Annotated in this window: 49 protein-coding genes, 1 tRNA gene and 1 pseudogene; 32 read left to right on the top strand and 19 right to left on the bottom strand. The window is 74.5% G+C overall.

Features of this window, described 5'->3' with window-relative positions:
- Positions 1 to 223 precede the first annotated feature (223 nt).
- The 6 genes from IEW07_RS14110 to IEW07_RS14135 all read left to right on the top strand — a co-directional run bounded on the left by IEW07_RS14110 (position 224) and on the right by IEW07_RS14135 (position 4,932).
- Positions 224 to 838 carry a superoxide dismutase family protein gene (locus IEW07_RS14110; RefSeq protein ID WP_188538331.1) on the top strand — a complete coding sequence of 205 codons (615 nt, stop codon included), beginning with the start codon at positions 224 to 226 and terminating at the stop codon, positions 836 to 838.
- 113 nt (positions 839 to 951) lie between these two features.
- The gene (locus IEW07_RS14115; protein ID WP_188538332.1) at positions 952 to 1,764 is read left to right on the top strand and encodes an alpha/beta fold hydrolase; all 813 of its coding nucleotides are present in this window, start codon (positions 952 to 954) and stop codon (positions 1,762 to 1,764) included.
- Between the two features lie 175 nt (positions 1,765 to 1,939).
- A complete protein-coding gene (locus tag IEW07_RS14120; RefSeq protein ID WP_188538334.1) occupies positions 1,940 to 2,878 on the top strand; it encodes an SDR family oxidoreductase in 939 nt (312 codons plus the stop codon).
- 142 nt (positions 2,879 to 3,020) lie between these two features.
- A complete protein-coding gene (locus IEW07_RS14125) occupies positions 3,021 to 3,821 on the top strand; it encodes a hypothetical protein (protein ID WP_188538336.1) in 801 nt (266 codons plus the stop codon).
- The gene (locus IEW07_RS14130) at positions 3,818 to 4,291 is read left to right on the top strand and encodes a phage holin family protein (RefSeq protein WP_188538338.1); all 474 of its coding nucleotides are present in this window, start codon (positions 3,818 to 3,820) and stop codon (positions 4,289 to 4,291) included. The genes IEW07_RS14125 and IEW07_RS14130 overlap by 4 nt, the downstream gene beginning before the upstream one ends.
- Positions 4,288 to 4,932, top strand: a complete 645-nt coding sequence (locus IEW07_RS14135) for a DUF3618 domain-containing protein (RefSeq protein WP_188538340.1) — start codon at positions 4,288 to 4,290, stop codon at positions 4,930 to 4,932. The genes IEW07_RS14130 and IEW07_RS14135 overlap by 4 nt, the downstream gene beginning before the upstream one ends.
- A 110-nt stretch (positions 4,933 to 5,042) precedes the next feature.
- Here the strand turns inward: IEW07_RS14135 and IEW07_RS14140 are convergent, their stop codons facing one another.
- Positions 5,043 to 5,894, bottom strand: a complete 852-nt coding sequence (locus IEW07_RS14140) for a GDSL-type esterase/lipase family protein (protein WP_188538342.1) — start codon at positions 5,892 to 5,894, stop codon at positions 5,043 to 5,045.
- A gap of 85 nt (positions 5,895 to 5,979) precedes the next feature.
- Complete coding sequence (locus tag IEW07_RS14145; RefSeq protein WP_188538344.1) at positions 5,980 to 7,011, bottom strand: LLM class flavin-dependent oxidoreductase; 1,032 nt, start codon at positions 7,009 to 7,011, stop codon at positions 5,980 to 5,982.
- A gap of 147 nt (positions 7,012 to 7,158) precedes the next feature.
- Here IEW07_RS14145 and IEW07_RS14150 point away from each other — a divergent pair, with 147 nt between their 5' ends.
- The 4 genes from IEW07_RS14150 (at position 7,159) to IEW07_RS14165 (ending at position 9,993) form a co-directional block, all read left to right on the top strand.
- Entirely contained in the window at positions 7,159 to 7,854 is a 696-nt protein-coding gene (locus tag IEW07_RS14150) for an alpha-ketoglutarate-dependent dioxygenase AlkB family protein (RefSeq protein ID WP_188538345.1), read from the top strand.
- A gap of 21 nt (positions 7,855 to 7,875) precedes the next feature.
- The gene (locus IEW07_RS14155) at positions 7,876 to 8,427 is read left to right on the top strand and encodes a flavin reductase family protein (protein ID WP_188538347.1); all 552 of its coding nucleotides are present in this window, start codon (positions 7,876 to 7,878) and stop codon (positions 8,425 to 8,427) included.
- Positions 8,428 to 8,567: 140 nt separating this feature from the next.
- The gene (locus tag IEW07_RS14160; protein WP_188538349.1) at positions 8,568 to 9,248 is read left to right on the top strand and encodes a flavin reductase family protein; all 681 of its coding nucleotides are present in this window, start codon (positions 8,568 to 8,570) and stop codon (positions 9,246 to 9,248) included.
- Between the two features lie 148 nt (positions 9,249 to 9,396).
- Positions 9,397 to 9,993, top strand: coding sequence for a YceI family protein (locus IEW07_RS14165; RefSeq protein ID WP_188538351.1), 597 nt, complete (start codon positions 9,397 to 9,399; stop codon positions 9,991 to 9,993).
- 78 nt (positions 9,994 to 10,071) lie between these two features.
- Here the strand turns inward: IEW07_RS14165 and IEW07_RS14170 are convergent, their stop codons facing one another.
- Together IEW07_RS14170 and IEW07_RS21080 are read right to left on the bottom strand one after the other, a co-directional pair.
- On the bottom strand, positions 10,072 to 10,278 hold the full coding sequence (locus IEW07_RS14170) for a hypothetical protein (RefSeq protein ID WP_188538353.1): 207 nt from the start codon (positions 10,276 to 10,278) through the stop codon (positions 10,072 to 10,074).
- Positions 10,275 to 10,670 carry a cell division protein CrgA gene (locus tag IEW07_RS21080; protein ID WP_229741863.1) on the bottom strand — a complete coding sequence of 132 codons (396 nt, stop codon included), beginning with the start codon at positions 10,668 to 10,670 and terminating at the stop codon, positions 10,275 to 10,277. The genes IEW07_RS14170 and IEW07_RS21080 overlap by 4 nt, the downstream gene beginning before the upstream one ends.
- A 142-nt stretch (positions 10,671 to 10,812) precedes the next feature.
- Between IEW07_RS21080 and IEW07_RS14180 the strand changes: the two genes are divergently transcribed.
- Complete coding sequence (locus IEW07_RS14180; protein ID WP_188538355.1) at positions 10,813 to 11,451, top strand: aminodeoxychorismate/anthranilate synthase component II; 639 nt, start codon at positions 10,813 to 10,815, stop codon at positions 11,449 to 11,451.
- A 17-nt stretch (positions 11,452 to 11,468) separates the two neighbouring features.
- On the opposite strand, the gene pknB is transcribed toward IEW07_RS14180, so the two are convergent.
- From pknB to IEW07_RS14215, 7 genes are read right to left on the bottom strand one after another with little or no spacing between them, the layout of a single operon-like run.
- Positions 11,469 to 13,520, bottom strand: coding sequence for a Stk1 family PASTA domain-containing Ser/Thr kinase (gene pknB, locus IEW07_RS14185; RefSeq protein ID WP_188538357.1), 2,052 nt, complete (start codon positions 13,518 to 13,520; stop codon positions 11,469 to 11,471).
- 3 nt (positions 13,521 to 13,523) lie between these two features.
- Positions 13,524 to 15,317, bottom strand: coding sequence for a protein kinase domain-containing protein (locus tag IEW07_RS14190; RefSeq protein ID WP_188538360.1), 1,794 nt, complete (start codon positions 15,315 to 15,317; stop codon positions 13,524 to 13,526).
- On the bottom strand, positions 15,314 to 16,759 hold the full coding sequence (locus IEW07_RS14195; RefSeq protein WP_188538362.1) for a peptidoglycan D,D-transpeptidase FtsI family protein: 1,446 nt from the start codon (positions 16,757 to 16,759) through the stop codon (positions 15,314 to 15,316). The genes IEW07_RS14190 and IEW07_RS14195 overlap by 4 nt, the downstream gene beginning before the upstream one ends.
- Positions 16,756 to 18,522, bottom strand: coding sequence for an FtsW/RodA/SpoVE family cell cycle protein (locus tag IEW07_RS14200; protein WP_188538365.1), 1,767 nt, complete (start codon positions 18,520 to 18,522; stop codon positions 16,756 to 16,758). The genes IEW07_RS14195 and IEW07_RS14200 overlap by 4 nt, the downstream gene beginning before the upstream one ends.
- Positions 18,519 to 20,042, bottom strand: coding sequence for a PP2C family protein-serine/threonine phosphatase (locus IEW07_RS14205; RefSeq protein ID WP_188538367.1), 1,524 nt, complete (start codon positions 20,040 to 20,042; stop codon positions 18,519 to 18,521). The genes IEW07_RS14200 and IEW07_RS14205 overlap by 4 nt, the downstream gene beginning before the upstream one ends.
- A 3-nt stretch (positions 20,043 to 20,045) precedes the next feature.
- Complete coding sequence (locus IEW07_RS14210; RefSeq protein ID WP_188538369.1) at positions 20,046 to 20,561, bottom strand: FHA domain-containing protein FhaB/FipA; 516 nt, start codon at positions 20,559 to 20,561, stop codon at positions 20,046 to 20,048.
- Positions 20,562 to 21,332, bottom strand: coding sequence for an FHA domain-containing protein (locus IEW07_RS14215; protein WP_188538371.1), 771 nt, complete (start codon positions 21,330 to 21,332; stop codon positions 20,562 to 20,564).
- A 161-nt stretch (positions 21,333 to 21,493) separates the two neighbouring features.
- On the opposite strand from IEW07_RS14215, the gene IEW07_RS14220 reads away from it, so the two are divergent.
- The 3 genes from IEW07_RS14220 to rraA all read left to right on the top strand — a co-directional run bounded on the left by IEW07_RS14220 (position 21,494) and on the right by rraA (position 24,362).
- On the top strand, positions 21,494 to 22,201 hold the full coding sequence (locus tag IEW07_RS14220; protein ID WP_188538372.1) for a PepSY domain-containing protein: 708 nt from the start codon (positions 21,494 to 21,496) through the stop codon (positions 22,199 to 22,201).
- Positions 22,202 to 22,205: 4 nt separating this feature from the next.
- Positions 22,206 to 23,801: an MDR family MFS transporter gene (locus IEW07_RS14225; RefSeq protein WP_229741864.1), complete on the top strand. Its 1,596-nt coding sequence runs from the start codon at positions 22,206 to 22,208 to the stop codon at positions 23,799 to 23,801.
- Positions 23,802 to 23,882: 81 nt separating this feature from the next.
- Entirely contained in the window at positions 23,883 to 24,362 is a 480-nt protein-coding gene (rraA, locus tag IEW07_RS14230) for a ribonuclease E activity regulator RraA (protein ID WP_188538374.1), read from the top strand.
- A gap of 42 nt (positions 24,363 to 24,404) precedes the next feature.
- Here the strand turns inward: rraA and IEW07_RS14235 are convergent, their stop codons facing one another.
- Positions 24,405 to 26,039, bottom strand: coding sequence for an amidohydrolase (locus tag IEW07_RS14235; RefSeq protein WP_188538377.1), 1,635 nt, complete (start codon positions 26,037 to 26,039; stop codon positions 24,405 to 24,407).
- A gap of 162 nt (positions 26,040 to 26,201) precedes the next feature.
- Between IEW07_RS14235 and IEW07_RS14240 the strand changes: the two genes are divergently transcribed.
- Positions 26,202 to 27,938 (top strand): gamma-glutamyltransferase family protein, encoded by a 1,737-nt coding sequence (locus tag IEW07_RS14240; RefSeq protein WP_188538468.1) that lies wholly within the window; start codon positions 26,202 to 26,204, stop codon positions 27,936 to 27,938.
- A 36-nt stretch (positions 27,939 to 27,974) separates the two neighbouring features.
- Here IEW07_RS14240 and IEW07_RS14245 read toward each other — a convergent pair.
- Positions 27,975 to 30,013, bottom strand: a pseudogene (locus tag IEW07_RS14245) (FAD-dependent oxidoreductase).
- Between the two features lie 219 nt (positions 30,014 to 30,232).
- The gene (locus IEW07_RS14250; RefSeq protein WP_188538379.1) at positions 30,233 to 30,469 is read right to left on the bottom strand and encodes a hypothetical protein; all 237 of its coding nucleotides are present in this window, start codon (positions 30,467 to 30,469) and stop codon (positions 30,233 to 30,235) included.
- A 188-nt stretch (positions 30,470 to 30,657) separates the two neighbouring features.
- On the opposite strand from IEW07_RS14250, the gene IEW07_RS14255 reads away from it, so the two are divergent.
- The 13 genes from IEW07_RS14255 to IEW07_RS14315 all read left to right on the top strand — a co-directional run bounded on the left by IEW07_RS14255 (position 30,658) and on the right by IEW07_RS14315 (position 44,209).
- Positions 30,658 to 31,221, top strand: a complete 564-nt coding sequence (locus IEW07_RS14255) for a Dps family protein (protein ID WP_188538380.1) — start codon at positions 30,658 to 30,660, stop codon at positions 31,219 to 31,221.
- A gap of 13 nt (positions 31,222 to 31,234) precedes the next feature.
- Positions 31,235 to 32,068: an endonuclease/exonuclease/phosphatase family protein gene (locus tag IEW07_RS14260; protein ID WP_188538381.1), complete on the top strand. Its 834-nt coding sequence runs from the start codon at positions 31,235 to 31,237 to the stop codon at positions 32,066 to 32,068.
- A 168-nt stretch (positions 32,069 to 32,236) separates the two neighbouring features.
- Positions 32,237 to 32,497 carry an MrpF/PhaF family protein gene (locus IEW07_RS14265; RefSeq protein WP_229741865.1) on the top strand — a complete coding sequence of 87 codons (261 nt, stop codon included), beginning with the start codon at positions 32,237 to 32,239 and terminating at the stop codon, positions 32,495 to 32,497.
- The gene (locus IEW07_RS14270) at positions 32,494 to 32,841 is read left to right on the top strand and encodes a cation:proton antiporter (protein WP_229741866.1); all 348 of its coding nucleotides are present in this window, start codon (positions 32,494 to 32,496) and stop codon (positions 32,839 to 32,841) included. Before IEW07_RS14265 ends, IEW07_RS14270 begins: the two co-directional genes overlap by 4 nt.
- Positions 32,831 to 33,796: a hydrogenase subunit MbhD domain-containing protein gene (locus IEW07_RS14275; RefSeq protein ID WP_229741867.1), complete on the top strand. Its 966-nt coding sequence runs from the start codon at positions 32,831 to 32,833 to the stop codon at positions 33,794 to 33,796. The genes IEW07_RS14270 and IEW07_RS14275 overlap by 11 nt, the downstream gene beginning before the upstream one ends.
- The gene (locus IEW07_RS14280; RefSeq protein ID WP_188538383.1) at positions 33,793 to 34,107 is read left to right on the top strand and encodes an NADH-quinone oxidoreductase subunit K; all 315 of its coding nucleotides are present in this window, start codon (positions 33,793 to 33,795) and stop codon (positions 34,105 to 34,107) included. Before IEW07_RS14275 ends, IEW07_RS14280 begins: the two co-directional genes overlap by 4 nt.
- A complete protein-coding gene (locus tag IEW07_RS14285) occupies positions 34,104 to 35,579 on the top strand; it encodes a complex I subunit 5 family protein (RefSeq protein ID WP_188538385.1) in 1,476 nt (491 codons plus the stop codon). The genes IEW07_RS14280 and IEW07_RS14285 overlap by 4 nt, the downstream gene beginning before the upstream one ends.
- On the top strand, positions 35,576 to 37,087 hold the full coding sequence (locus tag IEW07_RS14290; RefSeq protein WP_229741868.1) for a proton-conducting transporter transmembrane domain-containing protein: 1,512 nt from the start codon (positions 35,576 to 35,578) through the stop codon (positions 37,085 to 37,087). Before IEW07_RS14285 ends, IEW07_RS14290 begins: the two co-directional genes overlap by 4 nt.
- Positions 37,084 to 38,889 carry a proton-conducting transporter transmembrane domain-containing protein gene (locus tag IEW07_RS14295; RefSeq protein ID WP_188538387.1) on the top strand — a complete coding sequence of 602 codons (1,806 nt, stop codon included), beginning with the start codon at positions 37,084 to 37,086 and terminating at the stop codon, positions 38,887 to 38,889. Before IEW07_RS14290 ends, IEW07_RS14295 begins: the two co-directional genes overlap by 4 nt.
- Positions 38,886 to 39,404, top strand: coding sequence for a Na+/H+ antiporter subunit E (locus IEW07_RS14300; protein WP_188538389.1), 519 nt, complete (start codon positions 38,886 to 38,888; stop codon positions 39,402 to 39,404). The genes IEW07_RS14295 and IEW07_RS14300 overlap by 4 nt, the downstream gene beginning before the upstream one ends.
- 44 nt (positions 39,405 to 39,448) lie before the next feature.
- Positions 39,449 to 42,118, top strand: coding sequence for a cation-translocating P-type ATPase (locus IEW07_RS14305; RefSeq protein WP_229741869.1), 2,670 nt, complete (start codon positions 39,449 to 39,451; stop codon positions 42,116 to 42,118).
- A 92-nt stretch (positions 42,119 to 42,210) separates the two neighbouring features.
- On the top strand, positions 42,211 to 42,936 hold the full coding sequence (locus IEW07_RS14310; RefSeq protein WP_188538393.1) for a DUF1028 domain-containing protein: 726 nt from the start codon (positions 42,211 to 42,213) through the stop codon (positions 42,934 to 42,936).
- Between the two features lie 70 nt (positions 42,937 to 43,006).
- Entirely contained in the window at positions 43,007 to 44,209 is a 1,203-nt protein-coding gene (locus tag IEW07_RS14315) for a CapA family protein (protein ID WP_188538395.1), read from the top strand.
- 84 nt (positions 44,210 to 44,293) lie between these two features.
- Here the strand turns inward: IEW07_RS14315 and IEW07_RS14320 are convergent, their stop codons facing one another.
- The 3 genes from IEW07_RS14320 to serA form a co-directional block, all read right to left on the bottom strand.
- The gene (locus IEW07_RS14320) at positions 44,294 to 45,181 is read right to left on the bottom strand and encodes an endonuclease/exonuclease/phosphatase family protein (RefSeq protein ID WP_188538396.1); all 888 of its coding nucleotides are present in this window, start codon (positions 45,179 to 45,181) and stop codon (positions 44,294 to 44,296) included.
- Positions 45,182 to 45,365: 184 nt separating this feature from the next.
- Positions 45,366 to 48,335, bottom strand: a complete 2,970-nt coding sequence (locus IEW07_RS14325) for a glycosyl hydrolase family 65 domain-containing protein (protein ID WP_188538399.1) — start codon at positions 48,333 to 48,335, stop codon at positions 45,366 to 45,368.
- 112 nt (positions 48,336 to 48,447) lie between these two features.
- Positions 48,448 to 49,644, bottom strand: a complete 1,197-nt coding sequence (gene serA, locus IEW07_RS14330) for a phosphoglycerate dehydrogenase (protein WP_188538401.1) — start codon at positions 49,642 to 49,644, stop codon at positions 48,448 to 48,450.
- A gap of 133 nt (positions 49,645 to 49,777) precedes the next feature.
- On the opposite strand from serA, the gene IEW07_RS14335 reads away from it, so the two are divergent.
- From IEW07_RS14335 to IEW07_RS14345, 3 genes are all read left to right on the top strand, one after another.
- Positions 49,778 to 50,965, top strand: coding sequence for a glycosyl hydrolase (locus IEW07_RS14335; protein WP_188538403.1), 1,188 nt, complete (start codon positions 49,778 to 49,780; stop codon positions 50,963 to 50,965).
- 163 nt (positions 50,966 to 51,128) lie between these two features.
- Entirely contained in the window at positions 51,129 to 52,337 is a 1,209-nt protein-coding gene (locus IEW07_RS14340) for a M14 family zinc carboxypeptidase (RefSeq protein WP_188538405.1), read from the top strand.
- Between the two features lie 145 nt (positions 52,338 to 52,482).
- Positions 52,483 to 54,261 carry an Ig-like domain-containing protein gene (locus IEW07_RS14345; protein WP_188538407.1) on the top strand — a complete coding sequence of 593 codons (1,779 nt, stop codon included), beginning with the start codon at positions 52,483 to 52,485 and terminating at the stop codon, positions 54,259 to 54,261.
- Between the two features lie 146 nt (positions 54,262 to 54,407).
- Here IEW07_RS14345 and IEW07_RS14350 read toward each other — a convergent pair.
- Positions 54,408 to 54,494, bottom strand: a tRNA-Leu gene (locus tag IEW07_RS14350).
- Positions 54,495 to 54,642: 148 nt separating this feature from the next.
- Here IEW07_RS14350 and IEW07_RS14355 point away from each other — a divergent pair.
- The gene (locus IEW07_RS14355; RefSeq protein ID WP_188538409.1) at positions 54,643 to 55,500 is read left to right on the top strand and encodes a formate/nitrite transporter family protein; all 858 of its coding nucleotides are present in this window, start codon (positions 54,643 to 54,645) and stop codon (positions 55,498 to 55,500) included.
- A 4-nt stretch (positions 55,501 to 55,504) separates the two neighbouring features.
- On the opposite strand, the gene IEW07_RS14360 is transcribed toward IEW07_RS14355, so the two are convergent.
- The gene (locus IEW07_RS14360; protein ID WP_188538411.1) at positions 55,505 to 56,287 is read right to left on the bottom strand and encodes a metal-dependent hydrolase; all 783 of its coding nucleotides are present in this window, start codon (positions 56,285 to 56,287) and stop codon (positions 55,505 to 55,507) included.
- Between the last annotated feature and the right edge of the window lie 117 nt (positions 56,288 to 56,404).

The following is a 56,404-nucleotide window of genomic DNA, read 5'->3' on the forward strand; positions in this document are numbered from 1 at the left end:
TAAGACCCACAGCGCCGATGGTACTGCACCCGACAGGGTGTGGGAGAGTAGGACACCGCCGGACCACCTTTCACGGGTCGAGCCCCCGCACACGAGTGCGGGGGCTCCCCGCATTTAACAGCCCCTCCCGCATTTAACCGACGCAATAACCCCGGCCGTTGTCCCGTCCCTGACCTGGGCCTATCGTCGCCGTAGGCGGTCCGGAGCCAGTCTGGGAGGAACGATGCGGCGGAACAGATGGACAGCGGCGCTCACGGGAGCCGGGGCCGTGCTGCTGGCCGGATGCGGCAGTCCGGACGGGGAAGCCGGTCCTGCGATCGGCGAGACAAGCGCGGCCGGCGAGGCCGCCAGCGCCTCCCGCGCGGTGCTCCGGAACGCGGAGGGGGCAGAGGTCGGCACTGTCCTGTTCTCCGAGGTCTCGGCGGGCACGGAGGTCGTGGCCGAGATGCAGGGGCTCGAGCCCGGGTTCTACGGCTTCCACGTCCACGGCACCGGCCTGTGCGAGCCGGACAGTGCGGCCCCGGACGACCCCGCGAGCACCGGTGACTTCCTCTCCGCGGGAGGACACCTGGGAGCCGATGCCGGCGAGCACCCGGAGCACGCGGGAGACCTTCCGAGTCTCTATGTCACCGAGAACGGCGAGGGCCTGCTCATGGTCGTCACCGACCGCTTCGGCGTCGACGAACTGACGGCCGGCAGCGGCAGCGCCGTGCTGATCCACTCTGGGCCCGACAACTTCGCGAACGTGCCGGAGCGGTACGCGCAGGGCGGCCCCGACGAGGCCACACGTCGCACGGGCGACGCCGGCTCCCGGCTGGCCTGCGGCGTGGTCGAGTGAGCTGACAGCCCCTTCACCCGGGGCGGCGGGGGAGGAGGGCGGCTCCGCCGGACTGCCGAGTTGGCTACCCTGGAGGCGTTCCTGCCGTATGCCCGCGAGAGGGGTCCCCCACCATGCCCGACACCAGCCCTGCCACCGCCGAGATCAACGGCACCACGCTCGCCTACGCCGACCGCGGCGAGGGCCCCGTGCTGCTCCTGCTGCACGGTCACGCCTATGACCGGAGCATGTGGGACCGGCAGGTCGAGGTCTTCGCCGGCCAGGGCTGGCGCGTGGTCGCCCCCGACCTCCGCGGCTTCGGGGAGTCCGGGATCACCGAGGGCATCGTCTACACCGAGGAGTTCGCGGACGACGTCGCCGCGCTGCTCGACCACCTCGGGGTGGAGCAGGCCGTGGTGGTCGGCTTCTCGATGGCGGGGCAGATCGCCATGGAGCTCGTGCACCGGCACCCGCGGCGGGTGCGGGCGCTCGTCATCAACGACACCGTGCCCGAGGCCGAGGACGCCGCGGGCCGTCGCCGCCGGCACGTCACGGCCGACGCGATCCTCACCGGGGGCATGGACCAGTACGGCCGCAACGTCCTGGCCAAGATGATCGCCGAGTACAACGTCGAGGCGCAGCCCGAGGTGGCCGCCCGTGTGCTGGCGATGCTGCAGGGCGCGCCGGCGAAGGGCGCGGCCGCTGCCATGCGCGGGCGCGCCGAGCGCCGCGACTTCACCCGGCTCCTCGCCGGACTCACCATCCCCGTGCTCGTGGTGGTGGGCGGCGACGACGCCTTCGACGGCGGCGCCGGGCGGCGGATGGCGGAGCTCGTGCCGGGCGCGGAGCTCGTCGTCGTCGAGGGTGCCGGCCACACGCCCAACATGGAGCAGCCCGACGCGTTCGACGACGCCCTGGGCGCCTTCCTCCGCGGTCTTGTAGCCTGAGCGGCACCTCCCGCACTCCAATCGCACCCCGTCCCCGTGCGGCCTCCCGGCCCGCAGGGGCGGGGTGTTCTGTTTCTCCCGGAGCGAACCACGTCCCTTTCGCAGACTGGTCAGTATGCTTGTGGATTGTTGATAAGTATGCTTCCATGAACAGTGCACGACGAGAGGAGCCACCATGACCGAGACGAACGGGACGCGTCGTGACGACGCCCACCAGGAGCGAACCGACCAGCTCACCTTCCAGAACCCGGTGACCCGGTACCCCGTCGTCGAGCCGCCGATCCAGGACCAGCCCGAGCCCGGTCTGGATGTGGAGCTCGAGCCGAAGACCGACCGCGGGGAGTTCTCCTACCGCGGCACCGGCCGGATGGAGGGCCGCAAGGCGCTCATCACCGGCGCGGACTCGGGAATTGGGGCGGCCGTCGCCATCGCCTTCGCCAAGGAGGGCGCCGACGTCGCCCTGAACTATCTCCCCGACGAGCAGCCGGACGCGCAGGTCGTCAAGGGCATCATCGAGCGGGCCGGGCGCACTGCCGTACTGCTCCCCGGGGACCTGACCGACAAGAACTTCTGCGAACGCCTCGTCGAGGACGCCGTGAACGGGCTCGGGGGACTCGACGTGCTCGTGAACAACGCCGGCAAGCAGATCGCGGTCGAGAGCCTCGAGGAGTTGGAGGACGAGCAGCTGGTCGACACCTTCACGGTGAACATCCTCGCGATGTTCCGCATCACGAAGGCGGCGCTCCGGCACCTGCCCGCAGGGTCCTCGATCATCAACACGACGTCGATCCAGGCCTACGAGCCCTCGCCCGACCTCCTCGACTATGCGTCGACGAAGGCCGCGATCAACAACTTCACCAAGGGGCTGGGGCAGCAGCTCGCCCCCAAGGGCATCCGTGTCAATGCCGTGGCGCCCGGACCGTTCTGGACGCCGCTGCAGGTCACCTCGGGCCAGCCCAAGGAGGCGCTGCCGGAGTTCGGCCAGTCCACCCCGCTGGGCCGCGCCGGCCAGCCCACGGAACTCGCCCCTGCCTACGTGTTCCTGGCCTCCCCCGAGTCCAGTTACGTGATCGGCGAGACCCTCAACGTCAACGGCGGCAGCCCGTCGCCGTGACCCTGTGACTTCCTCCGAACCGCGGCCGGGCGCGTCCCACGGCGGAACCGGTGGAAGTGCTTGGCGAGCCGGTCCCCCCGACCTAGGCTGGAACCAGCTCGCATCCTCAGCGAACTTATCAAGTGCTGTGAAAGGCGGAATCATGACCACCAACCCCTATGACGCAACCCCTTACGACACGGGGTCGAGCCACGCGGCCGACACGACCTCCACCTCCAGGAAGGACGTCGTGGCGGATGCCGCCAAGTCCGAGGCAGGCGCCCTGAAGCAGGAGGCCGCCGGCTCCGGCCAGCGTGTCAAGGAGACGGCCAAGGAGCAGGCCGTGGCCGTCAAGGAGGAGGCGACCGTCCAGGCGCAGAACCTCTTCGGCCAGCTCAAGAGCGACCTCGGCGACCAGGTCCGCCCCCAGCAGGACCGCATCGCCTCCGCCGTCCGCTCCGTGAGCGACGAGGTCAGCGCCCTGTCCCGCGGCGAGAAGCCCGAGACGGACTTCGTCACGGGCCTGCTCGGCAGCGTGTCCGGCCGTGTGGAGACGCTGGCCTCCTCCCTCGAGAACAAGGACGCCAAGGACCTGCTCGAGGACGTCCGCCGCTTCGCGGCCCGCCGTCCCGGCACCTTCCTGGCCGTGGCCGCCGGCATCGGCCTCCTCGCAGGCCGCGCGACCCGCGGGGCCAAGGACAGCGACCAGGTCGCCACCGACCGCGAGGGCGCCAAGGAGTTCTTCGGCGTCTCCGGGCAGCAGACCGGCCGATCCGCCGACGTCGGGACCGCCGGCCGCCACGCCCAGGGCTACGACCGGAACCTCACCGCCACCGAGACGTCGGGCTACACCCCGGCCGACCCCTACGCCTATCGCTCCGACGAGCAGGGCGAGGCCGGCCGCACCTACACCGACCGCGTGCCCGGCACCGTCTACCCGGACCAGGAGGGCGACCGTCGATGAGCCACCCCATTCCTCCCTCGAACGCCGAGCAGCGGGCGGAGCACGAGTCGCTCGGTGAGATGTTCAGGTCGCTGAGCACCAACCTCTCCGCCCTCATCCAGCAGGAGATCACCCTCGCGAAGGCCGAGGTCGCCCAGAGCGCCCGGAAGGCCTCGCAGTCCGCCAAGGACGCGGGGAAGGGGGCGGGCATGCTCGCCGGTGCCGGCGTGGCCGGGCACTTCGTGCTCCTCTTCCTCTCCCTCGCCCTCATGTGGGGGCTGGGCAACCTCTTGGAGAGCTACGTGTGGTCCTCCATCATCGTGGCCGTCATCTGGGCCATCATCGCGGCGATCCTGGCCGCGGTGGGCAAGAAGAACCTCAACGAGGGCAAGCGCGAGCTGAGCGAAGCCACGCAGGACCCCGTGCACCACACCCGTGAGACCCTCACCGAGATCCCGGACACCGTGAACCCCTCGAAGGAGACCCCATGAGCCAGCAGAACCCCGAACAGATCCGCGCCGAGATCGAGGCGACCCGCGCCCGCCTCGGGGCCGACGTCGACGCCGTCGCCGAGAAGGTGACCCCGGAGCGCGTCGTCGAGCGGCAAAAGGGCAAGGTCCGTGACAAGGTCCAGGGCGTGCGTGAGCGTGTCATGGGCTCCACCCACGACTCCCACGACGAGTTCACCGTGGGCGGCTACACCACCGGTGACCTGAAGGATGAGGCGTCCTACCGGGCGGAGCAGGCCCGCGGCGCCGTGCAGCACGCACCCGCCGCCGCTCGGGCGAAGACCCGCGGCAACCCCATGGCGGCCGGCCTGATCGCCCTCGGCGCCGGGTGGCTCGTGGGCTCGCTGCTGCCCTCGACCCAGAAGGAGCAGCAGCTCGTCGCGGACGCCGCGGAGCGGGTCCAGCCCCACGCCCAGCACGCGGTCGAGTCCGCCAAGGGCATGGCGCAGGAGGTCGCGCAGGACCTCAAGGAGCCTGCTCAGGAGGCCGCGCAGTCCCTCAAGGAGACCGCGCAGTCCGGTGCCCAGGAGGTCAAGTCGCAGGGCCAGGACGAGGCCCAGCAGCTCAAGGGCTCCGCCCAGGAGTCCGCGCAGACCGTCAAGGACCAGACGAAGAACGCCTGACGCCCGCCCGGTCGCGGCGCGGCCGGGCACAGGCACCGTGCCACCACGGCTGCCACCACGACGGAGGCCCCGGATCGTCACCGATCCGGGGCCTCCGTCGTGCTCTGGGACTAGCGGCCCAGCTGGCCCGGGCTGATGGCGCTCATGAGCGCGGGGTAGTAGCCGGAGAGATAGCCCTCCTCGGTCGGGTGCAGGTTCTCCCAGTCGCGGGGGTCGGCCGGGTTGAGGTAGAGCCACGGATCCGCGGAGTCCGCGCCGTGACCGGCGAACCGGGACGAGACGTCGACGAACTCGGCGCCGTTGGCCTCCGCGGCCTCCGCGAGCGCGGCGTTGAGGGCGTCCGTCCAGAGGTTGAGCTGGGCGACGCGGTCGGCGGAGAGCAGCGCCGTGTCCTGGCCGCCGTCGAAGAGGCGCGGGTAGCCCAGCACCACGATCTCGCCGTCGGTGGCCGCGTCGACGGCCGCGACGGTCTCGCCGGCCGAGGCCGCGGCGGCCTCGATGCGGGCGGGCGCCTGGGCGAGGAGCGCGTCGCAGGCGCCCGGCATCGTGGTCTCGCCCGGGATGCTGCAGGCCCCGACGTAGTCGCCCCAGCCGATGTCGTTGCCGCCCAGCGTCATCGTGACGAGCTCGGCCTGGCCCAGGGCGGCCGTCACCGCCGGAGCGGCGGCGATCGCCTGGACGTCGTCGGTGGTCGCGCCCGCGCAGGCCGCGTTGAGGAGCAGGTTCATCCGCTGCCTCCCGTCGATCTTGGCCACGTGGTCCTCCCCGCCTCCCTGGTAGCAGTCCGGGAGGCCGGACACCGGCGCGACTCCACCGGTGCCGAAGGCGGCCGAGTAGGAGTCGCCGAGGTTGACGACGTCGACCGTGCGGGGGGCGGCCGCGGCGGGAGAGGCGATCGCGGCGGCCAGGGCGGCGGAGGCTGCGAGGGCCGCGGCGGCGCGGCGGGCGGAGGACGAGAGCATGGTGGACCTTTCGGAAAGGGCGGAGCGGTCCCGCGGGGGGCGGGAGTCAGGACGGGGCCGGTGTCGGCTCCCGCACCCTCCGAATTTACAGATGCAATGCCGTGGGGGGAAGGGCGGGGGGAAGTGTTGCTTCCTCCTCACCCCGCCAGGCCTCCGCCAGGAGCTCCAGGGAGAGCAGCGCCTGGTCCTGGGAGGGCGAGGCCGGGGCGATCATCAGCTCGTCGGCCTGCGCGGTGGCCGCGAAGTCCTCCAGGTAGGCCTTGACCTGCGCGCCGGTGCCCGCGGTGGACCAGTGGAGCATGTGCAGGATCTGCTGGCCGGCGGGGCTGTCCATCACCATGTCCAGCTCCGCCTCGGACAGCTCCCGCCCGCGCCCCACCATGGCGCGCACGCGCTCGCGGCGGGCGGTGCCGAGCTGGGCTTCGGCGTCCGCGGCGTCGTCTGCGGCGACGACGTTGACGGCCGCGACGACGTACGGCTCCGCGAGCTGCTCGGAGGGCTGGAATCGGGCGCGGTAGAGCGCCACGGCGTCCTCGAGGGCGTCGGGGGCGAAGTGGGAGGCGAAGGCGTAGGGCAGGCCGTAGGCGGCGGCGAGCTGCGCGCCGAACAGCGAGGAGCCGAGGATCGTCAGGGGCACGTCCGTCCCGGCGCCCGGAACGGCGGTGACACCGGGGACCAGGGAGCGGCCGCCCAGGAAGCCCTGCAGCTCCCGGACGTCCTGGGGGAACTGCTCCGCCGCGGAGGGGTCGCGGCGCAGCGCGCGGAGCGTGGGCATGTCGGTGCCGGGCGCCCGGCCCAGGCCCAGGTCGATCCGGTCCGGGTGCAGCTCCGCGAGCGTGCCGAACTGCTCGGCCACCACCAGGGGGGAGTGGTTGGGCAGCATGACGCCGCCCGCGCCGAGCCGGATGGTCGAGGTGTGCGCCGCGACGTGGGCGATGAGCACCGCGGGGGCCGAGGACGCGATCGTGGGCATGTTGTGGTGCTCCGAGTACCAGACCCGGAGGTAGCCCAGGCGCTCGGCGTGCTGCGCCAGCCGGACGGAGTCGGCGAAGCTCTCGCCCACGGACGCGCCCGGGCGGACGGTGGCGAAATCGATGACGGACAGCGGCAGGGGCACGGTGGACCTCTCGGGTACCTCGGGGGATCGGGAAGGTCCCCCAGGCTACTCCGTATCCCCGGCGGGGGCAGTGACCCGGGGCGCGGGGCCCGGGTCACTGCCCCCGCCGGGGAACCGGTGTCGGCGGGCCCGGCTACGCTCGGGCCCATGAGCGAGCCTCCGATCCCCCTCGGGCTCCCCGAGCTGTTCGAGCTCCCGCGGGAGCGCGCCGAGATCGCGCCGGGAGCGGTGCACGTGCCGGGCTGGCTGTCCCTCCAGCAGCAGCGGGAGCTCCTGGAGCGCTGCCGGGAGTGGGCCCGGGGTCCCGTGCCCCTGCGGCACGCGGTGCTGCCGGGCGGGGGCCGGATGTCGGTGCGCTCGGTGACCCTCGGCTGGGACTGGGAGCCCTACCGGTACGTCCGCACCGGGGAGGGCAAGCGCGCGCTGGACATGCCGCCGTGGCTCACCGGGATGGGCCGCCGCGCGGTGGCCGAGGCCTACGGGCCGGACTCCCCGGACGCCCGCGCCTACCGGCCGGACACCGCGCTGGTGAACTTCTACGACGCCACCGCCCGGATGGGGATGCACCAGGACCGCGACGAGTTCTCCGCCGCCCCGATCGTCTCCCTGTCCCTGGGCGACGCCTGCGTCTTCCGCTTCGGCAACACCGAGACCCGCTCCGCCCCGTACCGGGACGTGGAGCTGCGCAGCGGGGACCTCTTCGTCTTCGGCGGACCCTCCCGCTGGGCCTTCCACGGCGTGCCCCGCATCCGGCCCGGAACGGGCGACCCGGAGCTGGGCATGAAGGGCGGGCGGCTGAACATCACCCTCCGGATGACGGGACGCACCGCTCCGGCGGACTGAGTGCCGTGCCACACTGGCGGCATGGAGCTTCCCGACCCCGTCCAGGCCCGCCTGCTCGACCCGGCCGCCCCGAGCCCCGCGGACGTCGACTCCTACCGGCTGCTCGCCGCGGACATCGCCGCCGGGGTGGGGGTGGTGGCCGCCCGGCACCGCCGCCGCGACTACGCCACGACCGTGACCGGGTTCCTCGACGTCTCGTGGGACCCGCCCACCATGCTCGTGAGCCTGTTCGAGGAGGGCCGGATCTGCGAGGCCGTGGAGTCGACCGGCGCGTGGACGCTGTCGCTGCTGCGCCGGGACCAGGAGGGCGTGGCCAACTGGCTCGCCAGCCCCGGAAACCCCGTTGAGGGCCTGCTGGACCGCGTGCCGTTCCGGCGGGCGCCGCGCTCCGGGGCGCCCGTGCTCGACGGGGCGCTGGCGTGGTTCGAGCTGTCCACCGTGGCCGTGCACTCGGCGGCGACGCACCGGATCGTCGTCGGCGAGGTGACCGCCATGGGCCGTGGTGTGACCGAGGGCGGAGCCGACGACCCCCTCGTGCACTTCGCCCGCGGCTACCGGTCGCTGTGCCGGTGACGGCCCCGTACAGTTACGCCAGGTGAAAGCGGGGGCGCCGGCGCCGGGATCGATTGACCTCCTCCCGGGGTGAGGCCGTAGCGTGGTCAGGTGGTGCCCCCACGGCACCGCTCTCCCGCGTCCCCCACGGAAGGACCCCCATGGCGGCTCAGCACCCCGGACCCGGGCACGACCCGGCCCTGCCCGGTGCCCGGGAGGGCTCCCGGCCCGAGGACGAGCAGCGCCTGAGCGCGGTCCCCGCCCCCGGCGCGCCCGCGGAACGGGCCGCCGCGGAGGTCGCGGACCTGACCGTGCCCTCCGAGCACCTGCAGGGTCTCGCCCAGGTGGGGGAGCAGTTCAAGGCGGCCTTCGCGCACCACCCCGCCGGGGTCGCGATCATCACGGCACGCGGGCCCGAGGGCCCGGTGGGCCTCACCGCATCCTCCGTCTCCTCGGTGTCGGTGGACCCGCCCATCCTCGGCTTCTCGCTGCAGGCCCGGCGCGGCTCCGCGGCGATCGTCGCCGAGGCCGACTCGTTCCTCGTGCACCTGCTGGACGTCCGCAACCTGGACCTCGCGCAGGCCTTCGCCGTGTCCGGGGCGCCCCGCTTCGGCGAGGACATGCCGTGGGAGTACCTCGAGACCGGGGAGCCGCGGCTGCTCGGGGTGGGACGCGTGCTGCGCGCCGTCCCGCTGGCTCGGATCAAGGCCGGCCCCGCCCTGGTGTTCAACGCGGCCGTGGTCGACGTCCTGGGCGCGGAGGGCGACGGGTCGCCGCTGGTCTACCACCAGCGCCGGTTCCACGGCCTCAGCGAGCGGTCGGCGCTCGACTACGAGATCTGATCCGCCTCCGGCGGACACCGCCCCTGACGGACAGTGTCCGGTTCCTGTTCTCCAGAAGTTCGCCCTTTGTTGTTGACGCATCACCAACGTGCCTCTAGAGTATTTGATGAAGCAACAAAAAGACCCGCTTCCAGCCAAGGAGAACACCATGTCCCAGCTCACCAACCTCGTCCCCGGCTCCTGGACCTTCGACCCCGCCCACTCGGAGGTCGGCTTCACCGTCCGCCACGCGGGCATCTCCAAGGTCCGCGGCACCTTCCACGACGTGGACGCGCAGCTGCAGGTCGCCGACCCCGTCGAGAACTCGACGCTGGCCGCCACCATCCAGATGGCCTCCATCGACACCAAGAACGCCGACCGCGACGGCCACGTGCGCAGCGCCGACTTCTTCGCCGTCGACGAGCACCCCACGATGACCTTCACCTCGACCGCCGTGGCGTTCGACGGCGAGGAGGGCACCATCACCGGTGAGCTCACCATCAAGGGCGTCACCCGGACCGTCGAGCTCGAGACCGAGTTCAACGGCGTGGTCGTCGACGCCTTCGGCGTGACCCGCGCCGGCTTCTCCGCCACCACCACGATCTCCCGCAAGGACTTCGGCATCACCTGGAACGCGGCCATGGAGGCCGGCGGCGTCCTCGTCTCGGACAAGGTCGTCATCAACCTCGACGTCGCGTTCACCGCGCCGCAGTCCGACCCCGAGGAGACCGTCGAGGGCCAGGAGTCGATCTCCGCCCAGGCCTGACCGGCCCCGCGCACCCCGGCGCCGAGCACGACGACGGCCCCCGCATCCTGCGGGGGCCGTCGTCGTGCTCGAGGGTGGTCAGTCCAGCTGCTGGACCAGGAACCAGATCGCGGGCACCGCGATCAGCAGCAGCAGGGCCCAGCGGCGCAGCCGCACCTCGAACGTGGCGGGGTTGAGGTGCTCGCCGTGCCGGGGCCGGGACTCGGCGATCTCGTCCGCGAGGGGCTTGGGGGACCCGTCCTCAGGGTCCTCCGGACCGGTGCCGGCGTGGGACACCGGGGTCACCGCCACTTCGTCGTCATGATCAGCCCGGCCATCATCAGCACCAGGCCGACCCCGATGTTCCAGGTCCCGATCCCCGGCACCGGAAACGCGCCCTGGAAGAGGTAGTAGACGATCAGCCACAGCAGCCCCACGATCATCAGCCCCAGCATGATCACCTTGTACCAGGTGGGGGTGGGGGAGTGGAGGTCCGCGGAGCCGTGGCCCGAACGCTGGGTGAGCTCCTCCGCCACCGCGGCGGCCGTGGCGTCGGGGTCGAAGACGGCCGTGGACCCGCCGGGCAGGTGCTCGGCGGCCAGCCGGGCGAGCTCCTCGTCGACGGGCGTGGCGGCCGGCGCGCCGGAGCCGGCCGGACGGCGGGCGGGCTTCTTGCGGCGGTTCTTGGACTCGGGCACTGGTCCTCCTGGGCACGATGGGGGCCGTTTCCACGGCGGGGGTCCGACCGCCCAGTCTAGCCGCCCGGCCCCCGATCTCCCCGGCGGGCGCGTAAGCTGGACGGGCGCACCCTCCGCGAACCCCGTCCCTCCAGGAGCATCCGTGGCCGTCAAGATCCTCGTCGTGGACAACTACGACAGCTTCGTCTACACCCTCGTCGGGTACCTGCAGCAGCTCGGTGCGGAGACCACGGTCATCCGCAACGACGACCTCGGCGCCGACGCCGCGTGCGCCCTCGCGGATGAGCACGACGGCGTGCTGCTCTCACCGGGTCCCGGCGCACCGGTCGACGCCGGCGTGTGCACCGACCTGATCCTGCACGCGGAGCAGACCCGGCAGCCGCTGCTGGGGGTCTGCCTGGGCCACCAGGCCCTCGCCGAGGCCTACGGCGGGACGGTCACCCACGCCGAGGAGCTCATGCACGGCAAGACCTCCCAGGTGGAGCACAACGGCACGAGCGTCTTCGGGTCGATGCCCAGCCCCTTCACCGCGACCCGCTACCACTCGCTGGCCGTCCTCGACCAGTCCGTGCCGGACGTCCTCGAGGTCACCGCGCGCACGCCCAACGGGGTCATCATGGGCCTGCGGCACAAGACCGCGCCGCTGCACGGCGTGCAGTTCCACCCGGAGTCGGTCCTCACGGAGGGCGGCTACCTCATGCTCGGCAACTGGCTGGAGCTGGTGGGCCTGAAGGGCGCCGCGCGCGCGGCCTCGACCCTCTCCCCGCTGATCACCGCCTGACCGGGCGGCGCCCACCGCTAGCCCTCGTCGTCCCCGCGGCCCGCGCCGCGCCCGGCGTCGTCCCCGGCGTTCTCCGCCGCGTTGTTCCCCTCATCGTTGTTCCCCTCGTCGTTCCTCGCGTCGGCGCCGGCGTCGTTCCCGGCGTCCTCGGCGTCCTCGGCGGCGGCCGGCTCCTCCTCCGGCGTCGGCGTCGCGGAGGGCCTCGCGGACGGCGTCGCCCGTGACGTGGTCTCGCGCGGGCTCGGCTCGGGGGAGCTGGTCGGGGACGGCGTCGCCGAGCGCGTCGGTGCCGGCGTGGTGGGCCGGGCGGTCGGCGCGGGCGCCGGGGCCACCGCCACGGTGAGCGTGACGGTCGAGCCCTGGGGGGCGGACTGCCCGGCCTCGACGCTCTGGTCCACGACCTGTCCCGGCTCGACCACGGAGCGCGGCGTGGTGACCACCTCGTACGCGAGCCGCACGTCGTCGGCGCCGAGCGCGGCGACCGCCTCGTCGCGGGTCAGGCCCACCAGCTGCGGGACGGTGACCCGGCCCGTCGAGAGCACGAGCGCCACGTCGGAGCCCGTGGGCACGGTCGTCCCGGAGGAGGGGTCCGTGCCGATCACCGTTCCCTCGGGCGCCCAGGCGCTGTTGCCGGTGCGCGTCGAGCCGGCCTCGAGACCGGCGTCCTCGAGGGCGTCGCGCGCGTCCTCCTCGGAGAGGCCCACGAGGTCCGCCGGCACCTCCACCTCCTCGGGCCCCTTGGAGACCTCGAGGAGGACCGTCGAGCCGGCCTCCACCTGGGTGTCGGCCGCGGGGTCGGTCGCCACGACGTTGCCGTCGGGGACGTCGTCGCTGAAGACCTCCTCGCGCTGCGGCACGAGCTCCGCGTTGCGCACGGAGGTCTCGGCCACGGAGGCGTCCATCCCCGACACGTGGGGAACGGCGACCAGGACGGGCCGGTCGCGCTCGGCCTGCACCAGCTGGACGCCCACGACCCCCACGACGGCCAGCACCGCGAGGACCAGCAGGCCCAGCAGCGCGGTGCGCGCCGGGTGCCGGCGCCGGCGGGCGGCGGGGCTCGCGCCCGTGCTCTCGGCGGCGGGCCCGGGCACGGGCACGGCAGAGGGCGGCGGGCCGGCGGCGGGGACCGCGGCCACGGGCGGGAGGGTCTTGGTGTCCTCGTCCCGGGCCGCCACGGGGTGCAGGGGCTGGGTCGCGTCGAGCTCGCCCGGGACCGCGGGGCGCAGCTCGCGCAGGGCCCGGCGCATCTGTCCGGCGTCCTGGAAGCGGTCGGCGGGGTCCTTGGCGAGGGCCCTGGCCATGAAGGCGTCCACCCGGCCGCCGAGCCGGGGGTCCAGCTCGGAGGGCGCGGGAGGGCGGTCCCGCACGTGCTGGGCGGCGACGTCCACGGAGGTTCCGCCCACGAACGGCGTCCGCCCCGTGAGCATCTCGAAGAGCACGCACGCGGCGGAGTACAGGTCCGAGCGGGCGTCCACCGACTCGCCGCGGGCCTGCTCCGGCGAGAGGTACTGGGCCGTGCCCAGCACCGCCTGCGCCTGGGTGAGGGCCGGGGAGGTGTCCTCCACGGCGCGGGCGATCCCGAAGTCCATCACCTTGATCCGGCGGTCCGGGGTCACGATGACGTTGGCCGGCTTGATGTCCCGGTGGACGATGCCCGCCCGGTGGCTGTACTCGAGGGCGTCGAGGATGCCGAGGGTGACGTCCACGGCCTCCTGCGGGGTGATCGCGTCCTCGTGGATCAGCTCGCGCAGGGTCCTCCCCGGGACGTGCTCCATGACGATGAAGGGCCGGTCCACCCCCTCCTCCGTCTCGGCGGGGATCTCCCCGGTGTCGTAGACGGACACGATGGAGTGGTGGTTCAGGGCCGCGACCGACTGCGCCTCGCGCTTGAACCGCTCGTGGAAGGTGGCGTCGCGCGCCAGCTCGGGCCGGAGCACCTTGATGGCCACCCGCCGGCCGAGCCTGAGGTCCCGTCCCAGGTGGACGGTGGCCATCCCGCCGCGGCCGATGGTCTCCCCCACCTCGTACCGGTCGTTGATCAGGCGGGGGACGGGGTACCGGCCCGGCACGGCTCAGCCCTCCTGGGCGGTCGGGGTCGGCTCGGCGGCGGGCGTGGTGGGCGCAGGGGCCGTGGTGGCCGGGGCGGAGGTGGGCTCCTCGGTGGGCGCCGGGGTCGGCGTGGGCTCGGCCGTCCGCTCGGCCGCGACCCACATCTGGATCGTGTCACCGGGCCGGACGGTGGACCCGCCGATGGGCTCCGTGCGCAGCACGGTGCCCGGCTCGGCGTCCTCCGTGGGCTCCTCGTACAGGGTGATGTTGACGCCCAGGGCGGTGATCTCGTCGATCAGGGGCTGCGCCTGCCGGCCGACCATCCCCGACGGGAGGGTGACGGTGTCGGGCCCCGTCGAGTGGACCACCGTGACGGTCGCCCCGCGCGCCACCTGACCGACCGGGTTCAGGGACAGGACCGTGTCGACCGGCTCGTCCGAGGTCCGGCCCTCCCGCTGGACGGCGAAGCCCAGGTCGGAGAGCTCCTGCACGACGTCGTCCACCGGGCGCCCCTCGTACCGCGCGGCGAGGACCTCCACGGTCTCCGCGGTGGCCTCCGCCTGGGTGGGGGTGGGGGTGGGGGTGGGCGAGGGCGTGCCGGGCACGGCGGAGGTGGAGACGGTGCCCGTGGGCGAGGGCTCGCGGCTCACCGGCTCCGCGTCCCGCAGGAAGAAGAACCAGACCAGCCCGGCGGCCAGCGCCAGGACCAGCATCAGGGGCAGCAGCCACGCCCACGGGGAGCGCCGCCCGGTGTCCTCCTCCGGCGGCGCCGGGAGGGGGCGTGCGTCGTCGTCCTCCGGGGCCCCGACGACGCCCAGCTCGGCCGTGACGGGGTGGGCGGGCTCCGCCGCGGCGGCCCCCGCCGCCCCTGCGACCGCTCCGCGCGTGAGCAGCTGGGTCGGCTCGTCGCGCACGGGCGGGATCGCCTCGGTGGCGTCGTCGTCGGGCAGGTCGAGGAAGGGGCGCATGCCCGGGACGGCCGCGACCGCGGCGTCGACGTCCCCGCGGCGGATCGCGTCGACGGCCGTGGCGAGCGCGCCGGCCGTGGCCGGGCGGTCCTTCGGGTCCTTGGCGAGCATCGACATCACGAGCGCACCCACGGGCTCCGGCACCTCCTCCGGCAGCGACGGCGGCGGGTCGTTGACCTGGGCGAGGGCGATCGCGATCTGCGACTCGCCCGTGAACGGGCGGCGGCCGGCGAGGCACTCGTAGCCGATGATGCCCAGCGAGTAGATGTCCGAGGAGCCCGTGGCGGTCTGGCCCGTGGCCTGCTCCGGGGCCAGGTACTGGGCGGTGCCCATGACCTGCCCGGTGGCCGTCAGGGGCACCTGGTCCGCGAGGCGCGCGATCCCGAAGTCGGTGACCTTGACCCGGTTGTCCGGGGTGATGATCAGGTTGCCCGGCTTCACATCCCGGTGCACGAGGCCCTGGGCGTGCGCGGCGGCCAGCGCCCGGGCGGTCTGCCCGATGTAGTTGAGCACCGTGTCCGGGTCGAGGGTCTTGCGCCGCTCGATGATGTTGGACAGGGGCTCGCCCGGCACCAGCTCCATCACGAGGAAGGCGGAGCCCTCCTCCTCGCCGTAGTCGAAGACGTTGGCGACCCCGGGATGGTTCAGCAGGGCGGTGTGCCGCGCCTCGGCGCGGAAGCGCTGCAGGAAGTTGGGGTCCCCGTTGTACTCCTCCTTGAGGATCTTCACGGCGACGATGCGGCCCAGGACCCGGTCCTTGGCCTTCCACACCTCTCCCATGCCGCCGATCGCGATCCGATCGGTCAGCGCGTAGCGCCCGCCCAGGACGGTGCTCGACGATGGTCTCACTTGTTCAACACCGCCTCGAAGAGTTGCTTGGCGCTCGGACTGGTCAGGGAGGCGCCCGTCGCCACGTCGACGTCCTCGAAGACGACGGCGAGGGCCACCTGGGGGTCGTCGGCCGGGGCGAAGCCCGTGAACCAGGCGTCGTTGAGGCCCTCCTCCGACCCGATCTCGGCGGTGCCGGTCTTGCCGGCGACCTCGACCCCGGGCACGGCCGCGCCGCCGGCGATGCCGTCGTCGACGACCTCGACCATCAGGTCGGAGACCGTGGCGGCGACGTCGGCGCTCGTGGAGCGGCGCAGCTGCTCGGGGCTGAGCTCGTCGATCACGGACAGGTCCGAGGAGCGGACCGTGCGCACGAGCTGCGGCTTCATCTGCACGCCGTCGTTGGCGATCGCGGCGCTCGTCATGGCGACCTGCAGGGGAGTGGTCCGGACGTCGTACTGCCCGATGGAGGACAGGGCCAGCTGGGAGTCGTTGAGCTCCTCGGGGAAGAGCGAGGGCGTCACCTGCAGGGGCACGGACAGCGGCTCGCCGTAGCCGAAGTTCTGCGCCGTCTGCCGGATCGCGTCCTCGCCGAGGTCCAGGGCGATCTGGGCGAAGGGGGTGTTGCAGGACTGCTCCAGCGCGAACTCCAGGTCCGCCTGGGGGCGCGCGGCGCACCCGCCGTTGACGTAGTTCGGCAGGGTCACGTCGGTGCCGGGCAGCGGCAGCTCCTGCGGGTTCGGGATCTGCGTCTGCCGGTCGTACTTGCCGGACTCCAGGGCCGCGACGGTGTCGATGACCTTGAACGTCGAGGCGGGGGCGTAGAGGTCCCCGGCGATGGCCCGGTTCACGAGCGGTCCGTCCGGGTCGCCGTTGAGCCGCTCCGAGGCGGCGATCACCGACGCGGAGTCGTGGGACGCGAGCTCGTTCGGGTCGTAGCCGGGGCTGGAGACCATCGCGAGGATCGCCCCGCTCTTCGGGTCGAGGGCCACGATCGAGCCCTTGCGCCCCTGGAGCAGGTCGTAGGCCTGCTGCTGCAGCTCCGGGTCGATGGTCAGCTCGACCGACGCGCCCCGGGGCTGGTCGCCGGAGAACATCGAGACCACCCGGTCGTAGAACTGCTCGTCGGAGGCGCCCGAGAGCTCCTCGCCCAGGGCGGCCTCGAGGCCGGTCGCGCCGTAGACCAGCGAGAAGTAGCCCGTCAGGTGCCCGTAGGCCAGGGGGTCCGCGTAGACGCGCTGGTACTCGAAGTCGTCGTCGGAGGGCTCCGAGTACGCCTTCGGCTCGCCACCTACGAGGATCGCCCCGCGGTCCGCGCCGAACTGATCGTAGAGGCTGCGGTTGTTCCAGGGGTGGGCCTCGAGGCTGCGCGCCGCGAAGAACTGCACGTAGGTGAGGGCCAGGAGCAGCACGGTGAAGATGGCGGTGCCCGCCATCCAGGTGTGTCGGATCGCCCGGTTCACGATGCTCCTCCGTTCTCTGTGCTGCGGGGGCCGTGGCCGCCCTGGTCGGTGAGGCGGGACATGGCCTCGGTCGGTGTGCCGCCGTCGGCGTCGGAGCCGTGGGGGATGTCGGCGGCGGTGCGGCGCCCCCCGGGGCCGGTCGCGGACAGGGCCTCGGTGGCCGCGGCGTCCACCGCGGCGGCCTGCGCCGTCGTCGGGGGGACGGCGGGCTGGGCCGCGGTGGCGTCGTCCCCGGTGTCCCGGGCGGAGTCGTCCTCGGCGCGGTCCCCGGTCCGGCGGGCCGCGCGGCGCTCCCGGCGCTCGGCGCGCTCCTGCGCGTCCCGGGCGGCGGCCTCCCGCAGGGCGGCCTCGTAGGCGGCGACCTCGGCGAGGTCCTCCTCGGTGGCCGGTCCGGTGACCACCGGGCGGCGGGCGGTGTGGGAGATCGCCAGGACGATCGCCGCGATGATCCAGTTCGACAGCAGCGAGGAGCCGCCGGCGGACATGAACGGCGTGGTCAGCCCGGTCAGCGGGATGAGCCGCGTGACCCCGCCGACCACCACGAACAGCTGCAGCACGATGACGGCGGAGAGCCCGGCGGCGAGCAGCTTGCCGAACGCGTCCCGCGTGCCCAGGGCGGCGCGGAAGCCGCGGGTGACGAACAGGAAGAACAGCATCAGGATCGCGCTGACGCCGATCAGGCCCAGCTCCTCGCCGAACGCGGTGATGATCATGTCCGAGTTCGCGTAGGAGACGAGGTCCGGCCGGCCCTGGCCCAGGCCCTGGCCGAACATCCCTCCGGAGGAGAGCCCGAACAGGCCCTGCACGATCTGCGCGGAGCCGCCCGGGGCCCGGTTGTAGACCTCCGGGTCGAACGCGTTGAGCCAGGAGTCGAGGCGCGCCGCCACGTGGCCGAAGACCTGGCTGGCGAAGAACCCGCCGGCGGCCACGAGGAGCAGGCCGATCACGATCCAGCTCAGCCGGCTCGTGGCGAGGTAGATCATGGCCAGGAACAGGCCGAAGAACAGGATCGCGGAGCCCAGGTCGCGCTGGAAGACCAGGACGCCGATCGCGATGAGCCACGCGGCGAACATGGGCGCCATGTCCCGGAACCGCGGCAGGCGCACGGGGCCGATCTTCTTGCCGGCCAGCAGGATCAGGTCACGGTTCGTGGAGAGGTAGCCCGCGAAGAACACGGCCAGGGTGATCTTGGCGACCTCGCCGGGCTGGAAGGTGCGCCCGCCCACCGAGATCCAGATCCGGGCGCCGTTGAGCTCGAGGCCGAGCCCCGGCAGCAGGGGCAGCAGCAGCAGGACGCCGCTGAGCACCAGGCAGATGTAGGTGATGCGCCGCAGCACCCGGTGGTCCTTGAGGAACCACAGCACCAGGCCCGCGGCGGCCATGGCGATCGCGGTCCACAGCACCTGCGAGCCCGCGGCGGCCTGGTCCGTGGTCAGGTCGATGCGGTGGATCATGGCGATCCCCAGGCCGTTGAGGGCGACCACGACGGGCAGGACGTAGGGGTCGGCGTACTTCGCGCGCAGCCGCAGGACCACGTGCAGCACCAGCGAGCCGATGCCGAGCACGAGGCCCGAGGCGAGGATGTGCTCGTTCTCGGAGGCGAGCCGCTCGGGGTCCACCAGGATGTTGGCGCCCACGCCGATGCCCACGGCGACGACCAGCAGCAGCAGCTCCGTGAACCGGCGGGGCTTCTGCACGGGCCCGGCCGTCCCCGCGGCGGAGGACGCCGCGGGGACGGAGGACGGTGCGGGAACGGTGCTCATCGGCCACCTCCCGGGCTCGCGGTGGGCGAGGGCGCGGGGCTGGTGGGCCCCGGCGGCTCGGTGGCGCGCCGGACCGTGCCCGTGGGCCGCGGCTCGGGGGTCGGGCCGGCGTCCTCGGGGGCGGACTGGCGCAGCCCGCCCACGATCCGCTCGGCCTCCTCGAGGCTGTCCGCGGGGATCGCGTTGCGCACGCGGTCCTGGGCGAAGCTCGGCAGGTCCTCGACCCGCAGGTCGGTGGTCCGCTCGAGCTCGCTCAGGCTCACGGGGCCCAGCGTCTGGGAGACGCCGTTGTAGATGGCCACGCGGCCCTGGTCCTCGGCCACGTAGTACTGCCCGGAGATCCAGCTCTTGGCCAGCCAGCCGCCCGCGACCAGGAGCAGGCCGACCGTGGCCAGCGCCAGGACGGTCACGGCACGGCGGCGTCGGCGCCGGCGCGGGGAGGGCTGCGCCGCGGCCTCCGCCCGGTGCAGCGCCGACTCGACCTCCTGGGGGTCGGCCAGGGTGTCCGGGGAGGAGGTCTCGACGAGGGTCGCCCGCCGCTGCAGCACGCTGTCGCTGACGGTGGGGATGCGCCCCGTCTGGGTCGCGTTGGCCGCCGCGCCCACCAGCAGGTGGGGGCGGGCCGCCAGGTCGCGGCGCAGCACGGCGGCGGAGGACTCGGCGGGCGTGTGCGGGGCGGTGACGGGCTCCGCCGGGGCGCCCTCCGCCGTGAGCTCGTCCGAGGTGCGGGCGGTCTCCGGGTCCGGGACCTCTCCGCTGGCCTCGCCGGCCTGCGGGGCGACGGGGGCGTCGTCGTCGGTCTCGAAGACCTGCACCACGACCACGGTGACGTTGTCGGGGGCCCCGCGGTCCAGGGTCAGCTCCACGAGGGTGTCCACGATCTGATTGAGGTTCCCGGTGGAGCGCAGGACAGACTCGATGGTCTCCGGGCGCACGACGGCGTTGAGCCCGTCCGAGCACAGCAGCCAGCGCTCGCCGACCTGGGGGCGCAGCACCTCCACGTCGATCTCCGGGGAGGCGTCGACGTCCCCGAGCACGCGCATCAGGACGTTCTTGTGCGGGTGGGCCTCGGCCTCGTCGGGGCGCAGCCGGCCCTCGTCGATGAGCCGCTGCACGAAGGTGTGGTCGCGGGTGACCTGCCGGAACTCCTGCTCCCGCAGCCGGTAGGCGCGGGAGTCCCCGATGTGGGCGAGGACCACGTCCTCGCCGTCCGCGAGCAGGGCCGTGACGGTGGTGCCCATCCCGCCGAGGCGGGGATTGCCGGCCACGAGCTTGACGAGGTTCTGGTTGGCGTTCTGGATCTCGTCCGCGAGCACCGTGGCGCCCTCGCCGTGGTGGTCGGGGCGGTCCAGGGCCGTGAGGTCGATGACCGCGGAGGCCGAGGCGACGTCACCGCCCACGTGCCCGCCCATGCCGTCGGCCACCACGGCCAGGAAGCGCCCGGCGTAGGCCGAGTCGTCGTTCTTGGAACGGACCCGGCCCACGTCGGAGCGCGCGGCGTAGCGGAAGGCGACTCCCATGCGTCAGGGCCTCAGTTCCAGGACGGTCTTGCCCACCCGGAACGGGGTCCCGGCGTCGAGGGGCACGGCCCGGCTGAGGCGCTGCTGGCCCACGTAGGTGCCGTTGGTGGAGCCGAGGTCCTCCAGGAACCAGCGGGAGCCCTGGGGGAAGAGCCGGGCGTGGCGCCCGGAGGCGTAGTCGTCGCCCAGCGGGACGGTGGCCTCGGGGGAGCGGCCCAGCAGGACGGGCGCGCTGCCGAGGGGGTAGCTGCGGCCGCGCAGGGGGCCCTCGAGCACCACGAGGGTCTGCGGCCGGGCGCGCTGCCCCGTGGGGACGCCGCCGGCCGGGGGCACCGCCGCGGTCTCCGGGGCGCTGCTCCCGCCGCCGCGCCGGCGCTCCGGGCGGGACCGGGTCAGCGCGGCCGGGAGCTTCCCGCCGACCGCCAGGTCACGGCCCTGGCTGGCGACGATGCTGAAGATGAAGATCCACAGGAGGGCCAGGAAGCCGAAGCGGAGGAGGGTGACGGTCAGTTCGGACATTCAGCGGTTCCCCTTCGGGGTCAGGAGGCGGAATGTGATCCTGGTGCGTCCCATCGTGATGACGGACCCGTTCACCAGCTCGGTGCGTCCGATCACCCGCTCCCCGTCCACGTAGGAACCGTTGGTCGAGCCGAGGTCCACGGCCACGAAGTGCTCGCCCTGGCGCCGGATCTCGAGGTGCTTGCGCGAGACCCCGGTGTCCTCCACGGTGATGTCGGCCTCCGCGGAGCGGCCCAGCACGATCGAGTCCGCGTTGATGGAGAACCGCTCGCCGGCCACGTCCAGCACCGGGATCCAGTACTGGGCGGGCGTGGCCTGCGTCGGCTCGTCCTCCTCGCGGCGGTGGCCGCGGGCGATCCGGTGCCCGCTCGGCGTGGCGGGCGTGTTGGGGGACTCGGGGGTGCGCTGGGCCGAGGAGTGGATCCGGAACTCGCCCGGCTCCACCTCGGGGTTGCGGGTGAAGGAGACCTTCACCGCTCCCTGCAGGGTGTAGGCCTGGCTGCGCGCGTGCTTGATCACGACGTCGCACAGCTCCTCCGCCAGCGGCGTGCCCCAGTCCTGGGCGCGCGGGAAGTCCTCGTCGGAGAACTCCACGACGAAGACGTTGGGGGCCATGGTGCGGCCCGCGGAGATCGTGAAGGCCTCCTGGTCCAGCTCGCGCCGCAGGGCGCTGGCGATCTCGACCGCCTCCACGCGCTTGCGGGAGCCCGTGGCGAAGGCGGCGCGGACGGCCTTCTCGATGTTCTTCTCGAGGCTTTCGAGGAATCCCATGCCGCCTCCTTCCTGGCGTCGATCGCGGTGCGCATGCCCGCAGTCCCGGGTCAGGCGTTCTCCAGGATAGTAGACGTGACGCCTGGGAGCCCGGTCGGCGGGCCGGAGCGGCCCGGCCGGGTCTCTTCCCTCCCGCGCCCCCGGGGGCGCATCATGGCGTGATGAAGCACACTGATCACAAGCGCGCGACGCTCTCGGCCCTCGCGGTCTCGGTACTCCTGCTGGCCGGGTGCGGCGACGGCGGCGGCACCGGCGGCGAGGAGCCCACCGACGGGGCCGGGACGAGCGCGCCGGCCGAGCCCACCGCCACCGGGGACGAGACCGGCGACGCCACGGCCACGCCCTCGGGCACCGCGAGCCCCGACGACGACGAGAGCGCCACGCCGTCCGGCACCGCCACCGCCGACGACGACGAGAGCGCCACCGCCACGCCCTCGGGCACGGCGGGCGCCGCCCGGGAGGCCGACACCCTGGCCGCCGCCGTCGCCACCGCCGAGGAGGCCGTGGGCGGCGACGCGCAGGCGTTCGAGCTGGGCCGCGAGGACAGCCCGGCCAGCTGGGAGACCAGCGTGGCCTCGGGGGAGCGGGAGCACGAGGTCTACGTCTCCGAGGACGGGGCCGAGGTGATCAGCCAGGAGGAGGGCGAGCTCGACGCCGACGACCGCGAGCGGCTGGGCCGGGTCCAGGTCCCCCTGGAGGACGCCCTGCGCACGGCGCTGGGGACGGTCGGCGGCACGCTCGACGAGGCCCAGCTCGACACGGAGGACGGCGTCACCGTGTGGGAGATCGACATCGACGAGCCGGACGGCAACTCCGTGGACGTGTACGTGAACGTCGAGGACGGCTCTGTGCTCAAGATCGACCGCTGACCCGGTGGCCGCCGCCGTGCCGGGGCGCGCCGAGCGCCGCCGGCTGCAGCTCACGTTCGCCGGGCTGCTGATGTCGGTCCTGCTGGCCGCCCTCGACCAGACGATCGTGGCCACCGCCCTGCCCTCGATCGTGGGGGACCTCAACGGGCTGGAGCACATCTCCTGGGTGATCACCTCCTACGTGCTGGCCTCCACCGTGGGCCTGCCCGTCTACGGCAAGCTCGGCGACCTGTACGGGCGCAAACGGGTCTTCCAGGCGGCCATCGTCGTGTTCCTCCTGGGCTCGATGCTGTGCGGGATCGCCCAGGACATGGGCCAGCTCGTGGTGTTCCGGGCGCTGCAGGGCCTGGGCGGCGGCGGGCTGTTCATCGGCGCGCAGGCCGTCATCGCCGACCTCGTCTCCCCCCGCGAGCGGGGCAAGTACATGGGCGTGATCGGGGCGGCGTTCGGGCTGGCCTCCGTGAGCGGGCCCCTCCTCGGCGGGTTCCTCACCGACGTCGCCAGCTGGCGGTGGGTGTTCTACATCAACCTCCCCCTCGGCATCGCCTCCCTCCTGTTCGTCCAGGCCTTCCTGCACCTGCCCCCGGTGCCGCGGGCGGCCCCGCGCCTGGACTACCTGGGCACGCTGCTGCTCGCGGCCGCGAGCGTGGCCGTCGTGCTGCTCACGAGCTGGGCCGGCACCGTCCACCCGTGGGGCAGCCCCCGGATCCTGGGGCTCGCCGCGGCCTCCGTGGTGCTCGGCGGGCTGTTCGTGCTCGTGGAGCGGCGCGCGGCGGAGCCGATCATCCCGCTGCACCTGCTGCGCGACCGCGACTTCCTGGTCCCCACCGGCGCCGCGGTGTGCACGGGCGTGCTGATGTTCGCGACCATCTCCTACCTGCCCACCTTCCTGCAGATGGTCAACGGGGCCTCCGCCACGCGGGCCGGGCTGATGATGATCCCGATGACGCTCGGCATGCTCGTGGGCACGATCGGCACCGGCCAGCTCATCGCCCGGAGCGGCCGGTACAAGGTGTGGCCCGTGCTCGGTTCCGTGGTGATGGCCGCGGGACTGGTCGCGCTGTCCCGCATCGACGCGACCACGCCCTACTGGTTCACGGCGGCCGGGATGACGGTGATGGGCTTCGGCATCGGCTGCCTGCTGCAGAACCTGGTGCTCATCGTGCAGAACGCCGCGCCGCGCCAGGAGGTGGGCGCGGCCACCTCCTCCTCGAACTACTTCCGCCAGATCGGGGCGTCGTTCGGGATCTCCGTGTTCGGCTCCGTGTTCGTCGCCCGGCTCGGCGACGAGCTCGCGGCCTCCGCGCCGGGCGCTCCCGCACTGCCGGTCGAGGACCTCAACGCCCTGAGCCCGCAGGTCCTCGCCGGGCTGCCCGCCCCCGTCCAGGACGCCGTGGCGCACGCGTTCGGCGAGGCCCTGCCGCCAATCTTCCTCCTCGGGCTCCCCGTGGCGGCGCTGTGCCTGGTGCTGACGCTGCGCATCCGGGAGATCCCGCTCGGCACGGGCACGGGCACGGGCGTGGACGCGGCGCCGGCGGGACCGCCCGCGGAGGCCCCCGAGGAGAGCCCCGGACGGTCCCCGGGGCGCGCCGGGGGCTGATCCGCCGGGGGCGCCTGGCTAGGCTGGGGCCGGAACCGCCGTCCGGTGCCGCACGCGCCCGCCGAAGCCGAGGAGCAGCCCATGACCGATCCGCGCCCCTTCACCACCGCCGACCTCTACGACGAGCGCGGGGAGCAGCTGATGTCCTGCCCGCGCCAGTTCCTCGACCTGGGCGGGGTGCCCGCGTTCACCGGTCCGGTGCGCACCATCCGCTGCTTTCAGGACAACGGCCTGGTCAAGGCCGTGCTCAACTCCCCGGGGGAGGGCGCGGTCCTCGTGGTCGACGGCCACGGCTCCATGGGCACCGCGCTGATGGGGGACATGATCGCCGAGGCCGCCGTGCGCAACGGCTGGGCCGGGGTGATCATCAACGGACCGGTGCGGGACCGCACGGCGCTCGCGGAGCTGCCGCTGGGGATCAAGGCCCTGGGCTCCAACCCGCGCAAGTCCGCCAAGGACGGCGTCGGCGAGCAGGACGTCCCGGTGGTCATCGAGGGCACCACGTTCGTGCCCGGCCGCACGGTGTGGGCGGACGAGGACGGGATCCTCGTCGAGAGCTGAGCGCCGCCGGCCCGCGGGACGCCGCGCCGCAGCCCCCGGTCCTCAGGCGCGGTGGGTCGCCACCCCGCCGCGGTAGGTCGCGGCGATCCCGATGTGCTCCACCGACCCGCCGCGCCGGTGCACCTCCAGCGGGTTCTCCTCCAGCACCACGAGGTCGGCGAGCTTGCCGGGGGCCAGCGTGCCGATCCGGTCGCCCATCCCGAGGGCCTTCGCCGCCTCGCAGGTGTGGGCGGCCAGGGCCTCGAGGATCCCGAGGCGCTCGGCGGCGGGGCCGAACCGCCGGCCGTCCCCGTCGAGCCGGTCGGTCCAGGCCTGCACGGAGCGCAGGACGTCGCCGTCGGCCACGGGACGGTCGGAGCTGCCCGCGACCCGCACCCCGGCGTCGAGGAAGCTGCGGCCGCGGTAGGTCCAGTCCGAGCGCTCCGGGCCCAGGAGGCGGCGGAACTGGGCGGCCATGGGGCGCAGGAACCCGATCTGGGGGGTCACGACGATCCCGGCGGCGGCGAGACGGGGGAGCTGGTCCGGGCGGACGATGCTCGCGTGCTCGATCCGGTTGGGGAACCGGCGGCGGCCGTGGGCCCGCTGGCACTGCTCCAGGACGTCGATCGCGAAGTCGATCGCGCGGTCCCCGATCGCGTGGGCGGCCACCGACCACCCGGCCCGGTAGGCGGCGCGGACCGCCGCGGCCATCCGCTCGGGGTCGTCCTGGAACCACCCCGTGGAGTGGCCGGATCCGCAGAACGCCTCGGTCACCGCCGCGCTCTCGCCCAGTAGGGAGCCGTCGACGAAGACCTTGACCGGCCCGAGCATCAGCTCGTCGTCGCCGAAGCCGGTGCGCAGCCCCAGGTCCAGGCCGCGGACGTCGTCGTCCGCCCCGCCGAGGCCGCCGATCCCGTGCAGGACGTCCAGGACGGGCATCACCTGGGCGCGGGCGTGCAGGGCGCCGCTCTCGCGGGCGCGCTGGTAGGCGAGCAGCTCGGAGGGGTTGTGGCCGATCCACCCGCCGCCCACCCCGGCCTCCGCGAAGGTGGTGATGCCCTCGGCCGCGTAGCGGGCGGTGGCGCGGTCCAGCGCGGCCACGATCTTCTCGACCGGGTGGGGGCGGAACAGCTCCTGCACCACGGCCTGGGCGGTCTCCTCCACGAGCCCGGTGGCGCGGCCCGCGGCGTCGCGGCCGACCCGCCCGCCCTCGGGGTCCGGGACGCCGGGGTCGAGGATCCCGGCGCGGCGCAGGGCCTCGGAGTTGACCACGGCGGCGTGCCCGGAGGTGTGGCGGACGAACAGGGGCGTGCCGCCGGTGATCCGGTCGAGGACGTCGAGCTCCGGCAGGGCCCCGCCCACGGCTCCGGGGTAGAAGCCGGTGGCCATGAGCCACGGCTCGTCGGCGGGCTTCTGCGCCATGCCCCGCTCCAGGGCCGCGTAGAGCCCGTCGAGGGAGGTGCACCCGGAGAGGTCCACCTCGGCCAGGCCGAGCCCGAACCAGGTGGTGTGGCAGTGGGCGTCGACGAAGCCCGGCAGCACGGTCCGCCCGCCCAGGTCCACGGTCTGGGCCGCCGGCAGGTCCGGCTCGTCGAGGGCCACGATCCGCCCGCCGAGCACGCCGAGGCCGGAGGCGGCGGGCCGGCGCGGGTCCATGGTGAGGACGTCGGCGTTGACGAGCAGGAGGTCGAGCTGCATCGGGGTCCTTTCCTGGGCGTGGCCCGTGGTGCCCCCATCGTCGCACCGTCCGTCCCCAGGGTTAGCCTGGGAGCCCCGCGCCGCCGCGAGACAGGACCCGCCGTGCCGTTCACCCCGCCCAGCTCCTTCTCCACCCGCCCGGACCTGCGGGGCGCCTTCGGGATGGCGTCCTCGACGCACTGGCTCGCCACGGCGGCCGCGCAGTCCGTCCTGGAGCGCGGCGGCAACGCCTTCGACGCCGCGGTGGCCGGCGGGTTCGTGCTGCACGTCGTCGAGCCCCACCTCAACGGCCCCGGCGGCGACCTCACCGGCCTCTTCGCCACGGCCGGGCGGCCCGGGGAGCCCGTGGTGCTCATGGGCCAGGGCCCGGCGCCCGCCGGGGCCACGGCGGAGCACTGCCGCGCCGAGGGGCTCGACCTCGTCCCGGGCGCCGGGGCGCTGGCGGCCGCGGTCCCCGGCGCGGTGGACGCGTGGTTCGTGCTGCTGCGCGACCACGGCACGTGGGAGCTCGCCGACGTCCTCGCCCTCGCCGCCGGCTACGCCCGCGACGGCCACCCCGTGCTGGGCCGCGTCGGCGCCACCATAGCCGCCGTGTCCGGCCTCTTCGCCGAGCACTGGCCCTCCTCGGCCCGGCAGTGGATGCCCGCGGGGCGCCCACCGGCCGCCGGCGAGATGATCCGCAACGAGGCCTACGCACGGGTGCTGGAGCGGCTCGTGGCCGCAGGGGCGGGCGCGCGGACCCGCGAGGCCCGGATCGAGGCGGCCCGGCGCGTCTGGCGGGAGGGCTTCGTGGCGGAGGCCGCCGCGGCCTTCGTCTCCGCCCCGCACCGGCACTCCTCGGGCACCGACCACGCCGGGGTGCTGACGGTCGAGGACTTCGCGTCCTTCGAGGCCGGCTACGAGCCGGCCGCCACCCTCGAGTTCCGCGGCCACACGGTCGCCAAGACCGGGCCGTGGGGGCAGGGGCCCGTCCTGCTGCAGGCCCTCGCGATCCTCGACGGCTTCGACGACGACCGCCTCGACCCCTCCACCGCGCTCGGGGCCCACACCGTCCTCGAGGCGCTGAAGCTCGCGCTCGCCGACCGCGAGGCCTGGTACGGCGACGACGACGTCCCGCTCGGGCACCTGCTCTCGCCCGCCTACGCCGCCGAGCGGCGGGCGCTGATCACGGACACCGCCTCGCACGAGCTCCGGCCCGGCCGGGTGCCGGGCCGCGAGCCGTTCCTCCCGCCCCTGCGCACCGAGCACGGCGGCGGGGACACGTCCGCGCTCCCCGCCGCGGGCGAGCCCACGGTCCGGCCCACGGGGGAGACCCGGGGGGACACCTGCCACATCGACGTGGTGGACCGCTGGGGCGGCATGGTCGCGGTCACCCCCTCCGGCGGCTGGCTGCAGTCCTCGCCCACGATCCCCGGGCTGGGCTTCTGCCTCGGGACCCGGCTGCAGATGACCTGGCTCGAGGGCGGGCCCTCGCGGCTGACCCCCGGGAAGAGGCCCCGCACCACGCTCTCGCCCACCCTCGTGCTCCGGGACGGGCACGCGGTGGCGGCGCTCGGCTCCCCCGGCGGGGACCAGCAGGACCAGTGGCAGCTGCCGTGGCTGCTGCGCACGCTCGTGGGCGGCTGGACCCCGCAGCAGGCCGTCGACGCCCCCACCCTGCACACCACCTCGGTGCCCGGCTCGTTCTGGCCCCGGACCTGGGAGCCGGGCGGCGCCGTGGTGGAGGACCGGCTCGGCGAGCACGTGCTGGCGGACCTGGCGCGGCGCGGGCACCGGGTGGTCCGGGCCGGTGACTGGTCCCTGGGCCGGCTGTCCGTGGTGACGCGGGACCCGGCCACCGGCGTGGTGGGCGCCGCGGCCGACCCGCGCGGCGTCCAGGGCTACGCCGCCGGCCGCTGATCCGGCCCGCGCGCACCGGGCGGTGACGGGAGGGGCTCAGCCCAGGGCGGCGACGAGCTCCGTGGCCTGCCGGATCGCCTCCTTCGCGTCCAGCTCCGCGGCGACGTCGGCCCCGCCCACCAGGTGCACCGGGACGGCCCCGGTGTCGTGCCCGGCGGCGAGGAGCGCATCGTGCAGGTCCCGCAGCGGTTCCTGTCCCGTGCACAGCACGACGGTGTCCACCGCCAGCACCTGCTCGACCGGCCCGTCCGGGCCGGGGACGGTGAGGTGCAGCCCGTCGTCGTCGATCCTCCGGTACGCCACGCCGCTCAGCGCGCGGACGCCCGCGGCCCGCAGGGACGCGCGGTGGATCCAGCCCGTGGTGCGGCCCAGGCCCGCGCCCGGCTTGCCGGGGGAGCGCTGCAGCAGCGTCACCTCCCGGGCCGGGCGCGGGGGCCGGTGCGGGAGCAGGCCGCCCCGCGCGGACAGCGTCGTGTCCACGCCCCAGCTGCGGTAGAAGTCGGCCCGGGGATCGGCGCCGGGGGAGTGGACGAGGAACTCGGCGACGTCGAAGCCGATCCCGCCGGCGCCCAGGACCGCGACCCTCCGGCCGGCGGGGGCGCCCTCGAGGAGCTCGCGGTAGCCGACGACCGAGGGGTGGTCGACCCCCTCGATCGCGGGCACGCGCGGCTCCACGCCGGTGGCCAGCACGATCCGGTCGAAGCCGGCCAGGTGCGCGGGGGCCGCGGCGGCGCCCGTCCGCACGTCCACGCCCAGCTCGGCGAGCCGGGCGGCGAAGTAGCGCAGGGTCTCGGCGTACTCCTCCTTGCCGGGGATGCGCAGGGCGAGCAGGAACTGCCCGCCGATCCGGTCCGCGGCCTCGAACAGGGTCACCCGGTGCCCGGCCTGGGCCGCCTCGACCGCGCACGCCAGCCCCGCGGGGCCCGCGCCCACGACGGCGATCCGCTCGGCCCGGCGGGTGGGGCCCAGGCGCAGCAGCGTCTCGTGGCCGGCCCTCGGGTTGACGAGGCAGGAGGCGGTGCGGCCGGCGAAGGTGTGGTCCAGGCAGGCCTGGTTGCAGGCGATGCACGTGTTGATGGTCCCGGCCCGGCCGGCGGCGGCCTTCGCCACGAAGGCGGGGTCCGCGAGCAGGGGCCGGGCCAGGGAGACCATGTCGGCGTCCCCGTCGGCGATGATGCGCTCGGCGACCTCCGGGGTGTTGATCCGGTTGACCGCCACGAGCGGGATGCCGACCTCGCCCTTGAGCCGGCGGGTCACCCAGGCGAAGCCGCCGCGGGGGACGACCGTGGCGATGGTGGGGATCCGGGCCTCGTGCCAGCCGATGCCCGTGTTGAGCAGGCTCGCCCCGGCGGCCTCGACGGCCCGCGCCAGGGCGACGACCTCGTCGAGCGTGGAGCCGCCGGGCACGAGGTCCAGTATGGACAGCCGGTAGATCAGGAGGAAGCCGGGACCCGTGCGCTCGCGCACCCGCCGGACGATCTCCACGGGCAGCCGCATCCGGTGCTCGTACGGCCCGCCCCAGCCGTCGGTGCGGTGGTTGGTCTCGGCGGCGAGGAACTCGTTGATGAGGTAGCCCTCGGAGCCCATGACCTCCACGCCGTCGTACCCGGCCTCCTGGGCCAGCGCGGCGGTCCTGGCGAAGTCCTCGATGGTCTGCTCGACCTCCTCGGCGGTCAGCTCGTGCGGGAGCACCGGGCTGATGGGGGCGCGCAGCGGACTCGGCGCCACGGCGGCGGGCGTCCGGGCGTAGCGGCCGGCGTGCAGGATCTGGAGCGCGATCCGGCCGCCCTCGGCGTGCACGGCGCCGGTGACCGTGCGGTGCCGGGCCACCTCCTCCGGCGTGCTGAGCACGGCGCCCCCGGGGTGGGTGGCGCCCTCGGGGCTCGGCCCGATCCCGCCGGTGACGATCAGCCCGACGCCGCCGCGCACCCGCTCCGCGTAGAACTCCGCCAGCCGCTCGAAGCCGCCGGGCGCCTCCTCCAGGCCGGTGTGCATCGAGCCCATGAGCACCCGGTTGGGCAGGGTGGTGGAGCCCACCCGCAGGGGGACAGCAGGTGGGGGTAGGGCACGGTCATCCGATACTCCTCGTCTCAGGTACCTTCGTCACCGTAGGCGAGGGGTGAGCTGTGCCACAAGCGGCGCGCTCACGGCTGCGCGAGCCGCGCCCTCCAGGAGGCGCGCCACGGCTCGACGTCGTGGGGTGCCGGGCCCACGGGTGCTCATGGGGCACAGCGTAGCGGCGTCGCCCGACAGGATGCCGCCGCCGTCGCGGAGTCCGGCGCGCGCGCCGGGGGTCAGTCCGAGGTCGGGGGCTGGTAGCCGCCCTTCGCCGGGTCCTGGTCGTCGCCCGTCACCTCGTGGGTCGGGGTGCCGGCGTCGCTCACGCCGGGCAGGCGCTGGCCGGCGTTGGTCTGGCCGAGGGGGTCCTGGGCCGTCTCCAGGTCCCGGGCCGGGGTGTCCGGGACGCCGACGTCGTCGGCCAGGTGCGGGTCGTCGGGGATGCTGTCGCCGGAGGCGGGGGTCGTGTTCATGCGTCCAGACAACCAGCGGCTCCCCGGCCTGGCAAGGGCCGCGGATATCGCGGAGAGCGAATGGACAGGGTGCTGACAATCCCGTGGGGGGCATGCCATAGTGGGAGCAACGGCTCACTGTTGTGAGGAATTCGCAGTTGTCGATCGAGGCCGCCGCCCGGCGGCGGCCGGAAGAAGGAGACGCACTCATGGCCAAGCAGAACCAGCGCACCGCCCCCTACACCGTTCCCGGCCTGACCACCGAGGACGGCCACGAGGTCGCGCGGACGCTGCAGCTGCGGCTGCACGCCCTCAACGACCTCCAGCTCACCCTCAAGCATGCCCACTGGAACGTGGTGGGTCCCAACTTCATCTCCGTCCACGAGATGCTGGACCCGCAGATCGAACTCGTGCGCGGCTTCGTCGACGAGCTCGCCGAGCGCATGGCCACCATGGGCGTGGCCCCCAGCGGCCTGCCGGGCGAGATCGTCAAGGCCCGCACCTGGGACGACTACTCCGTCAACCGCGCCACCGGTGTGGAGCACCTCGCCGCCCTGGACCTCGTCTACACCGGCGTGGTGGAGGACCACCGCGAGGCGATCGAGAAGATCGGCGAGCTCGACCCCATCACCGAGGACATCCTGATCGGCCAGGTCAAGGAGCTCGAGCTGTTCCAGTGGTTCATGCGCGCGCACCTGGAGAGCAGCAGCGGCGACCTGCGCCACGGCGGCGCCACCACGGAGCTGGGCGCGGCGGAGTCCGCCGCGCAGTAGCCCGGAGCGCGCGATGAGCACCGATCGCCCCGGCCCCGCGGACCCTCCCGGTCCGCGGGGCCGGGGCGTGCTCACCGCCATGACGTTCAACATCCGCCGTCCGCTGCCGCGCTACCGCCGCGCCGCGCCGGACGCCTGGTTCACCCGCCTGCCCGCGGTCCAGGCGGTCGTGCGGGAGCACCTGCCGCAGCTGGCGGCCCTCCAGGAGGTCCACCCCGAGCAGCTGCACCCGCTGCGCGAGGCCTTCGGCCCCGCCCACGAGTTCCTGGGCCGCAGCCGGGACGCAGGGGAGCACGGCGAGCGCTGCCTCCTCGTGGTGGACACCGACCGGTTCGAGATCCGGGACTGGCGCCAGCGGTGGCTCTCGCCCACCCCGGAGGTCCCGGGCTCGCGGTGGCCCGGGGACCCCTATCCGCGCACCCTGGTCCGCGCGGACCTGGTGGACCGCCGCACGGGCGTGCTGTGGCGGGCGGTCGCCACGCACCTGGACCCGTGGCCGGAGCGGTCGCGGCTGCGGGAGCTGGCCGCCCTCCAGCGGCTGCACCTGGAGTGGGAGGGGCCGCTGCTGCTGCTGGGGGACATGAACGCCCGCGCCGGCCGCTCCCGGACCTGGGAGGCCGCGCTCGCCGGCGGGCTGCGCGACGTCCTGCCCGAGGACGCCCCCGGGACCTACCACCGCTACCGGGAGCCCGGCCCGCGCACTCCGCGCCTGGACTGGATCCTGCACGGCGGTCCCGTCCGGGTGCTCGGCGCCCGCGTCGTGGCCGACCGGCCCCGCGGCACGTGGGCCTCGGACCACTTCCCCGTCCTGGCCGAGCTCGAGCACGACGACGGCTCCGCGGCCTGAGGAGCGGGCCCGTCGGCGGTCCGGAGCCCGCTGGTAGTCTCGGAGGCGACCCTCCGGCACGAGGAGCACGATGCGCCACGACGCCGTTCGCCGAACCGGGAGTGCATCCGGCCCCGGCCGTCCCCGGCCCCGCGCCCGGGGGCCCTGCCGCCCGGACGGGGGCCCGCCGTGATCGGGCCGGTCCTCGACGGCGTCGCCGTGGTGCTGGGTCTCAACCTGCTCCTCTGCCTGGTGCGCGTCCTGCGGGGCCCGACCGGGCGGGACCGGCTGCTGGGGGTCCTTCTGACCGGCAGCACCGGGGCCGCCCTCCTCGCCGTCCTGTCCGTCTCGACCGGGGTGCCCGCCCTGCGTGACGCCGCCCTCGTCATGGCGGCGCTCTCGTCGGTGGTGGCTGTGGCCAGGCTGCGGGCCGAGACGGAGGAGCCGTGACCGCGGGCCTGCTCCTCGAGCTCCTCTCGGCCGTCCTCGTCGTGGCCGGGACCGGGTTCTTCACCGTGGGCACCCTCGGCCTGGTGCGGCTGCCCGACCTGCGGACCCGGTTGCACGCCCTGACCAAGGCCGACAACCTGGGCCTGGGCCTCGTGGTGCTCGGGCTCGTCCTGCAGGCGGGCTCGGCGGGCGCCGCCGCCAAGCTCCTCGTCGTCTGGTTCCTCGCGATGCCGGCCTCCGCGGTGGTCGCCCACCTGATGTCCCGCGGCGGGGGTCTCAGCGCGGCGGGGAGCGCCGCGGACGGCCCCGGGACGCCGGGGGAGGGGGGCTCCGGTGGGGGATGACCCCGTGGGCCTGCTCGACGTCCTCCTCGGCCTCGCCGTGGTGGCCGGCGCGGCCACGGCCCTCACGGCACGCCGGCGGATGGGCGCCGTCGTGTCCTTCCTGGTGCTCGGGGTCCTGCTCGCGGTGCTCTGGAGCCGCCTGGGCGCCCCGGACGTGGCCCTGGCCGAGGCCGCGATCGGCACCGGCGTCACCGGCGCCCTGTTCGTCGACGCGGTGACCCGCGGGCCCCCGGCGGCCCGGCCGCCCGGCGCGGTGCCCGGAGCGGTGCCCGGAGCGGGGGCGCGGGCCGGGGTGTCCGGGGCCCTCGCGGCCGTGCTCCTGGGGGCCGGGCTGGGGACGGCGTTCGCCGGAGCCGCCGGGGCGGGTGCGGCCCCGGGCGGGCTCACCGGGCAGGTGCTCGGGCGGATGGACGTCGCGGGCGTCGAACACCCGGTCAGCGCGGTGCTGCTGAACTTCCGCTCCTACGACACGCTGCTCGAGGTCGTCGTGCTGTTCGTCGCGGTGCTCTCCGTGACCGCGACCCTGGGCGAGGAGCGGCCCCGGCACCCCGCTCCGGCCGCGCGGGCCGCCACCCTCGTCTGGTTCTGCCGGGTCATGGCCCCGGTGCTGGTGCTGGTCGCGGCGTGGGTGCTCTTCGCGGGCTCGGACCGGCCGGGCGGGGCGTTCCAGTCGGGGGCCGTCCTGGCAGGGGCCCTGATCCTCATGGACACGGCCGGGCTGGGGCCCGGGCCCGATCACGGGAGGCTCCTCCGGGTGGCGCTGGTGGTGGGACCGGCCGCCTTCCTCGTCGTGGCGGCGGGCGGGCTCGTGGCGGAGGGCGAGTGGCTGGCGCTGGACCCCGTGTGGGCCGGAGGCCTCATCGTGGCCGTGGAGACGCTGCTGGCCCTGAGCATCGGGGTGGCGCTGACGGTCGTCTTCCTGGCGCTGGGCAGGGGCCGGGTGAGCCCCCCGTGAGCACGCTCGAGTGGTACCTGTGGGTGGCCGCGGCGCTGCTCGGCCTCGCCTGCGTGCGCCTCCTGCTGGCGCGGGACCCGCTCGTGCGCCTGATCGCGATCAACGTGGCCGGCAGCGGGTCGCTGCTCGTGCTCGTCGCCCTCGCCGCGCGCACGGACCCGCCGGACCCGGTCCTGCACGCCCTGGTGCTCACCGGCATCGTCATCACCGTGGCGTTCACCGGCGTGGGGCTGGTGCTGCTGCGCCGCGCCGAGGAGGCCGCCGAGGCTCCCGGGGAGGACGGCGCCGCCGGGAACGGGGAGGGGCCGTGAACGACCCCTCCGCGCTGCTGGGCCTGGTGGTCCTCGGCCCCCTGGCCCTCGTCCTCGTCACCGGCGTCCTGCCGGAGCGCTGGCTGCCGCCGGTGGGCCTGGCCGGCGCGGCCGGCACGTCCGCCGCCGCCCTGGTCCTCGCCGCCCACGTGGGCCGCAGCGGGCCCGTGGGGCACGACCTCGCGGGCTGGGGCCCGCCGCTGGGCATCGTCCTGCGTGCGGACGGCCTCAGCGCCCTCTTCCTCGCCCTCACCGCGCTCGTCGGTGCGGGGGTGACGGTCTACGCGGCCTCGGACCGCGCGGCCACCGGGGACCACCCGCGGTTCTGGCCGCTGTGGTTCGCCGTGTGGGCGGGACTCGACGCCGTGTACGTGGCGGGCGACCTGTTCAACACCTACGTCGCCCTGGAGGTGGTGGGGCTCGCGGCGGTGGGGCTCGTGGCGCTGGGCGGGGGGCCGGCGTGGGGCCCGGCGCTGCGCTACCTGTTCGTGGCGGTCCTGGGCTCCACGCTGCTGCTCGTGGCCGTCGCCCTCGTCTACGCGCAGGCCGGGACCCTGGAGCTGCTGGCCGCCGGGGAGCGGCTGGCCTCCTCGGGGTGGGACAGCAGGTGGGCCGCGGTGCTCGTCGTCGTCGCCCTGGGGCTCAAGGCGGCCCTCGTGCCGATGCACGCCTGGCTGCCGCCGGCGCACGGCTCGGCCCCCACCGCGGTGAGCGCGGTGCTGTCCGCGCTGGTGGTCAAGGCCGCGTTCTTCGTCCTCGTCCGGATGTGGTTCTGGGTGCTGGGGCCGGAGCCGGTGCTGGCCGTGGTCCTGGGGCTGCTCGGCGCCCTGGCCGTGCTCTGGGGCGGGGTGCTGGCCCTGGCCCAGCGGCACCTCAAGCAGGTGGTGGCCTACTCGACCGTCGCACAGATGGGCTACCTCTTCCTCCTGTTCCCGCTGACCTCCGCGGCCGCCGGCGACCCCGAGGTCCTGCGAGCGGCGTGGGGCGGCACCGCGGCCCTCGTGGTGGGCCACGGCTTCGCGAAGGCCTCGCTGTTCCTCTCGGCCGGGACGCTCAAGAGCGTCTACGGCACGGACTCGCTGTCCGAGCTGGCCCGCGTGGTGCGGCCCCTGCCCTCCGTGGTGATGGGGATGGGCGTCGCCGCGGTGACGCTGGCCGGGCTGCCGCCGAGCCTGGGCTTCGCGGGAAAGTGGCAGCTCGTCGTGGCGTCCGTGGGCAGCGGGCAGTGGGGCTGGGCCGCGGTGCCGATCGGGGGAGGCCTGCTCTCAGCGGCCTACCTGCTCAAGCCGCTGACCGTCATGCTGCGCGAGCCGCAGGACCGCGCCAGGCCGCTGCCGGAGTCCCGCTCCGCCTCGCTGCGCGTGCGCTACGCCCCGCTCCTGCTGGCCCTCGTCCCGCTCGTGCTGGGCCTGGCCGGCCCGGCCCTGCCGGACCTGGCGACGACGGGCGGTCCCCCGGGAGGCGGACCGTGAGCGCCGCGGACTTCTCCCTGGCGGGCCCCAGCGCGGTCCCGCTCGTCATGGTGCTGGTCTCCCTGGTGCCCGGCACCCTCATCTTCTTCCTGGGGGAGGACCAGGTCCGGCTGCGCTCGGCGCTGAACCTCAGCGCCGCGGTGGCCAAGCTGGGGCTGGTGGCGTTGCTCGTGCCGGCCGTGGTGGACGGGGCCCGGCCGGAGTGGCGCGCGCCCCTGTACCCCGGCGTCGACCTGGTGCTGAGGGCGGAGCCGCTGTCCCTGCTCTTCGCCGGGCTCTCGGCCGTGCTGTGGCTGCTGACCACGGTCTACGCCATCGGCTACCTCGAGCGCTACTCCCACCGGAGCCGGTTCTTCGGCTTCTTCAGCCTGTGCGTGGCCGCGACGGTCGGGATCTCGTTCTCGGGCAACCTCGTGACGTTCCTCGTCTTCTTCGAGCTGCTCACCGTCACCACCTACCCGCTGGTCGCCCACTGGGGGACCGCCGAGGCCGTGCGCGCCGCGCGGCTGTACCTCTTCTACACCCTCTCCGGGGGCATGAGCCTGCTGGCGGGGGTCGCCCTGCTCACCTCCCGCGCCGGGTCCGTGGACTTCGAGGCGGGAGGCGCCGGGGCCGTCCGGCGGTTCGCGGAGGAGTCGCCCGGCACCGCGGTCGTCGCCTTCGGGCTCCTGGTGGCCGGGCTGGGCGTCAAGGCGGCCCTGTTCCCCCTGCACGGCTGGCTGCCCCGCGCCATGGTGGCGCCGGCCCCGGTCAGCGCCCTGCTGCACGCCGTGGCGGTGGTCAAGGCCGGCGTGTTCGGGATCGTGCGCGTCGTCCACGACGTCTACGGCGTGGAGCTCGCCCGGGCGCTGGGGGTGCTCGCCCCGCTGCTGGCCCTGGCGTGCGTCACGGTCGTCTACGGGTCCGTCCTCGCGCTGCGCCAGGACGACCTCAAGCGGAGGCTGGCGTACTCCACCGTCAGCCAGGTGTCCTACGTGACGCTCGGGATCGCGATGTTCAGCGAGGCCGGCGCCGCGGGCGGGCTGGTCCACCTGGTGCACCAGGGCCTGATGAAGATCACGCTGTTCTTCTGCGCCGGGATCTTCGCCGAGCTGCTGGGGGTGAAGACCGTCTCCGGGCTGGCGGGCGTGGGCCGCCGGATGCCGCTGACGGCGGCGGCCTTCACGGTGGGGGCCCTCGGGATGATCGGCCTGCCGCCCGTCGCGGGCTTCGTCTCCAAGTGGCAGCTGGGGCAGGGCGCGCTCGACGCCGGGCGCCCGGAGCTCCTCGGGGTCCTGCTGCTGAGCGCCCTGCTCAACGCGGCCTACTTCCTGCCCGCCGTCTGCGCCCTGTGGTTCGGGGACCCCGCGGACGACGCCCCGGAGCACCGGGAGGAGGCCCCGGCGGCGCTGCTGGTGCCCACGCTGACGACGGCGCTCCTGTCGGTCGCCGCGGGCGTGGCCGCGGGGCTGCCCTACTCGCCGCTGTGGATGTCCCAGCTGATCGCGGACGGGGTGTACCCGGGATGAGCACCGCCCTGTTCGCCCTCGCCCTGCTCTACCCGCTGGCGCTCACCGGCGCGCTGGCGCTGAGCGGGACGGCCTCCCCCCGGCGCGCCGCCGCGGCCCGCCGGCTGCTGGTCCGGTGCGCCCCGCCGGCCGCCGTCCCGTTCGTCCTCCTGACGCTGCTCCCCTCGGCGGGGGGAGCGCAGCCGCCCGCGCTCGCGCTGCCGTGGATGCTGTTCGGGACGTCCTGGGAGCTGGACGGGCTCGCCCGGCCCCTGGTCCTCGCCGGCGCCCTGCTCTACGGGGCGGCGCTCGCCGCGACTGCGTGGCCGCGGCCCGCACCGGAGGAGGGGGCCGGCTCGGCGGGACTGACCGCGTTCCTGCTCGTGAGCCTCGTCGGCAACATGGGCGTCTGCACCGCCGCCGACGCCGTGACCTTCTACCTCTGCTTCGCCCTCATGAGCTTCGCGGCCTACGGGCTCGTCGTGCACCACCGCACGCGCGAGGCCCGGCGGGCGGGCCGCGTCTACCTGGTGCTCGCGGTGGCGAGCGAGACGGCGCTCCTCGCCGCGCTGCTGCTGGTGGTCTCCGCGGGAGGAGTGCGACTCGCGGACGCCCCCGCCGCAGTGGCCGGCTCCGAGCACCTGCACTGGATCGTGGGGCTGCTGCTGGCCGGCTTCGGGGTGAAGGCGGGGACCCTGCCCCTGCACGTGTGGCTGCCGCTGGCCCATCCGGCCGCCCCGGCCGCGGCCAGCGCCGTCCTGTCCGGGGCCATGGTCAAGGCCGGGATCGTCGGGTGGCTGCGGTTCCTGCCCCTGGGGGAGGTGGCCCTCGAGGGCTGGGGGACGGCCCTGGTGCTGCTGGCCCTGGCCGGGGCGTTCCTGGCCGTGCCCGTGGGGGACCTGCAGCGGGACCCGAAGGTCGTCCTGGCCTACTCCACGATCAGCCAGATGGGCTTCCTCGCCTCGGTGGTCGGGGTGGCGCTGGCGGTGCCCGAGCTGGCCGAGGCCTGCGCCGGGGCGGCGGTGGTCTACAGCGTGCACCACGGCTTCGCGAAGGGCGCGCTGTTCCTGGGCGTGCCGGTGTGGAAGCACTTCGGGTCCGCCCGGACGGCGCCGCTGGTGGTAGTGGGGATGGCGGGGGCCGCGCTGGCCGTCGCCGGGGCGCCGCTCAGCTCCGGGGCCGTGGGCAAGTACGCCGCGAAGCACGCCGTGGAGGGGGTCACCGTCCTGGGCGCGGACCTCACGCAGCTGCTGCCGCTGGTCGCCACCGGCTCCACGCTGCTCCTGCTGCGCTTCGGCGTGCTCCTGGCCCGGGCCGACCTCGGGCCCGGGCACCGGCCGGACGCCGAGCTGTGGGCGTGGCTGCTGGTCGTGGCGACCGGCATCGCGGTGCCGTGGTCGCTCACCCGGCGGTGGGTGCCCTCCGCGGACCTCCCCGGGCTCGAGCTCGTCACCCTCTGGGACGCGTCGTGGCCGATCCTGCTCGGGCTCGTGATCGGCGCGGCGTGGTGGGCGCTGTCCGCGCGGGAGGCGCTCCCGTCGTGGGCCGCGCACCCGGACGGGCGCGCCGTGTCCCCGGGGGACCTCGTGGTCCCGGAGGAGGCCCTGCTGCGGCGGGCCCGGCGGTGGGCCGCCGGGACGCAGGAGCGGGGGGCACGGTCCCGGGCCGCCGCCGCGGAGGCCGCGCGCCGGCTCCGGCCGGGCCCGCGGGAGCTCGACGCCGCCCGCTCGGCGGTGCGCGCGGTCCACTCCTGGTCCGGCAGCGGCGCGGTGCTGCTGGCGCTCGTGGCGCTCGTGGTCCTCGCCCTGGCGGTGGCGCCGTGAGGCGGGCCGGGGCGGTGCTCGGCCGCGGGCTGCTCCTGGGCGTGCTCTGGTGGGCGCTGACCGAGGGCGACCCGCCGGCCTGGTACTACGGGCTCGCCGCCGTCACGGCGGCCCTGGTGGCCAGCCTCCGCCTCTCCCCGCCGGGGCCCTCCCGCGGGCGCCTCGCGGTGCGCGCCTGGCACACCGCGCGCCTGCTCCTGTGGTTCCTGGGCCGCTCCGTGCTCGGCGGCGTCGACGTCAGCCGCCGCATCCTGGCCCCGCGCGTCGACGTCCGCCCGGAGGTCCAGCGTCATCCGCTGTGCCTGCCGCCCGGGCACCAGCGCCAGCTCGCCCTGGCCATGGTGAGCCTCATGCCGGGGACCCTCCTGGTGTCGCTGGAGGAGGACTCGGCGCTGATCCACGTTCTGGACCGGCGGATCCCGGTGGCCGGGACCTGGGAGGAGCTGCAGCGGCGGATCGCGGCGGCGGCCGGCGACGACCTCCCGGACCGGCGCCCGGACCCGCCCGGCGACTAGGCTGGGAGCAGGAGCGCCCCGCCCGGCCCAGGAGTGTGATCCCCGTGTCCCACGTCGACCGCCGCCAGGAGACCGGCGAGGCCCGGCCGTGGCACCACCGCACGGTCGAGGAGACGCTGGCGGGCCTCGGCGCGGGCCCGAGCGGGCTCACCGAGGAGGAGGCCGCCGCGCGGCGCGAGCGCTGGGGCCCCAACGAGCTGGTCGTCGCCGAGCCGACCCCGGGCTGGCGGGTCTTCCTCCGCCAGTTCACGAGCCCCCTGGTGGGGTTCCTCCTGGTGTGCGCGGTGGTCACCGCCGTCCAGCGGCACTGGGTGGACACCGTGGCGATCCTCGCGGCGGTGGTCCTGAACGCGGTCATCGGCCACTGGCAGGAGCGGAAGGCCGAGACCGAGGTCCGCGCGCTGCAGTCCCTCGCCTCGCCCTCCTCCCGGGTGCTGCGCGGGGGCGCGCTCGTGACGCTGGCCGCCGCGGACCTCGTGCCCGGGGACCTCGTGCTGCTGGAGAGCGGGGACCGCGTCCCGGCGGACCTCCGGCTGGTCGAGGTCAACGGGCTGCGCGTGGACGAGTCCATGCTCACCGGCGAGGTGCTCGCGGTCGACAAGAGCACGGAGCCGGTCCCCGAGGACACCGGCCTCGGGGACCGGCTCGGCTCCGTCTACAGCGGGGCCCTCGTCGTGTCGGGCCGGGCCCTGGGCGTCGTCGTCGCCACCGGCGCGCGCACCGAGCTGGGGGCCATCAACGCGCTCGTCCAGGGCGTCGGCGGGACCGCGCCCCTGCAGGGGCTCACCCGCACCCTGGAGCGCCGGATCGGCGTCGCGGTGGCCTCGGCGGCGGCGTTCGTCTTCGTGGCGGGCTTCCTGCTGGGCAACGACCTCTCCCTCATGTTCCGGACCGCCGTGGCGCTCGTGGTCTCCGCGATGCCCGAGGCCCTGCCCGTGGTGCTCACCGTGGCGCTGAGCGTCGGGGTCGCTCAGATGGCGCGCCGCAACGCCGTCATCCGGCACCTGCCCTCCGTGGAGACGCTGGGCTCCACCACGGTCATCGGCTCGGACAAGACCGGCACCCTGACGCAGAACAAGCTCACCGTCGAGGCGGTGTGGACCACGTCGGGGACCGTCCGGATCGAGCCCGGCGCGCTCCCGGACGCGGACCCCGTCCTGGTCTGCGCGCTGCGGACCGGGGCCCTCACCAACGAGGCCGAGCCGGTGCCGGACGCGGAGCACGACTTCCAGGGGGACGCCGTGGACGCGGCCATGGCCGCGGTGGCCTCCCGGCTGGGCGCGGTCACCCGGGAGGAGCGGTCCCGCAGGCCCCTGGCGCACACCCCCTACGAGCCGGAGCTCGGCTACAGCCAGTCCGTGCACGCGGGCCGGGACGGGCGCCGGATGCTCCACGTCAAGGGCGCCCCGGACGCCGTCCTCGCGATGAGCACCGCCGTGCGCACCGCCGGCGGCGACGCCCCGCTGGACCCCGCGCGGGTGCACGCCGCGAACGAGGCCATGGCGCGGGAGGGTCTGCGGGTCCTCGCCACCGCCCTCCGGGTGCTCGACGACGACGAGGTCGTGTCCGAGCCGCTGCCCCCGCCCCGGGACCTGGTGCTCCTGGGCCTCGAGGGGATGGCGGACCCGCCGCGGCCCGGGGTCCCCGAGGCCGTGGCGGCGTGCCGGGACGCGGGGATCGACGTGAAGATGATCACCGGCGACCACCCCGCGACCGCCCTGGCCGTCGCGGAGCGCCTGGGCCTGGACGGCGGCGGCGAGCCGCTGACAGGGGCGGAGATGGCCGAGCTCGACGACGAGGCGCTCGACGCCCGGCTGCGCGAGACCAGCGTGGCGGCGCGGACCGCTCCGCGGGACAAGATGCGGATCGTCGAGCGCCTCCTGGACCGGGGGCACGTGGTCGCGGTGACGGGTGACGGCGTCAACGACGCGCCCGCGCTGAAGGCGGCGTCCATCGGGGTGGCCATGGGTCGCTCCGGCACCGACGTGGCCCGCGAGGCCGCGGACCTGGTGCTGACGGACGACAACTTCGTGACCATCGTGCACGCCGTGGAGCAGGGCCGGATCACGTTCGCCACAATCCGGAAGGCGACCTTCTTCCTGCTCTCCACGGGCGTCGCGGCCCTGCTGGCCGTCACGGTCAACGTCTTCACCGACTCCCCGCTGATCTTCCTGCCCGTGCAGATGCTCTGGATGAACCTCGTGACCAGCGGCATCCAGGTCATCGCGCTCGCCTTCGAGCCGGGGGAGGGCGACGAGCTGCGCACCGCGCCCCGGCCCCGGGGGGAGGGCGTCCTGGACCGCACCACGTGGGTGCGCACGCTGCTCAGCGGGGCGTGGATGGCCGCCGTGACGCTCGCGGCCTTCCAGTGGGCGCTCCACACCGGCTCCGACGACGACCACGCCCGCACCGTCGCCCTGTCGGTCATGGTGGTCGCGAGCTTCTTCCAGGTGCTCAACGCCCGGGCCCTGCGCCGGTCCGTGTTCCAGATCCGCTTCCTGGGCAACAAGCTGCTCACGGGGGCCACCCTGCTCGCCTTCCTGCTCCACCTCACGGTCACGAGCTGGCCGGCCGTCGCGTCGGTCATGGGCCTGACCCCGCTGACGCCCCTCGAGTGGCTCGTCTGCTCGGGCCTGGGAGGCACCGTCCTGGTCCTCGTCGAGGTCGAGAAGCTCCTGCGGCGCCGCGCCTCGGCGCGCCGGCTCCGCGCCTGAGACCATGGACCCGACCGGGAACCCGACCATGAACCCGACCATGAACCCGACCGTGAAGAGGCCGTCGCCGCGACGGCGGCCAGGAGGTGTCCGTGACCTACACCGTGATCGCCCGGACCGCGGACTCCCGCCTGCTGGGAGCGGCCACGGCGAGCTACTCACTCGCCGTGGGCAACGCCGTGCCCGCGCTGGTGCCCACGGCCGGGGTGGTGGCCTCGCAGGCGTGGACGAACCGGCGGCTGCGCTACGAGATGCTCCGCGCCCTGCACCACGGGCGCACCGCGGAGGAGGCGATCGCCGGCCTGGCCGACGCGGACCCGGACCTGGCGCTGCGCCAGGTGGCGGCGCTCCCGCTGCGGGGCCCCGGAGCGCACCTGACCGGGCTGTCGTGCACCCCGTGGGCGGGAGGCGTGGCCGGACGGGACTTCGTGGTGATCGGCAACCTCCTGACCGGCCCGGAGGTCGTGGACGCCATGGGCGCCGCGGCCGAGGCGGCCCTGTCCTCGCCGGGGCTGACCAGCCTGGAGCTGGCGCGGGCCCTCGTCGGCTGCCTGCGCGCCGGGCTGGACGCCGGCGGTGACAGCCGCGGGCAGCAGAGCGCGGCGGTGCTCGTGGCCGACACCCTGGCGGGCTTCCAGTACCCGGTGCTCCTCGACGTCGACCTCCGGGCCGACGACTCGCCGCGGCCCCTGGACGACCTCGACCGGATGCTCGACCTCAAGGCGGGCGCCCACCCGGCGCCGGCGGAGGTGGTGCCCCGCACCGAGGTCCCCCCGCGGCCCGAGGACGACCAGCTCTGGTCGACCGTGCTCTCCTGACCACCCCCGCACGGCCCCGTGCGCCGCTGCCCGGCTGGGCCGCGGGCCGGCCGTGGCCTACTCTCGACGGATGACCTCCCCCTCCCGCCGGTCCACGGTCCGCCGCGTCCTCGGGGCGGTCCCGCTGCTCGGCGTGCTGGCAGCGGGGCCCCTCCTCGGCGGCTGCGCGGCCTCCCCGGCCGCCCCCGGCGGTGCGGCCGCGGCGCCGTCGTCGGCCTCCGTGCCGACAACGCCCCCGACGGCCGCCGAGCCACCGGCGGACCGGGGCGGCCCCGACGAGGTGGAGGTCGTCGTCACCGGCGACGTCCTGCTGCACCCCTCCCTCTGGGCGCAGGCGGAGGCAGACGGTCACGGGGAGCTGGACTTCGGGCCCCTGGTGGCGGGCCTGCGCCCGTTCACGGAGGACGCCGACCTCGCGATCTGCGACATGGAGACGCCGCTCGGCCGGGCGCAGGGCCCGTACCACGGATACCCGGCGTTCGAGGTGCCGCCGCAGATCGTCCCCGCGCTCGCCGGGGTGGGCTACGACGCGTGCACCACGGCCACGAACCACAGCCTCGACGCCGGCACCGCCGGGCTGGAGCGCACCCTCGACGCCCTCGACGCGGAGGGCCTCGGCCACACCGGCTCCTACCGCTCGGCCGAGGACGCCGCGGAGCCGCTGCTCCTCGACGCGGACGGCGTCACGGTCGGGCTGGTCACGGGCACCTACGGGCTCAACGGCGAGGTCCCGGACGCGCCGTGGCGCGTGGACCGGCTGGACGTGCCCGCGATGGTGGACCGGGCCCGCGACGCCCGGGCGGCGGGGGCGGAGATCGTGCTGGCCGCCGTCCACGCCGGGGACGAGTACTCCTCGACGCCCAACGGCCAGCAGCTCGCGGTCACGCACGCGCTCGCCGACAGCGGCCAGTTCGACTTCGTCTACGGCCACCACACGCACTCGGTGCAGCCGATCGAGAGGTACGGGGACACGTGGATCGTCCACGGGCTGGGCAACAGCCTCTCCGAGCACGCCGCCCGCGTGCCGGTCAACAACGAGGGCCTGACGGTGAGCGCCACGTTCACCCGCCAGGACGGGCGGTGGGTCGCGGAGGCTCCGGTGTGGACCCCGCACATCCTCACGGTGGAGCCGGTGCGGTGGTGCGCCCTGCCCGCCCGGGACGCCTGCCGCTCCCGGGCGGAGGACGCGGCGTCGCTGGCCCGCACGGCGGCGACCGTGGACGCCATGGGCGCCGCGGGCGCCGGGGCCCGGCCCTGGCGGCCCCTGCCCTGAGGGCACCCGCCCCGATCTGAGCGGCCCCGGTCGGAGCGGCCCCGGGTGCGGGGCCCTCGTCGGCGCGGTCCCCGGGAGGCCCGCTCAGCCGCCGGCGGGGACCACCAGCGCCTGGACGGGGGTGTGGTCGCTGGGCCAGCGGCCGTCGAAGCCGGCAGGGTTGATCGCGCCCTGGAGGACGCGGACCTCGGGGCTGGCCAGCACCCAGTCGATGCGCTCCTCGCCGCGCACGGCCCTCCCGTAGTCGGGGAACGTGCCCCACGGCGGGGTGAGCCGGTCCTCGGCGGTTTCCCAGGTGTCCACGAGGACGCCGGAGTCCACGAGGGTCGAGTACGGGGCGGAGCTCCGGGCGTCCGCGTTGAAGTCCCCGACGACCAGCGTGGGGGTGTGGGGCCGGAAGCTGTGCACGAGGTCGACGACGACGTGGGCGCTGCGCTCCCGGGCGGTCTCGGAGTCGTGGTCGAAGTGGGTGTTGATCAGCACGAGGTCCTCGCCGGTGCCGCGGTCCAGGAACCGCGCCCAGGTGACGATGCGGGGCACGGTGTTGCCCCAGGTGGCCGAGCCGATCAGCTCCGGGGCGTCCGAGAGCCAGAACTGGTCCCACTCGAGCAGCTCCAGGCGGCGCGCGTCGTAGAAGATGGGAGAGTACTCGCCCTTGCTGCCGCCGGCCCGGCCGTAGCCCACCATGCCGTAGCCCGGGGGTAGGGCCCGGTGCACGGCTCCGAGCTGGTGGAAGAGGGCCTCCTGCACGCCCAGCAGCGTCGGCTGCTCGAGCGCCAGCAGCCGGCGCAGCAGCGGGGCCCGGTCCGGCCAGTGGTCCGGGTCGCCCGGCCGGGTGGTGGTGGAGTGGTACCGGATGTTGTAGCTCATCACGTGCAGGGCACGGCCCGTGGCCGACCCGATCAGGGGCGCCCCGGGCTCGACGGGGCCGGTGTGGAGGTCGCGGGCGAGAAGGGCGGTGTCGGGGGACATCGGTGCTCCAGGGAGAGGGTGTGCGGACGCGTCGTCATCCCAGGGTGGCCCGGGAGGGTCGACCACGGTGCTGCCCCGGGGGAATCCGGGGTGACGACCGGGTGAACTTCTGCCGGCCGGACTGCCGGCCGGACTGCCGGCCGGACTGCCGGCCGGACTGCCGGACGGACCTGCGTCGGGGGTCTCAGGCACGGGGCGCCTCCAGGGGGAAGACCCGGAGCTGGCTGGCGCCGAGCTCGTGGACCTCGCCGTCCACCCACACCCGCAGGGGACGGGAGGGGCCGGGGCCCAGGTAGAGCCGCAGCGCGGCCTGCGTGAGCTCGATCTGGACGGGCTGGTCCCGGTAGTGGATCGAGAACGTCACCTCCGGCACCTCCGGGGGGATCACCGGGTGGAACCACAGCATGTCCTCCCGGACCTCCAGGCCCGTGTAGCAGCGGGTCAGGATGTCCACGGACCCCGCCATGGCCCCCAGGTGGATGCCCTCCCGGGTGGTGTCCCCCTGGGCGTCGACGAGGTCGCTGCTGAGGGCCCGGTCGAGGAAGGACCAGGAGCCCCGGCGGTCGCGGCGGGCCTCGACCCACGAGTGGACCACGTTGGACAGCGTGGACCCGTGGGCGGAGCGGGTGCGGTAGAAGGCCACGGTGCGGCGCACGGCCTCCGGCGGGAGGGCGTAGCCCATCTGCTCCAGCAGCTCGCGCAGCTCCTCGGCGGAGAACAGGTAGAGGAGCATGAGGACGTCGGCCTGCTTGGAGAGCCGGTAGTCGTTGGTGGACAGCCCCTCGGCCTGCAGGATCAGGTCCAGGCGCCCGATGTTGTCGTAGCGGGCCCGGTAGGCGGCCCACGAGAACTCGGGCAGGTCCTCGTAGCCCTCGAACTGGGCGATCACGCCGTCGGGCAGGAAGGGCACCCGCAGCCGGGTGCGGATCCGCTTCCAGGCCAGCAGCTCGTCCTCGCGCAGGTCGAGGCGCTGCCACAGGGGGCCGCCGTACTCCTGGCCCAGCCGGTCCACCATCTCCAGGGTGCGGGTGAGCAGCCAGGCGGTCATGACGTTCGTGTAGGCGTTGTTGCGCAGACCGCTGCCGGGGCTGCCGGGGTAGCCGTCGTGGAACTCGTCGGGGCCCATGACCCCCACGATGTCGTAGCGGTCGTCCGCGGGGTCGTAGGTGGTCAGGTCCGCGAAGAAGCGGGCGATCTCCACCATGAGCTCGGCGCCCTGCTCGATGAGGAAGCGGGTGTCCTCGGTGGCCTGGTAGTACTGCCACACGGCGTGCGCGACGGCCAGGCCCACGTGGTGCTGCAGCCGGGAGTTGTCCGGCATCCACTGCTCGGTGCGGGGGTTGAGCAGGACCGTGGGCGTCTCCTCGCGGCCGTCGCTGCCGCTCTGCCACGGGAACATGGCGCCGACGTGGCCCGCCGTCTCCGCGGCGGCGCGGGCCTCGTCGAGCCGCCGGTACCGGTAGGCGAGCAGGGCCCGGGTCCACTCGGGCCGGCGCAGGGTGAGCATGGGGTAGACGAACATCTCGTCCCAGAAGATGTGCCCGCGGTAGCCCTCGCCGTGCAGCCCGCGCGCCGGCACGCCCGCGTCGAGGTCCGGGCCGGCGCCGGCCACCGACTGCAGCACGTGGAAGGTGTTGAGGTTCGCAGCCAGGCCCACCTGCCCGGAGATGCCCGTCGCGACGGCGAAGGCGGACCACAGCGCCTGCCACGCCGCCACGTGCCGGGACAGGAGCTCCTCGAAGCCGCCGGCCCGGGACAGGGCGCTCGCCGCCGCGAGCGCCGGGGTGGAGATGGCCCGGTCGCGGGAGGTCGCCACGGCCACCACCTTCTCGACCCGCACGGGCACCCCCTCCTCCATCCCGATCCGCAGCTCGTGGCCGGTCACCCCGGGCGCCGGGGTGACCGGCGTCATCGAGCCGTACAGGTCCTCGGCGCCGTCCAGGACCCGGGTGCGCATGGCCACGGCGATGTGGATCTGTGACTGCGCCGTCACGGCGTCCACCAGCACCGACCCGGGACCGAGGTCCTCCACCGTGGCCCCGCCGAGGTGCCGCCCGGCGAGGGGGGCGTACTCGCGGACGTTGCGGTTCGTGACGTCCGTGTCCACCAGGCTGCGGACGGTGAGGGTCCCCGACCAGTCCTCGGCCTCGAAGACCGTCTGCTGGGCGGCGAGGTGGCGCTGCTCCTGGGAGACGAGCCGCCGGGTGGTCACGCGGGTGGTCCGCCCGGTGGCGTCCCGGAAGCGCAGGACGCGCGTCAGCACGCCGGTGCGCACGTCGAGGTCCTGGGCGTAGTCCAGGACGTTCGCGCGGGTCGGCCGGAACCAGTAGCCGTCCCCGACGCGGTACTGCAGCAGCGTCCAGTTCGGGGCGTTGACCAGGTGCTCGTCCTCGACGGTGAGCCCGTGGAGCTCGGTGCGGAGGCGGTTGTAGACCCCGGCCAGGTAGGTGCCTGGGTAGTGGGGGCCGCCGGCCCGGACCTCGCACGCGGCGCCGCGGGTCGCCAGGTACCCGTTGCCGAGCGTGCACAGGGCCTCGCGCAGGCCCTCCTGCCGCGGCTCGAACGAGGTGTAGGCCAGGTTCCAGGGGCTCTCCCCGCCGGAGCCCCCGCCCCACGTGGCGGTGCCGGCCACGGAGGCCAGGGGCAGCTCCAGGGCCGCGAGGTCGTCGACGACGAAGTGGGCCCCGGCCGCGAGCAGCGCTCCGCGGCGCTGCGCGTCCCCCAGGCCGACGACCAGCCCGAAGCCGTCCTCCACGGCGGCGCGCACCAGGCGGTGGCTGTCGCTGACGACCACGACGTGCTCGGGCTCCACCCTCAGCTCGCCGGCGGCGAGCAGCAGCGACGTGGAGGGCGGGTGCCGGTGCGGGCGGCCGGTGGACGGCTCGTCCGGGGCGTCCTCCGGGGGGTCGGCGGCGACGACGACGTCGGCGAGGAACTCGGGGGGCAGCTCCGGCTGCGCGGTGACCACGGCCGTCAGGACGCCGTCCTCGTGCAGGTGCTCGAACAGGGCCGCTGCGGCGGCCTGCGACCGCAGCCTCTCGTCCGGCTCCGCGAGGAGGGAGTGCTCGTCCTCGACGACCGGGTCGAGCGCCAGCACGACCGCTCCGTAGGCGCTCTCGCCGTGGGCCACCGGCTGCTCCAGGACGCCGCTCATGGGCTCATTGTGCCACCTGCCCCCGACGGCGGACCCTCGGGGGCAGGTGGAATGTTCTCAGGGGCAAATCCCGTCGCGGACTCCGGTGCCGGGTCCCGGCCTCAGCGGCGGGTCAGTTGATCGTGCTCAGCCGGATCGTCTCGGGCAGCGCGAGGATCTGCTCGATGACCTCGCGCGTCACGCCGTTGCCGGCGTCGGTCACGAGGTAGCCGGTGTCCCCGCGGGTGGACAGCTGCTGGCGGTCGATGTTGATGCCGTGGTCGCCCAGGACGCTGTTGACCGTGGCGAGCACGCCGGGGACGTTGCGGTGCAGGTGCAGCAGGCGGGTGCCGCTGACGGCGGTGTCCAGCTGGACCTGGGGCATGTTCACCGACAGGGTCGTGGAGCCCGAGGTGACGAACGAGGACAGCTTCCCGGCCACGAACCGCCCGATGTCCACCTGCGCCTCCTGGGTGGAGCCGCCGATGTGCGGGGTGAGGATCACGTTCGGCAGGCCCTGCAGGACCGATTCGAACGGGTCCCCGGTGGCCTTGGGCTCGTTGGGGAACACATCCACGGAGGCCCCCGCGATGTGACCGCTGACGAGGGCGTCGCGCAGGGCGTTGTAGTCCACCACCATGCCGCGGCACAGGTTGAGGAACAGGGAACGGGGGCGCATCCGCTCGAACTGCTCCCGGCCGAAGAGGTTGTTGTTGCTCGTGCGGCCGTCCACGTGCAGGGAGACGGTCTCGACCCGCTCGAGCAGCTCCTCCAGGGTGTCGCAGCGCTGGGCGTTGCCGAGGGGGAGCCGGTCCACCACGTCGTAGTAGTACACGCGCATGCCCAGGGTCTCGGCGAGCACGGACAGCTGCGAGCCGATGTTGCCGTAGCCCACGATGCCCAGGGTGCGCCCGCGGACCTCGTGGGCGCCCTTGGCGGACTTGTCCCACACGCCCTCGTGCATGGCCTTGTTCTTGTCCGTCAGGTGCCGGGCCATCGAGATGATCTCGGCCACGGCGAGCTCCACGACGCTGCGCGTGTTGGAGTACGGCGCGTTGAAGCAGGTGACCGCGTGCTCCGTGGCGGCCGCCAGGTCGATCTGGTTGGTGCCGATGCAGAACGCTCCCACGGACAGCAGCTGCGGGTGGGCCTCGAACACCTCCCGGGTCACCTGCGTCTTCGACCGGATCCCCAGCAGCTCGACGCCCTCGAGGGCGTCGATGAGCTCCGTGGTGTCCAGGGCGCCCTTGCGCGTCTCGACCTCGATCCCCTTCTCGCTCAGGATCCGTTCGGCCTCGGGATGGATGTTCTCCAGCAGCAGTGCTTTCACAGTGGTCCAGTCTATGACCCCGGCGCAGGGGGCGACGACGACGTGCGTCACGTCCCCGCCGCCGGGACGACATGCCCGGCGCGATCCGCGGGCACGTCTCCCAGGTTGATGCATATGCAAATACACTGGGGGTGTGAGAGAACTCCTCCCCGTCGCCCTCGCCGCCACGGCCCTGCTGGTGGTCGGGGGCGTGGGCATCGCCGTGGACCTCGCCGCCCAGGAGGCCGGCGAGGACGGCACGGCCGCCGCCGCGGAGTGCCCCGCGCCGGCCCGGGCCGAGCTGGTGCCCGGGAGCGGGGCGCTGTTCGGGGTGAACCTCGACCTGAGGAGCCGGCCCCTGGCCGACTACGCCGAGGACCTCGGGCGCCGGCCCGCGGTGACGGTGGTCTTCACCGAGTTCCCCTACGACGCCCGGAAGAGGGCGGACCTCCAGGAGGCCGCCGAGCAGGTCCGCGCCGACGGGCACATCATGCTGCTGACGCTGGAGCCCCGCCGCGGGCTGCGCTCCGTGACCGAGGGCGCGGCGGCGGCACTGGCCGAGGACCTGGCGGGGCTCAACCGGAACGGCGTTCCCGTCGTCGTGCGCTTCGGGCACGAGATGAACGGGCCCTGGCGGGAGTGGGGGCAGCAGCCGGGCGCGTACGTGGACGGCTTCCGGCGGGTCGCCGCCGCGGTCCACGCGGCGGCGCCCGGCTCGGCCATGATGTGGGCGCCCAACTACGGGGGCGGCTACCCGTTCGAGGGCAGCCGCGACGCCGCCGGCGCGGAGGCCCGGGACCGCGCGCTGCTCGACACCGACGGCGACGGCCTGCTCACCGCCGCCGACGACCCCTACTCGCCCTACTGGCCGGGCGACGACGCCGTGGACTGGGTCGGCATGTCGCTCTACCACTGGGGCTCGGCCCACCCCTGGGGCGAGAACGAGGTGCCCGAGCCCGGCAAGTTCACCGACCAGCTCACCGGCGCCTACGACGGCGCCGACGGCGACCAGACGGCGGTGCCGGACTTCTACGCCGTCTACGGCGAGAAGCACGGCAAGCCCGTCGCGATCCCGGAGACCGCGGCCTTCTGGGCGCCCGCGGCCGGCGGGTCCGGCGAGCTGGCGGTCAAGCAGGCGTGGTGGGAGCAGCTCTTCGACCCCGCCCTGGCCGAGGAGTACCCGAGGCTGAAGATGATCAACTGGTTCGAGTGGGACAAGCTCGAGCCGGAGGTCGACGCCCAGGTGGACTGGACGGCCACCGAGACCCCCGAGGTCCGCGACGCGTTCGTCGAGGCCCTGCCCGAATGGCTGCACGAGGCCCCGGAGGACGACTGCGGCTGAGGCCGGGTGGACGATCCGTGCCGGAGGAGGGGCCTGCCGGGCAATACATCTGCACTTCCCGCACCTCCGCTGACGACCGTGTGCTTCTGTGATTAGAGTCACAGGCACCCCTCCCGGCGCGGCTCCCGTGCCGGCACCACCCTCGTCCCCGGAGGTCCCCCCTGTGACTCCCCAGCACTCCCACCCCGCCGCGCCCCGCACCCTCTCCCGCCCCCGCACGCTCTCCCGCCTCCACGGGCGGCGCCGGGTCGCGGCGGCGGTGGCGCTCGCCGTCGCCCTGCCCCTGGGTGCGGCGGCCCCGGCCGCCGCGGACGCGCGCTTCCCCTCGACCGAGGGGAGCGGCAGCCTGGCCGCCGTCCGGACCCACGACGACGTGGTGCAGGAGCTGCAGAAGCTCGAGCGGACCAGCCGCTACGGCGTCGAGGCGTTCACGCTGGCCGAGGCCGGCATGCAGGTGAGCACCTCCGAGCAGGGCCGCGACCTATGGGTCGCGACCGTCGGCACCGGCGAGGAGCACGTGTGGCTCCAGGGCCGAATCCACGGCAACGAGCCCTACGGCACCGACGCCCTGCTGACCCTGCTCAAGGACCTCGGCAGCAACGGCTCGCCCGAGCACGAGCTGCTGCGCTCGACGTTCACCTTCCACGTCATCCCCATGTACAACCCGGACGGCGCCGAGGCGAACATCCGGCACACCGTGCTGTGGGACCAGGTCGCCGGCGCCCCGGAGGGCGGCACGCCCCAGCGCATCGACCTGAACCGCGACTGGACGCCCACCGGCTTCGCCGCCGACGAGTCGCTGGCGTTCTACGAGTACTGGACGACCGTCGACCCCGCGTGGGGCATCGACATCCACCACCAGGGCCTGAAGCAGGAGGCGGGCACGGGCGACGACGTCACCCTGTCCCTCGGCATCTCGCTCGCCCCGGGCGGGCCCACGCTGCCGGGGCTGCAGGACGGCGCCTACGACGTCCTCACCCGCCAGATGCAGGTCCACGTCTACGACGAGCTGGCCCGGTACGGGTTCATCAACACGGACCGCTACCAGGTGGGCGGCAGCTACGAGATCGACATCAGGGGCGGCGTGGTCTCGGCCATGATGATGGGCCTGGACCACGCCGGGATGAACCCGGAGGGCCACTCCCACCCGGTGGTGTTCTTCGAGACCTCCGGCAACACCTCCGAGGGGAGCCTGGGGCAGAAGGCCCGCGGCAGGAGCGTGCAGCAGAACGTGCTGGCCGTGAAGGAGCTGCTGCTCGGCCTGGCCACCGGGGAGGTCCAGCAGGAGGACCCGGAGCGCTGGGCGGAGATCCCACACCAGCCGGTCACCGGCTACAGCACGGACTGGGCGGGCACGATCCCGGTGGGCTGAGCCGGCCGCGTCGCATACCGGTCGGGGATTGTCCGCAGGTGCGCACCGGCCCAGAATGAGGCGACGGACGGGGGTCGGCCGCCGACGGGGAGCCGTCGCGGGAACGGGGCCCCGTCGCCCCGGACGACCTCCGAAGGGACCTCGAATGCGCCGCCTGCTGAGATTCTCCGTCCACGTCGCCGTCGCCGGCGTCCTCGCCTCCCTGGCCCTGGTGTGGGGCGGACCGGCCGTGGCCCGGACGGTGCCGCAGACACTGGCAGACAGCCGGCCCGTGCAGTCCGCGCCGGTGGAGGTGGGCTTCGCCGTCGACCACCTCGGGGTGGTGTGGAAGACCCCTGCCGGTCAGGAGCACGCCGAGGGCGCCGGCGGGCCGGAGCCCCACGGGGCGGTGCGCCTGCGCACGGACGGGGTGTGGGGGGAGTGGATCCCGCTGATCGAGGACGGGGTCCGCGGCGAGGGGCAGTGGGCCAGCGGCCTGGTGCCGGCCGGGGACGCCCAGGCCTACCAGGTCCGCGGGCTGCCGGAGGGGGCGGTCGCGGCCCGGGCGACGGCGATCAACACCACCGACGGGCCGCGGGAGACGGTGGGCCGGACCCCGGGCGGGACCGCGCAGGCGCTGAACAGCAGCCAGTGCCGGTCGCGGGCCGACTGGGGCGCCGACGAGTCGCTGCGCCACGAGGCCGGCAAGGAGGTCTGGCCGGCGGAGTTCCAGGACGCCCAGGTGATGACCGTCCACCACAGCGCCACCGCCAACAACGACCAGGACCCGGCCGCGACCGTGCGGGCGATCTACCGCTACCACGCCGTCGACCAGGGCTTCGGTGACATCGGCTACCAGTACCTGGTCGACGAGTTCGGGATCGTCTACGAGGGCCGCTGGTCGGGCACGACCAGCACCTCCTGCGGGACCGCCGGCGGGACCGGGGCCGACTTCGCCCACCGGGACGGCACCGACCGGATCGTGACCGGCGCCCACGTGGCGGGGTGGAACTCGGGCAACATCGGGGTGGCCCTGATCGGGGAGTTCACCGCCCACCGCCGCTTCGGCGCGGACCCGAAGCCGGCGGCCGTGTCCTCCCTGGAGGACCTGCTCGCGGAACTGGCGGGACGCCACGGCATGGACCCACTGGCCGAGGTCACCTACCTCAACCCGGTCAGCGGCGCCCGGAGGGAGGTCGGGACCATCGGCGGGCACCGCGACTACGAGGCCACCGAGTGCCCCGGCGAACGCCTCTACGCCCAGCTGCCCACCATCCGCCTGCACGTGGCGGACAGGATGGCGGCCTCCGCCGACGACCCGCCCGGCGTGGCCCTCACCGGCCCCGCCGACGGCGCCGTCGTGAGCGGGACGGTGCCGGTCACCGCCGAGGCCACCGACGACGTGGCGGTCGCCCGGGTGGCCTTCGCCGTGGACGGCGCCACCGTGGGCACCGACACCGACGGGACCGACGGGTGGTCGGCGTCCTGGGACAGCACCACCGTCGCCGACGGCACGCACACGCTCTCGGCGACCGCCACCGACACGGCCGGCCAGACGTCCACCGACCTGAGCGGCGTCACGGTCGCCAACGACGGCGGCACGTCCCCCTCGATGCACGTGGGCGACCTCGACGGGACCGCCCAGGCGCAGAAGAACCAGTGGAGGGCCACGGTGAGGGCCACCGTCGTCGACGCGACGGGACGGCCCGTGCCCGGGGCGGAGGTGGAGGGCACCTGGGGTGCCACCGGGGCGGCGGCCTCCTGCACGACCACCGCCGACGGCACCTGTGCGGTGAGCAGCCCGCTGCTGCCCAGGACCACGGTCTCGGCGAGCTTCACCGTCAGCGCCCTGACGCACCCCGCCCTGGCCTACCGGGCGGCCGGCAACACCGATCCGGACGGGGACTCCGACGGCACCAGCATCACGGTGACCAGGGGCGGCTGAGATCGGTGCGGGCGCCGGGACCAGGGGCGCCGCACCCGGCTGTGTCCCGGAGCGCAGTGCCCGGCTGCCTCCCGGAGCTGGAGCGCGGGTACGACGAAGGCCGGTCGTCCGAATCTCTTCGGACGACCGGCCTTCGTCGTACCTGGTGGTGCGCGAGGGGGGAGTTGAACCCCCACGCCCTTTCGGGCACACGGACCTGAACCGTGCGCGTCTGCCTATTCCGCCACTCGCGCTCGTCGAACACCGTCGGTTTCCCGCGGTGAGCAACGACGACAATCCTACCCACAACCGGCCCGGAATGGCCAATCGCGGACGGGGCGTCCCGCCAGTACGCTGGGTCCACCCCGCCACCGGGGCTCAGCATCGAGCAGGGGAGCGCCCATGGAACCCGACCACCAGCACCTCGAGGAGAAGCGCAAGGAGCTGGGCCGCACGGACGAGCCGGTCGAGGACGAGCTGGTCGAGGAGTTCGAGAACACCGTCGCCGAGGGCGCCGACCGGCTCAGCCGCACGTGGCGGGCGCTGGCCATCACGGGGCTGTTCGGCGGCATCGACGTGGGGCTGGGCATCATGGCGATGCTCGCCGTGAAGGAGGCCACCGGCTCACCGCTGCTGGCGGGCATGGCCTTCGGCATCGGCCTGTTCGCCCTCCGCCTGGCCCACTCCGAGCTGTTCACCGAGGACTTCCTCATCCCGATCAACGCGGTCCTCGCCCGGCACGGCACCTGGCTCCAGCTGGTCCGCCTGTGGGCCGTGACGCTGGTCGCCAACCTGGCCGGCGGGTGGCTGTTCATGTGGGTGGTGGCCGCCGCGTTCCCGGACCTGGAGCAGACGCTCGTCGAGACCTCCCTGCAGTACATGGAGGGCGGGCTGACCCTGGAGACCGCGGCCCTGGCCGTGCTCGCCGGCAGCACCATCACCCTGACCACCCGGATGAGCCAGGGCACGGACAACGACGTCGTCACCGCGCTCATCGCCCTCATCGGCGGGCTGCTCGTGGTCGGCCTGGGCATGCTCCACGGGGCGCTGAACTCCATCGTGATCTTCGGCGCCATGCACACGGGCGCCGCGATCTCCTACACCGACTGGTTCGTGTGGTTCCTGTGGGTCATCCCGCTGAACATGGTGGGCGGGCTGGTGATCATCACCCTGCCGCGCCTGACCCGCACGCTCGAGCTGCTGAAGAAGGAGCGAGCCAAGCAGGCGCACAGGCTCGAGGAGCAGGGCCTGGCGGGCTGAGCCGTCACACGACCGCCAGGCCGGTGGTCAGGGCGAACGCGCCCCACAGCCCGGCCAGGGCGAACACCGTGACGGGGGCGAGCAGCACCAGCTCCCCGGCCGACCCGGCGTTGCCGAGCAGCGGCACCGCGAGGAAGGACCGGTTCTTGTACAGCGCCCGCGGCAGGGGCAGGGGGATCCGCAGGGGGTAGAGCAGGTGGATCCCGCGCGTGGTCAGCAGGTCCCCGGCCAGGTGCGCCACCACCCCCGTGAACACCGCGATGGGGAACCACCACTCGTGCGCCGGCGGGTACAGGCCGACGACGACGCCCAGCGCGATCCCCACGACCCAGTCGAGCTTCGCGATGCGGTCCGGCACGAACGCCAGCACCTTCACCGCGAACGCGATGAGCAGCACGGACATCACCGCGGCCAGCGGCCACACCCATCCCAGGCCGTCGATCGGCAGGCCGACCTTCTGCGCGACCGCCGCCAGCCCGGTGAACGCGGCCACGCCGAGCAGGGAGTGGGTGCCGCGCCGGTGCCCGCCCGAGAGCCGGCCGATCCCGCGGGCCAGCCACCCGGACAGCGGCGGCAGGGACCGGGCCACGGTCCCTCCGGGGTGGTCGAGGTCCGGCAGCAGCGCCGCGCCGGCGGTGACGACGGCGCCCGTGAGGACTCCCGCGTGGCCGACGTCCACGACCCCCCACCCGATCGGTATCACCAGGTCCTGCAGGCGCAGCTGGTAGTCGGCTGTCAGTGCCACCCACGCGGCCGCCCCGCAGGCCGCATGGCTCGGTCCCATCATGGAAGTGATGTCCTCCTCGGATCTCCGCTCACAGTGGGGTCCGGGCGGTCCTCACCGCCGGAAACACTATGCGACCGGCCGGACACCACGGGAGAGGCCGGCGCGGGGCGGGGCGCG

This window comes from Kocuria dechangensis, assembly GCF_014636775.1.
GTDB lineage: Bacteria > Actinomycetota > Actinomycetes > Actinomycetales > Micrococcaceae > Kocuria > Kocuria dechangensis.

Excerpts from the sequence above, each read along its gene's own strand:
- IEW07_RS14160 (WP_188538349.1), top strand. The coding sequence starts at position 8,568 with ATGGCGGCTCAGCACCCCGGACCCGGGCACGACCCGGCCCTGCCCGGT.
- IEW07_RS14165 (WP_188538351.1), top strand. The coding sequence starts at position 9,397 with ATGTCCCAGCTCACCAACCTCGTCCCCGGCTCCTGGACCTTCGACCCC.
- IEW07_RS14320 (WP_188538396.1), bottom strand. The coding sequence starts at position 45,181 with ATGTCCCCCGACACCGCCCTTCTCGCCCGCGACCTCCACACCGGCCCC.
- IEW07_RS14355 (WP_188538409.1), top strand. The coding sequence starts at position 54,643 with ATGGAACCCGACCACCAGCACCTCGAGGAGAAGCGCAAGGAGCTGGGC.
- IEW07_RS14115 (WP_188538332.1), top strand. The coding sequence starts at position 952 with ATGCCCGACACCAGCCCTGCCACCGCCGAGATCAACGGCACCACGCTC.
- IEW07_RS14210 (WP_188538369.1), bottom strand. The coding sequence starts at position 20,561 with ATGTCCGAACTGACCGTCACCCTCCTCCGCTTCGGCTTCCTGGCCCTC.
- IEW07_RS14360 (WP_188538411.1), bottom strand. The coding sequence starts at position 56,287 with ATGATGGGACCGAGCCATGCGGCCTGCGGGGCGGCCGCGTGGGTGGCA.
- IEW07_RS14255 (WP_188538380.1), top strand. The coding sequence starts at position 30,658 with ATGGCCAAGCAGAACCAGCGCACCGCCCCCTACACCGTTCCCGGCCTG.
- IEW07_RS14130 (WP_188538338.1), top strand. The coding sequence starts at position 3,818 with ATGAGCCACCCCATTCCTCCCTCGAACGCCGAGCAGCGGGCGGAGCAC.
- IEW07_RS14150 (WP_188538345.1), top strand. The coding sequence starts at position 7,159 with ATGAGCGAGCCTCCGATCCCCCTCGGGCTCCCCGAGCTGTTCGAGCTC.
- IEW07_RS14125 (WP_188538336.1), top strand. The coding sequence starts at position 3,021 with ATGACCACCAACCCCTATGACGCAACCCCTTACGACACGGGGTCGAGC.
- IEW07_RS14200 (WP_188538365.1), bottom strand. The coding sequence starts at position 18,522 with ATGAGCACCGTTCCCGCACCGTCCTCCGTCCCCGCGGCGTCCTCCGCC.
- IEW07_RS14205 (WP_188538367.1), bottom strand. The coding sequence starts at position 20,042 with ATGGGAGTCGCCTTCCGCTACGCCGCGCGCTCCGACGTGGGCCGGGTC.
- IEW07_RS14295 (WP_188538387.1), top strand. The coding sequence starts at position 37,084 with ATGAGCACCGCCCTGTTCGCCCTCGCCCTGCTCTACCCGCTGGCGCTC.
- rraA (WP_188538374.1), top strand. The coding sequence starts at position 23,883 with ATGACCGATCCGCGCCCCTTCACCACCGCCGACCTCTACGACGAGCGC.
- IEW07_RS14315 (WP_188538395.1), top strand. The coding sequence starts at position 43,007 with ATGACCTCCCCCTCCCGCCGGTCCACGGTCCGCCGCGTCCTCGGGGCG.
- IEW07_RS14325 (WP_188538399.1), bottom strand. The coding sequence starts at position 48,335 with ATGAGCGGCGTCCTGGAGCAGCCGGTGGCCCACGGCGAGAGCGCCTAC.
- IEW07_RS14120 (WP_188538334.1), top strand. The coding sequence starts at position 1,940 with ATGACCGAGACGAACGGGACGCGTCGTGACGACGCCCACCAGGAGCGA.
- IEW07_RS14155 (WP_188538347.1), top strand. The coding sequence starts at position 7,876 with ATGGAGCTTCCCGACCCCGTCCAGGCCCGCCTGCTCGACCCGGCCGCC.
- IEW07_RS14220 (WP_188538372.1), top strand. The coding sequence starts at position 21,494 with ATGAAGCACACTGATCACAAGCGCGCGACGCTCTCGGCCCTCGCGGTC.
- IEW07_RS14240 (WP_188538468.1), top strand. The coding sequence starts at position 26,202 with ATGGCGTCCTCGACGCACTGGCTCGCCACGGCGGCCGCGCAGTCCGTC.
- IEW07_RS14250 (WP_188538379.1), bottom strand. The coding sequence starts at position 30,469 with ATGAACACGACCCCCGCCTCCGGCGACAGCATCCCCGACGACCCGCAC.
- IEW07_RS14140 (WP_188538342.1), bottom strand. The coding sequence starts at position 5,894 with ATGCTCTCGTCCTCCGCCCGCCGCGCCGCCGCGGCCCTCGCAGCCTCC.
- IEW07_RS14260 (WP_188538381.1), top strand. The coding sequence starts at position 31,235 with ATGAGCACCGATCGCCCCGGCCCCGCGGACCCTCCCGGTCCGCGGGGC.
- IEW07_RS14345 (WP_188538407.1), top strand. The coding sequence starts at position 52,483 with ATGCGCCGCCTGCTGAGATTCTCCGTCCACGTCGCCGTCGCCGGCGTC.
- IEW07_RS14135 (WP_188538340.1), top strand. The coding sequence starts at position 4,288 with ATGAGCCAGCAGAACCCCGAACAGATCCGCGCCGAGATCGAGGCGACC.
- IEW07_RS14110 (WP_188538331.1), top strand. The coding sequence starts at position 224 with ATGCGGCGGAACAGATGGACAGCGGCGCTCACGGGAGCCGGGGCCGTG.
- IEW07_RS14215 (WP_188538371.1), bottom strand. The coding sequence starts at position 21,332 with ATGGGATTCCTCGAAAGCCTCGAGAAGAACATCGAGAAGGCCGTCCGC.
- IEW07_RS14235 (WP_188538377.1), bottom strand. The coding sequence starts at position 26,039 with ATGCAGCTCGACCTCCTGCTCGTCAACGCCGACGTCCTCACCATGGAC.